The organism is Dietzia sp. UCD-THP, assembly GCF_000349585.1.
Lineage (GTDB): Bacteria > Actinomycetota > Actinomycetes > Mycobacteriales > Mycobacteriaceae > Dietzia > Dietzia natronolimnaea_A.
In genome coordinates this window covers 69,970-125,001 of record NZ_KB714656.1, presented here as the reverse complement: position 1 = coordinate 125,001, position 55,032 = coordinate 69,970, and the positions used below count along the sequence as shown (strand labels likewise).

59 protein-coding genes and 1 pseudogene (1 of these 60 only partly in view) are annotated in these 55,032 nt (G+C 72.2%); 36 read left to right on the top strand and 24 right to left on the bottom strand.

The genetic code is table 11. The annotated features are described in order from the left end of the window. The 4 genes from H483_RS34960 to H483_RS34945 form a co-directional block, all read right to left on the bottom strand. Nucleotides 1–676: the 5' portion of an SDR family NAD(P)-dependent oxidoreductase gene (locus H483_RS34960; RefSeq protein ID WP_017838031.1), read on the bottom strand. It extends 80 nt beyond the left edge of the window; the window shows 676 of its 756 coding nt (coding positions 1–676); its start codon is at nucleotides 674–676; the stop codon falls past the left edge of the window. 74 nt (nucleotides 677–750) lie between these two features. After that, a complete protein-coding gene (locus H483_RS34955; RefSeq protein ID WP_017838030.1) occupies nucleotides 751–1,617 on the bottom strand; it encodes an enoyl-CoA hydratase-related protein in 867 nt (288 codons plus the stop codon). A gap of 98 nt (nucleotides 1,618–1,715) precedes the next feature. Next, on the bottom strand, nucleotides 1,716–2,006 hold the full coding sequence (locus H483_RS34950) for a DUF4287 domain-containing protein (protein ID WP_017838029.1): 291 nt from the start codon (nucleotides 2,004–2,006) through the stop codon (nucleotides 1,716–1,718). 189 nt (nucleotides 2,007–2,195) lie between these two features. After that, entirely contained in the window at nucleotides 2,196–2,426 is a 231-nt protein-coding gene (locus tag H483_RS34945) for a sigma-70 family RNA polymerase sigma factor (protein WP_017838028.1), read from the bottom strand. 207 nt (nucleotides 2,427–2,633) lie between these two features. On the opposite strand from H483_RS34945, the gene H483_RS34940 reads away from it, so the two are divergent. The 3 genes from H483_RS34940 to H483_RS34930 all read left to right on the top strand — a co-directional run bounded on the left by H483_RS34940 (nucleotide 2,634) and on the right by H483_RS34930 (nucleotide 4,757). Continuing rightward, the gene (locus tag H483_RS34940) at nucleotides 2,634–3,215 is read left to right on the top strand and encodes a hypothetical protein (RefSeq protein WP_152428038.1); all 582 of its coding nucleotides are present in this window, start codon (nucleotides 2,634–2,636) and stop codon (nucleotides 3,213–3,215) included. 774 nt (nucleotides 3,216–3,989) lie between these two features. Continuing rightward, nucleotides 3,990–4,397, top strand: a complete 408-nt coding sequence (locus tag H483_RS34935; protein WP_017838026.1) for a YciI family protein — start codon at nucleotides 3,990–3,992, stop codon at nucleotides 4,395–4,397. Nucleotides 4,398–4,487: 90 nt separating this feature from the next. After that, nucleotides 4,488–4,757 carry a DUF3072 domain-containing protein gene (locus tag H483_RS34930; protein WP_031265135.1) on the top strand — a complete coding sequence of 90 codons (270 nt, stop codon included), beginning with the start codon at nucleotides 4,488–4,490 and terminating at the stop codon, nucleotides 4,755–4,757. 9 nt (nucleotides 4,758–4,766) lie between these two features. Here H483_RS34930 and H483_RS40195 read toward each other — a convergent pair whose 3' ends face one another. Both H483_RS40195 and H483_RS34925 read right to left on the bottom strand, forming a co-directional pair. Next, on the bottom strand, nucleotides 4,767–5,021 hold the full coding sequence (locus H483_RS40195; RefSeq protein WP_238556362.1) for a hypothetical protein: 255 nt from the start codon (nucleotides 5,019–5,021) through the stop codon (nucleotides 4,767–4,769). 8 nt (nucleotides 5,022–5,029) lie between these two features. Further along, nucleotides 5,030–5,821: an oxygenase MpaB family protein gene (locus H483_RS34925; RefSeq protein ID WP_052308389.1), complete on the bottom strand. Its 792-nt coding sequence runs from the start codon at nucleotides 5,819–5,821 to the stop codon at nucleotides 5,030–5,032. A 163-nt stretch (nucleotides 5,822–5,984) separates the two neighbouring features. On the opposite strand from H483_RS34925, the pseudogene H483_RS34920 reads away from it, so the two are divergent. After that, nucleotides 5,985–7,129: pseudogene (locus H483_RS34920) on the top strand (RNA polymerase sigma factor). A 32-nt stretch (nucleotides 7,130–7,161) separates the two neighbouring features. Further along, nucleotides 7,162–7,347, top strand: coding sequence for a DUF6440 family protein (locus tag H483_RS34915; RefSeq protein WP_017838023.1), 186 nt, complete (start codon nucleotides 7,162–7,164; stop codon nucleotides 7,345–7,347). A 20-nt stretch (nucleotides 7,348–7,367) separates the two neighbouring features. On the opposite strand, the gene H483_RS34910 is transcribed toward H483_RS34915, so the two are convergent. Beyond that, complete coding sequence (locus H483_RS34910; protein ID WP_017838022.1) at nucleotides 7,368–7,565, bottom strand: hypothetical protein; 198 nt, start codon at nucleotides 7,563–7,565, stop codon at nucleotides 7,368–7,370. Nucleotides 7,566–7,778: 213 nt separating this feature from the next. Between H483_RS34910 and H483_RS34905 the strand changes: the two genes are divergently transcribed. From H483_RS34905 to H483_RS39280, 9 genes are all read left to right on the top strand, one after another. Next, nucleotides 7,779–8,129 (top strand): hypothetical protein, encoded by a 351-nt coding sequence (locus H483_RS34905; protein WP_017838021.1) that lies wholly within the window; start codon nucleotides 7,779–7,781, stop codon nucleotides 8,127–8,129. A gap of 177 nt (nucleotides 8,130–8,306) precedes the next feature. Continuing rightward, nucleotides 8,307–8,840: an Asp23/Gls24 family envelope stress response protein gene (locus H483_RS34900; RefSeq protein ID WP_017838020.1), complete on the top strand. Its 534-nt coding sequence runs from the start codon at nucleotides 8,307–8,309 to the stop codon at nucleotides 8,838–8,840. 82 nt (nucleotides 8,841–8,922) lie between these two features. Beyond that, entirely contained in the window at nucleotides 8,923–9,099 is a 177-nt protein-coding gene (locus H483_RS39725) for a hypothetical protein (RefSeq protein WP_017838019.1), read from the top strand. 3 nt (nucleotides 9,100–9,102) lie between these two features. Further along, nucleotides 9,103–9,552, top strand: coding sequence for a hypothetical protein (locus H483_RS34890; RefSeq protein WP_017838018.1), 450 nt, complete (start codon nucleotides 9,103–9,105; stop codon nucleotides 9,550–9,552). Further along, entirely contained in the window at nucleotides 9,549–10,103 is a 555-nt protein-coding gene (locus H483_RS34885; RefSeq protein ID WP_017838017.1) for a DUF6286 domain-containing protein, read from the top strand. The genes H483_RS34890 and H483_RS34885 overlap by 4 nt, the downstream gene beginning before the upstream one ends. 14 nt (nucleotides 10,104–10,117) lie before the next feature. Further along, the gene (locus H483_RS34880) at nucleotides 10,118–10,762 is read left to right on the top strand and encodes a hypothetical protein (protein WP_017838016.1); all 645 of its coding nucleotides are present in this window, start codon (nucleotides 10,118–10,120) and stop codon (nucleotides 10,760–10,762) included. Continuing rightward, on the top strand, nucleotides 10,759–11,337 hold the full coding sequence (locus H483_RS34875; RefSeq protein ID WP_017838015.1) for an RNA polymerase sigma factor: 579 nt from the start codon (nucleotides 10,759–10,761) through the stop codon (nucleotides 11,335–11,337). Before H483_RS34880 ends, H483_RS34875 begins: the two co-directional genes overlap by 4 nt. Further along, nucleotides 11,328–11,852, top strand: coding sequence for a hypothetical protein (locus H483_RS39285; protein WP_017838014.1), 525 nt, complete (start codon nucleotides 11,328–11,330; stop codon nucleotides 11,850–11,852). The genes H483_RS34875 and H483_RS39285 overlap by 10 nt, the downstream gene beginning before the upstream one ends. Then, on the top strand, nucleotides 11,842–12,162 hold the full coding sequence (locus tag H483_RS39280; RefSeq protein ID WP_146166327.1) for a hypothetical protein: 321 nt from the start codon (nucleotides 11,842–11,844) through the stop codon (nucleotides 12,160–12,162). The genes H483_RS39285 and H483_RS39280 overlap by 11 nt, the downstream gene beginning before the upstream one ends. Here H483_RS39280 and H483_RS34865 read toward each other — a convergent pair. The 5 genes from H483_RS34865 to H483_RS34845 form a co-directional block, all read right to left on the bottom strand. Continuing rightward, nucleotides 12,053–14,068 (bottom strand): cation-translocating P-type ATPase, encoded by a 2,016-nt coding sequence (locus tag H483_RS34865; RefSeq protein WP_017838013.1) that lies wholly within the window; start codon nucleotides 14,066–14,068, stop codon nucleotides 12,053–12,055. The genes H483_RS39280 and H483_RS34865 overlap by 110 nt on opposite strands. Then, complete coding sequence (locus tag H483_RS34860) at nucleotides 14,065–14,460, bottom strand: helix-turn-helix transcriptional regulator (protein ID WP_017838012.1); 396 nt, start codon at nucleotides 14,458–14,460, stop codon at nucleotides 14,065–14,067. Before H483_RS34860 ends, H483_RS34865 begins: the two co-directional genes overlap by 4 nt. Before the next feature lie 130 nt (nucleotides 14,461–14,590). Further along, entirely contained in the window at nucleotides 14,591–15,346 is a 756-nt protein-coding gene (locus H483_RS34855) for a hypothetical protein (RefSeq protein WP_017838011.1), read from the bottom strand. Between the two features lie 109 nt (nucleotides 15,347–15,455). Next, the gene (locus H483_RS34850) at nucleotides 15,456–16,082 is read right to left on the bottom strand and encodes a CueP family metal-binding protein (RefSeq protein ID WP_238556361.1); all 627 of its coding nucleotides are present in this window, start codon (nucleotides 16,080–16,082) and stop codon (nucleotides 15,456–15,458) included. Nucleotides 16,083–16,084: 2 nt separating this feature from the next. Beyond that, a complete protein-coding gene (locus H483_RS34845; RefSeq protein WP_017838009.1) occupies nucleotides 16,085–16,738 on the bottom strand; it encodes a DUF305 domain-containing protein in 654 nt (217 codons plus the stop codon). A 234-nt stretch (nucleotides 16,739–16,972) separates the two neighbouring features. Between H483_RS34845 and H483_RS34840 the strand changes: the two genes are divergently transcribed. Next, nucleotides 16,973–17,695 (top strand): response regulator transcription factor, encoded by a 723-nt coding sequence (locus H483_RS34840; protein ID WP_031265133.1) that lies wholly within the window; start codon nucleotides 16,973–16,975, stop codon nucleotides 17,693–17,695. Nucleotides 17,696–17,769: 74 nt separating this feature from the next. After that, the gene (locus H483_RS34835; protein WP_042330141.1) at nucleotides 17,770–18,879 is read left to right on the top strand and encodes a cell wall metabolism sensor histidine kinase WalK; all 1,110 of its coding nucleotides are present in this window, start codon (nucleotides 17,770–17,772) and stop codon (nucleotides 18,877–18,879) included. On the opposite strand, the gene H483_RS34830 is transcribed toward H483_RS34835, so the two are convergent. The 8 genes from H483_RS34830 to H483_RS34800 form a co-directional block, all read right to left on the bottom strand. Next, nucleotides 18,880–19,284 (bottom strand): four-helix bundle copper-binding protein, encoded by a 405-nt coding sequence (locus H483_RS34830; RefSeq protein ID WP_017838006.1) that lies wholly within the window; start codon nucleotides 19,282–19,284, stop codon nucleotides 18,880–18,882. A gap of 41 nt (nucleotides 19,285–19,325) precedes the next feature. Continuing rightward, a complete protein-coding gene (locus H483_RS34825; RefSeq protein WP_017838005.1) occupies nucleotides 19,326–20,528 on the bottom strand; it encodes an MBL fold metallo-hydrolase in 1,203 nt (400 codons plus the stop codon). A 130-nt stretch (nucleotides 20,529–20,658) separates the two neighbouring features. Next, nucleotides 20,659–21,429, bottom strand: a complete 771-nt coding sequence (locus H483_RS34820) for a maleylpyruvate isomerase family mycothiol-dependent enzyme (RefSeq protein WP_017838004.1) — start codon at nucleotides 21,427–21,429, stop codon at nucleotides 20,659–20,661. Next, nucleotides 21,426–22,061, bottom strand: coding sequence for a TetR/AcrR family transcriptional regulator (locus H483_RS0119995; protein WP_042330083.1), 636 nt, complete (start codon nucleotides 22,059–22,061; stop codon nucleotides 21,426–21,428). Before H483_RS0119995 ends, H483_RS34820 begins: the two co-directional genes overlap by 4 nt. A gap of 70 nt (nucleotides 22,062–22,131) precedes the next feature. Continuing rightward, on the bottom strand, nucleotides 22,132–22,764 hold the full coding sequence (locus tag H483_RS34815) for an ABC transporter ATP-binding protein (protein ID WP_017838002.1): 633 nt from the start codon (nucleotides 22,762–22,764) through the stop codon (nucleotides 22,132–22,134). Next, on the bottom strand, nucleotides 22,761–24,542 hold the full coding sequence (locus H483_RS34810; protein WP_017838001.1) for an ATP-binding cassette domain-containing protein: 1,782 nt from the start codon (nucleotides 24,540–24,542) through the stop codon (nucleotides 22,761–22,763). The genes H483_RS34815 and H483_RS34810 overlap by 4 nt, the downstream gene beginning before the upstream one ends. Next, entirely contained in the window at nucleotides 24,535–25,572 is a 1,038-nt protein-coding gene (locus H483_RS34805) for an ABC transporter permease (RefSeq protein ID WP_017838000.1), read from the bottom strand. The genes H483_RS34810 and H483_RS34805 overlap by 8 nt, the downstream gene beginning before the upstream one ends. Beyond that, complete coding sequence (locus H483_RS34800; protein WP_017837999.1) at nucleotides 25,527–27,164, bottom strand: ABC transporter substrate-binding protein; 1,638 nt, start codon at nucleotides 27,162–27,164, stop codon at nucleotides 25,527–25,529. The genes H483_RS34805 and H483_RS34800 overlap by 46 nt, the downstream gene beginning before the upstream one ends. A gap of 91 nt (nucleotides 27,165–27,255) precedes the next feature. Between H483_RS34800 and H483_RS34795 the strand changes: the two genes are divergently transcribed. The 8 genes from H483_RS34795 to H483_RS34760 all read left to right on the top strand — a co-directional run bounded on the left by H483_RS34795 (nucleotide 27,256) and on the right by H483_RS34760 (nucleotide 36,255). Beyond that, nucleotides 27,256–27,579 carry an ArsR/SmtB family transcription factor gene (locus tag H483_RS34795; protein WP_371204748.1) on the top strand — a complete coding sequence of 108 codons (324 nt, stop codon included), beginning with the start codon at nucleotides 27,256–27,258 and terminating at the stop codon, nucleotides 27,577–27,579. A 183-nt stretch (nucleotides 27,580–27,762) separates the two neighbouring features. Then, nucleotides 27,763–28,839, top strand: a complete 1,077-nt coding sequence (locus tag H483_RS34790) for an XdhC family protein (protein ID WP_017837997.1) — start codon at nucleotides 27,763–27,765, stop codon at nucleotides 28,837–28,839. Further along, nucleotides 28,836–29,402 carry an NTP transferase domain-containing protein gene (locus H483_RS34785; protein ID WP_017837996.1) on the top strand — a complete coding sequence of 189 codons (567 nt, stop codon included), beginning with the start codon at nucleotides 28,836–28,838 and terminating at the stop codon, nucleotides 29,400–29,402. The genes H483_RS34790 and H483_RS34785 overlap by 4 nt, the downstream gene beginning before the upstream one ends. 142 nt (nucleotides 29,403–29,544) lie before the next feature. Continuing rightward, a complete protein-coding gene (locus H483_RS34780; protein WP_042330080.1) occupies nucleotides 29,545–30,663 on the top strand; it encodes an isopenicillin N synthase family oxygenase in 1,119 nt (372 codons plus the stop codon). Continuing rightward, nucleotides 30,660–32,039: an aldolase/citrate lyase family protein gene (locus H483_RS34775; protein WP_017837994.1), complete on the top strand. Its 1,380-nt coding sequence runs from the start codon at nucleotides 30,660–30,662 to the stop codon at nucleotides 32,037–32,039. The genes H483_RS34780 and H483_RS34775 overlap by 4 nt, the downstream gene beginning before the upstream one ends. After that, on the top strand, nucleotides 32,036–33,442 hold the full coding sequence (gene allB, locus H483_RS34770; RefSeq protein ID WP_017837993.1) for an allantoinase AllB: 1,407 nt from the start codon (nucleotides 32,036–32,038) through the stop codon (nucleotides 33,440–33,442). Before H483_RS34775 ends, allB begins: the two co-directional genes overlap by 4 nt. Before the next feature lie 8 nt (nucleotides 33,443–33,450). Beyond that, nucleotides 33,451–34,497 (top strand): allantoicase, encoded by a 1,047-nt coding sequence (gene alc / locus H483_RS34765; RefSeq protein WP_017837992.1) that lies wholly within the window; start codon nucleotides 33,451–33,453, stop codon nucleotides 34,495–34,497. A 198-nt stretch (nucleotides 34,498–34,695) separates the two neighbouring features. Continuing rightward, nucleotides 34,696–36,255 (top strand): NAD(P)-binding domain-containing protein, encoded by a 1,560-nt coding sequence (locus tag H483_RS34760; RefSeq protein ID WP_017837991.1) that lies wholly within the window; start codon nucleotides 34,696–34,698, stop codon nucleotides 36,253–36,255. 37 nt (nucleotides 36,256–36,292) lie between these two features. Here H483_RS34760 and H483_RS34755 read toward each other — a convergent pair whose 3' ends face one another. Next, nucleotides 36,293–37,831: an HNH endonuclease signature motif containing protein gene (locus H483_RS34755; RefSeq protein WP_238556359.1), complete on the bottom strand. Its 1,539-nt coding sequence runs from the start codon at nucleotides 37,829–37,831 to the stop codon at nucleotides 36,293–36,295. Nucleotides 37,832–38,179: 348 nt separating this feature from the next. Continuing rightward, nucleotides 38,180–38,860 (bottom strand): helix-turn-helix domain-containing protein, encoded by a 681-nt coding sequence (locus H483_RS38260; RefSeq protein WP_017837989.1) that lies wholly within the window; start codon nucleotides 38,858–38,860, stop codon nucleotides 38,180–38,182. Nucleotides 38,861–39,053: 193 nt separating this feature from the next. Here H483_RS38260 and H483_RS34745 point away from each other — a divergent pair, with 193 nt between their 5' ends. The 12 genes from H483_RS34745 to H483_RS34690 all read left to right on the top strand — a co-directional run bounded on the left by H483_RS34745 (nucleotide 39,054) and on the right by H483_RS34690 (nucleotide 53,951). Further along, entirely contained in the window at nucleotides 39,054–40,415 is a 1,362-nt protein-coding gene (locus tag H483_RS34745; RefSeq protein ID WP_017837988.1) for an amidohydrolase family protein, read from the top strand. After that, nucleotides 40,412–41,176, top strand: a complete 765-nt coding sequence (locus H483_RS34740; RefSeq protein WP_017837987.1) for an ABC transporter ATP-binding protein — start codon at nucleotides 40,412–40,414, stop codon at nucleotides 41,174–41,176. Before H483_RS34745 ends, H483_RS34740 begins: the two co-directional genes overlap by 4 nt. Then, complete coding sequence (locus H483_RS34735) at nucleotides 41,176–42,138, top strand: ABC transporter permease (RefSeq protein WP_081615228.1); 963 nt, start codon at nucleotides 41,176–41,178, stop codon at nucleotides 42,136–42,138. The genes H483_RS34740 and H483_RS34735 overlap by 1 nt, the downstream gene beginning before the upstream one ends. 161 nt (nucleotides 42,139–42,299) lie before the next feature. Further along, nucleotides 42,300–43,481, top strand: a complete 1,182-nt coding sequence (locus tag H483_RS34730; protein WP_017837985.1) for a hypothetical protein — start codon at nucleotides 42,300–42,302, stop codon at nucleotides 43,479–43,481. Further along, entirely contained in the window at nucleotides 43,478–44,806 is a 1,329-nt protein-coding gene (locus tag H483_RS34725) for an FAD-binding oxidoreductase (RefSeq protein WP_017837984.1), read from the top strand. The genes H483_RS34730 and H483_RS34725 overlap by 4 nt, the downstream gene beginning before the upstream one ends. Next, nucleotides 44,794–45,618, top strand: a complete 825-nt coding sequence (locus tag H483_RS34720; RefSeq protein ID WP_017837983.1) for a creatininase family protein — start codon at nucleotides 44,794–44,796, stop codon at nucleotides 45,616–45,618. The genes H483_RS34725 and H483_RS34720 overlap by 13 nt, the downstream gene beginning before the upstream one ends. Continuing rightward, nucleotides 45,615–46,232, top strand: a complete 618-nt coding sequence (locus H483_RS34715; protein WP_017837982.1) for a pyridoxamine 5'-phosphate oxidase family protein — start codon at nucleotides 45,615–45,617, stop codon at nucleotides 46,230–46,232. The genes H483_RS34720 and H483_RS34715 overlap by 4 nt, the downstream gene beginning before the upstream one ends. Before the next feature lie 69 nt (nucleotides 46,233–46,301). Next, nucleotides 46,302–47,702 carry an amidohydrolase family protein gene (locus H483_RS34710; protein ID WP_017837981.1) on the top strand — a complete coding sequence of 467 codons (1,401 nt, stop codon included), beginning with the start codon at nucleotides 46,302–46,304 and terminating at the stop codon, nucleotides 47,700–47,702. Beyond that, a complete protein-coding gene (locus H483_RS34705) occupies nucleotides 47,699–49,078 on the top strand; it encodes an 8-oxoguanine deaminase (RefSeq protein ID WP_017837980.1) in 1,380 nt (459 codons plus the stop codon). Before H483_RS34710 ends, H483_RS34705 begins: the two co-directional genes overlap by 4 nt. 6 nt (nucleotides 49,079–49,084) lie before the next feature. Then, complete coding sequence (locus H483_RS34700; protein ID WP_017837979.1) at nucleotides 49,085–49,993, top strand: FAD binding domain-containing protein; 909 nt, start codon at nucleotides 49,085–49,087, stop codon at nucleotides 49,991–49,993. Beyond that, nucleotides 49,990–52,617: a molybdopterin cofactor-binding domain-containing protein gene (locus tag H483_RS34695; RefSeq protein ID WP_017837978.1), complete on the top strand. Its 2,628-nt coding sequence runs from the start codon at nucleotides 49,990–49,992 to the stop codon at nucleotides 52,615–52,617. The genes H483_RS34700 and H483_RS34695 overlap by 4 nt, the downstream gene beginning before the upstream one ends. Further along, nucleotides 52,614–53,951, top strand: a complete 1,338-nt coding sequence (locus tag H483_RS34690; RefSeq protein WP_052308391.1) for an amidohydrolase family protein — start codon at nucleotides 52,614–52,616, stop codon at nucleotides 53,949–53,951. Before H483_RS34695 ends, H483_RS34690 begins: the two co-directional genes overlap by 4 nt. 64 nt (nucleotides 53,952–54,015) lie before the next feature. On the opposite strand, the gene uraH is transcribed toward H483_RS34690, so the two are convergent. Together uraH and H483_RS34680 are read right to left on the bottom strand one after the other, a co-directional pair. Next, nucleotides 54,016–54,339, bottom strand: coding sequence for a hydroxyisourate hydrolase (uraH, locus tag H483_RS34685; protein WP_017837976.1), 324 nt, complete (start codon nucleotides 54,337–54,339; stop codon nucleotides 54,016–54,018). 10 nt (nucleotides 54,340–54,349) lie between these two features. Next, a complete protein-coding gene (locus H483_RS34680) occupies nucleotides 54,350–54,898 on the bottom strand; it encodes a 2-oxo-4-hydroxy-4-carboxy-5-ureidoimidazoline decarboxylase (RefSeq protein ID WP_017837975.1) in 549 nt (182 codons plus the stop codon). Nucleotides 54,899–55,032 lie beyond the last annotated feature (134 nt).

The following is a 55,032-nucleotide window of genomic DNA, read 5'->3' as shown; positions in this document are numbered from 1 at the left end:
GCGTGGAGTCGAGCTGTTCAGGGACGCCGAGCCTCCTGCGCGGCAACCCGGGCGCGATGTCGCCGACCCGCTCGAGCATCCCGTCGGTCATCTCCGACTCGAAGACCCCCGGCGCGATGGCGTTGACGTTGATGAGATCGCGCGCCCACTCCACGGCCAGGGCTTCGGTCATCCGACTGAGCGCCGCCTTGGTGGTGGCGTAGAGCGCGGCCCCGTTGCCCGCGTAGTGGTACGCGGCCATGGAGGAGATGTTGACGATACGGCCGGGCAATTCTGCCGTGATCAACCGGCGGGCCACCCCGGTCGCCATGAGCCACGGGCCACGGATGTTGGTGTCGAGTACCGCGTCCACGAGCTCCAGGGGCATCTTGTGCGCGCGCTGCGCATCGGGGATGCCGGCGTTGTTGACCAGGATCCCGGGAGCGCCGAACCGCTCGGTCACCTCGGCGAGGCAGGACTCGACGGAGGCCGGATCGGCGACGTCGAGCCGAACGCCGTGCGCAATGCCTCCGCGTCGGCCGATCTCCTCCACGACTTCCGCGATCCTCTCGGTGCGGCGCCCGGTCACGACGACCGTCGCGCCCGCGTCCGCCAGCACATGGGCGAACCGGGCACCCAGGCCGGAGGTCGAGCCGGTGACGATCGCGACGCGACCGGTGAGATCGACAGAAGTCATGGGGAGTCCTCTCCGAGGTGGGGTGTGGCGGTGGAGCTGGTCAGATGATGCGGTGAGGCAGTGAGGGAAGTAGCTCAGGTGAAGAGGTCGGGCAGGCCGTCCGAGACGCGGTCCGGGAAGTCCGGCTCCTCCTTGGCCAGGAACGCGGAGACGCCAGCGCGGACGTCGGCGGACGTGCCGCGGGTGTAGATACCGATGGACTCGGCGCGGTGGGCCACCTCGGGGTCGGAGGCGCCGAGCATCCGCCACATGAGCTGGCGGGTCAGCGCCGCCGACACCGGGGCCGTACCGCGGGTCAGCTCGCGGGCGATCTCGATGCCGCGGGGGAGGACCTCGTCGGCCGGGAGCAGCTCACGCACCAGGCCGCGCTCCAGGGCCTCGCCGGCGAGGATGGTTCTGCCGCCGACAGTCCACTCGACCGCCGTGGAGATGCCCACGATGCGGGGCAGGAACCACGTGGAGCACGCCTCCGGCACCAACCCTCGTCGCGTGAAGACGAACCCGAACTTGGCGTGGTCCGCGGCGATACGCACGTCCGTGGGCAGGATCATGGTCACCCCGACGCCCGCGGCCGAGCCGTTGATCGCCGAGATGATCGGCTTGGTCATCCGGAAGATGCGTAGCGAGACCAGGCCGCCAGTGTCGGGCGGGGCGTCGCCGGTGTCCTGGCCGGGATCGACGGCGAAGGTGTCGCCCCCGCCCGAGATGTCGGCCCCCGCGCAGAACGCCCGCCCGGTGCCGGTGAGCACCACGGCCCGGATGTCGTCGTCGACGTCACAGGCGTCGAGAGCGGCGACGAGGTCGGTGAGGTTCCGCGTGGTCGCAGCGTTGAGCCGATCGGGGCTGTTGAGCCTGATCACGGCGACATCGTCGTGGCGCTCGATGACGACCTCTCGCTGGTCGGCTGCGGTCTCGGGTGCCTGGTCGGGCGAGGGCTGCATGGTGACGGACGCTACCCGCGGTGGCGGGTGGTGGGGCCGGGATCCGATACTGACCGGCTGCGCATACTGGCCGGCGGCTCGGCGGGGAGGACCCGGGGTCAGCGGTTCGGGTTGGTGGCCGCGCCATCGAGCCAGAGCATGTCGGTCGCGTCGGCGTGTGAGCCGGTGGAGCCGACGTGCTTCGAGCTGATCTGCGACCCCTTGGTGATCACGTGGACGAGCGCCATGCCGTGGCCGCGGCCGAGGCCGTAGTCGTTATTCAACCACTCCAGGATCGGCCCGGCCTTGGTGCCGGGGCCGAAACCGCGTTCGGTCGCCTGATCCACGAGTTGCCGCGGCGTCAGCCCGGTCTTGGTTTCGATGGTGTCGAGATACGCCTGGAAGGACATCGGATTCTCCTCTGATCGATAGGCGGCGGGGTGATGGGTTTCGGGTGATGGGCGAGTGGGTCCGGTCAGGCGTCCGCGGAGTCCGAGCGCAGGGCGTAGGTCGCGACGATGTTGCCCGCCTGGGTCTGCGTCGAGTTCAGCAGATGCATCCGCGTCGTGGGGACGGAGTCATCGAAGAGCCTGCGACCCTCACCGGCTCCGCTGCGGCGCCCGCGTCATGTCCAGGCAGACGTGGGTGGCGATGGAATACAGCCACGTACGCAGCGACGAGCGGCCGCCGAATTCGGCGCCATCCCGCGCCCTCCACGCACGCAGCATCGTCTCCTGCGTCGCGTCTTCGGCCTCCGCGATACAGCCGAAGTAGCGGTAGCAGTAGCCGAGGATCTCACGGCGGTACGTTTCCGCCTCGGTCGTGGTCACGCGGATATTGTCCGCCTGGTTCGTGGGGTTGTGGTGTGGTTCGGCGGCCGGAGCTGCGGATTGCCGTGCTTACCTGGGGGTAGCAGGTGTGCGCTCGGGACGCGGTTGTGGTGGAAAATGGCGCAAATCCGCGATGCAAACATGACTTGACGTTCATCATTGGTGGATCGACGTCGTTCGGACGTCTGGCCCGGGGGGTGGCGACCGATGAGTTCTTTCCGTTGGCGTGCGATTGCTGGAGCCGCGGCGGCAATCGTCTTTTCCGCGGGATTGGCACCAGCGGCGAGTGCCGTCGAAGTGAATGTCGGGCCGTTCGTCATCCAGGTACCGGAGCTCGCACCCATTCCAGTGGCCGTCCCACCAGGGTCGGAGGCTGCGCCGCTTCCGGGTTTGCCGCACCCGTTCGAGTGGGTGTATCCCGCGCCGCCGTTTGATCCCTTCGGTGGCCGGACCGTGGCGCTGAACTGTGGCAACGTTCCGGAGCGAACGCCGTCGACCATCATCATCGCCTGCGGCAATGGGAACGGGCAGTTCCAGAACATCCGTTGGACATCGTGGCTCGATGGCACGGCTGAGGGGACCGCAGACAAGGTGTGGGTCGAGTGTGTGCCAGCGTGCTATAACGGCATCCGCCGCAGCAAACCCGCGCGCATCGTGCTGCACGACGTTCGCCAGACCCCTGCCGGCCCGACCTTCGCCAGGCTTACTTCTCATGACGATCTGGGCGCGAGATCGACCACCTTGCCCGGCTTCATGTTCGACCAGCGCGATCCGTGGATCTTCCCGTGACGCCGAATCTCCGCCGCGCCGCACAAGTCACCATGTCGGACCTGCCTGCTTACATGCCGAATATCGTCAAAGCCCGCTTTCGGAGGTCCCATGTCTCACATTCGTAGGCTTCTCGCCAGCGCACTCGGTGTCCTCGCGCTCAGTGTCAATGCGACTCCCGTTTCGCAGGCGCAGCCACTGCCCGGTGGATCGCTGGAGCTGCCGCCCATAGAACCGATCTCCGTACCGGTACCGATGGGGTCGACCGCTGGCCAACTTCCTCCGTTGCCGTTCCCGCTGTTCTGGCAGGACCCGGTGCCACCGCCTCCGCCGGCTCCCAGGTTCGTCGCCTCCAACTGGATCGTGATGTACACCGCGTGCCCTGCGCCCGGCGAGTGGGCCTACACGCAGAACGGCACCCGCGCCTGGTGTGCGCGACGCCTCCAAACCGATGCATTCCATTGGGCGCCGAGCCAGGAGCCTTTCCGGCACCCGGAGGCGACGGACTGGAGCCGCATGACCCGAGTGGAGAACTCTCTGGGAGGTAGGCGATGCGAAGTTGAGGGAGCCAGGGCGGTCAACCCTTCAAACGGACAAGAGGTCTACTGCCAGATGGAACAACGGCTTGTAGTGCCTGCTCCCATCTGGAAGTTCACCGACTACTTGAACTTCGCGACTCGATAAGTCTATTAGTGCGGCTGTAGTCCTTGGCCGCCGCATGTCGAGAACCCGGATCCGGTTCCGTCCTCCTGGTGAAGCGACCACACTGGGTCGCACAGTACGAGGAGGATCACCATGGCCAAGTACCTGTTGCTCAAGCACTACCGGGGCGCGCCCGAGCCGCCCAACAACGTGCCCATGACCGAGTGGGCGCCCGAGGAGGTCTCCGCCCACATCCAGTACATGAACGACTTCGCCGCCCGCCTGGAGGAGTCCGGCGAGTTCGTCGACGCCAACGCGCTGTCGGAGTCGGGGACGTGGGTGCGGTACGACGGCGAGGGCCGCCCGCCGCTCACGGACGGCCCGTTCCCCGAGACCAAGGACCTCATCGCCGGGTGGATGATCATCGAGGCCGCCACCTACGAGCGCGCACTCGAGCTCGCGGCAGAGCTGTCCGCGGCCCCGGGCGCGGGCGGCGAGCCGATCCACGAGTGGCTGGAGCTCCGTCCGTTCCTCGAGGCGCCGCCGGAGTTCGAGAGCTGACGCGGCCGGGCCGGCTCGGCCGGGACGGGCTGGGCCGGGCTGGGTGGCCGCTCGGTGGTCCGGTCCCCGCTCCGCGCGTACGGTGCGGGCATGACCAACCCCGAGCAGGACCCGACCCAGTCGTCCACGGAAGAGACCCTGGGTGCGCCGGTCCCCGAAACCCCGGGAGCCGGCGACACCTCGGTGCAGCGGGATCCCGAGGACTGGGTGACCGGCGACGAGCCCATGACCGCCGCGCAGAAGAGCTACCTCGACACCCTCGCGCGCGAGGCCGGCGAGGAGTTGCCCGCGACCCTGACCAAGGCGCAGGCCTCGGAGCACATCGACCGCCTGCAGAAGGGCAACCCGCGGACCACCTGACCTGTCCGGTCAGACGGCCACCGGGTTCTGGTCCGCCTCCTTGAACTCGAGGACCGGCTCGGTGTGGTTGTGCTCGTACGGCTGCTCGGCGGCGCCCTGCGCGCGGGCGGCCTTGATGTCCGCGTACTGCTCGAGCGGGGTGCGCGGATCGCCGTAGCGCTCGCGGGCCCACGCAGGCGAATGTGTCCGCGGGCTGTCGGCCTTGATGCCGCGGATCGCGGGCTCGATGTAGCGGACCGAGCGTGGGCTGACCCGCTCGACCATCGCCATCATTAGTCGGGGTTGTTATGTGCGGCCTTGTAGAACATCTTCCACAGGGCGATCGACGCGCTGTCCACCGCCCGCGACTGCGTGACGCCCAGCATCGGGCGCATCCACCGCGGATAGGTGGCGATGATGCTCGCCCGCAGGAACGGCCGCCCGGCCTTCTTGATGAACGCGGGCAGACGCGGTTCGATGGTCTCGAAGCCGTCGAGGATGTGGTCGACGTTGGAGATCGCCGCCTCCGACGCCGCCAGCTTGTCCCGCCAGTCGTCGAAGTACTTCTGCACCTCACCGCGCGTGCGGGGCACGTCCTCCTGCCGGATCGGCTGCACCTCGGCCGCGATCGCGCACTGGCGCCAGTACTCGTTCTCCTCGTCGCGGCTGAGCCTGCCGGGCCCGAACACCTCGTAGACGTAGAGGATCGAGTGCCACGCCGTCATGTGGATCCACAGCTGCGAGTCCGGATTGTTGGAGTCGTACTCGTTGCCGGTGACCTTGTTGATCCCGTAGGCGCGCGAGTGGACCTTCATGAGAATGTCCGACATCTTGATGACCGTCGGGGTGTCCGCGAACAGCACGGCGGAGAAGTACTCCATCGTGCGGTCGTACCGCAGCGGCGTCCGCTGGATCACCTGGCCGGTCTTGTCGACCGCGGCGGTGAGATCCGGGTCCAGGTGTTCGATCGTCACGGCCCGCGCGAAGCCCTGCAGCGCGGACGCCGGGAACGTCCAGACCTTCCATGCCACGGAACCCGGGCCGAACAGCCCCTCGTCGATGCGGTTCTTCCCTGTGGTTGCCACGTCGCCCCCTCGTCGGTGCTCTCCATTGAGCGCTCTGCGTGAATCAGCTCACGTCGGATGACCGAGAGCATTAGACATATGCTTCCCTTTTGTAAAGTCATTGCGGGAAGTTGCAGCTCATCACCACCGACCGCGCGCCCGGAGTAGGAGAATCGATCCCACGATGATCGGGCCGGAATTGCGCGAGCTGACCCCGCAGGTGATCGGCGTGCTCGTCCGCCGCGGGGCCGACTTCGCCGCGGCCGAGGACGCCGTGCAGGACGCGCTCCTCGAGGCCGTGCGCACCTGGCTGGACGACCCGCCCCGCAACCCCCGCGGCTGGCTGATCGCCGTGGCGTGGCGCAGGTTCCTGGACGCCGCGCGCTCGGAGGCTGCCCGTCGGCGTCGCGAGGAACTGGCGGCGACCGAGCAGGTGGTGGGCTCGTCGTCGTCGAGATCCTCCGGTGGCCCGGGCGCCGACCCGGCGGCAGGGCCGGCGCCGGCGCCTGAGGTCGATGACACCCTGTGGCTCTACTTCCTGTGCGCCCACCCGTCGCTGCCCGCCCCGTCAGCGGTGGCGCTGACGCTGCGCGCGGTCGGCGGGCTGACCACCCGACAGATCGCGCGGGCGTTCCTGGTCCCCGAGGCCACCATGGCGCAGCGCATCAGTCGCGCGAAGCGCACGATCTCAGGTGAGCGGTTGGACCGGCCCGGGGATGTGGCCACCGTGCTCCGGGTGTTGTACCTGGTGTTCAACGAGGGGTACACCGGCGAGGTGGACCTGGCCGAGGAGGCGCTGCGGCTGACCCGGCAACTGTCGGCGTCGATCGACCATCCCGAGGTGCGGGGACTGCTCGCGCTGATGCTGCTGCACCACGCCCGCCGGGCCGCGCGGAGAGACGACGACGGCGAGCTGATCCCGCTGGCCCGGCAGGACCGGAGCCGATGGCCCGCGATGAGCCGGGGGAGTACCAGGCCCAGGCCGCGATCGCCGCCCTTCACGCCGACGCGCGCTCGACCGCCGAAACCGACTGGGTGCAGGTGGTCGAGTGGTACGACGAGCTGCTCGAGTGGAACGACAGCCCGGTGGCCCGACTGAACCGCGCGGTGGCGGTGGGGCACGCCCGGGGGACCCGCGAAGCGCTGGCCGCGCTCGAGCACGTGCCACGGTCGCTTCCCCGGCGCACCGCGGCCGAGGCCTATCTGTACGAGCGGGCGGGGGACCGGGCCGCGGCCGCCGAGCTCTACCTCCGCGCGGCGGAGGAGGCGACGTCGCTCCCCGAGCGCCGCTACCTGGGTCGAAAGGCGGCTGACCTCACGCGGCCATGAGGGCCTGCCGCGGCGGATGAGACCATCGGGGTATGGCGAGAAACGACAAGCGCTTCGAGAAGGTCCACTCCCAGAGCATGGGGTTCGGCAGCAGCGTCGAGATCCTCAGGGACACCCAGACCGGGGTGTGCTACCTGTGGCGCTCGGGCGGATACGCAGGCGGGCTCACCGCGCTCCTGGGCGCCGACGGTAAGCCCGTCGTCGACCCCTCGCTCTAAGGGGAGCTACCCGGGGTCGTTCAGGGGACCTGGCTGACCACCGAGGTGGGGGCGTTCCGGTCCGTGCCCGCGGAGGGCTGGGCGGCTTCGCCCGACACCGCGAACAGCGTGACCCCCAGGACCGCCACCGCGGCGATTGCTGCGCCGACCCCCAATTCGAGAGTCGTCAACTGCATCCGCTGCCCCAGCACCTGGGGCGGCATGGTGGAGGTGGCCATGGATCTCCTCGTCCTGGATCGACGGCGCATCCGCTGTTCTCGACCGCGGATGCGCTGTGGTCGCGGATGACCATAGTCCTCGATGGTGCCCGCGGGTAGAGGGGGGCCGAATCGCCGACCTGACTCGTCGATGTCCCCGCAGACGGGGAGCGCCGGCCCATCCGTGTGGCGCAGGTCTCCGAATCAGGGGCAGACGCTGAAAGGAGAACCGCCGTGAGTTCTCTCCCCGGGCCCCGCACCTGCCCCTTTCTCGCGATGGCGGGCATCGCGCTCCTCGCCTCCGTGGCGGTTGTGGCCGCTCTCATGCCCGGGGCGGCGCTCCATGCAGGCGGCGGGTGGATGGTGCCCGCATTGTTCAGCGTGATGGTGTTCGCCCTCGTCGTGGGCGCGACCGCGGTGTTCCTGAGGGCCCCGGTGTCCTTGCCCGGGTCCCGGCGCTCCCGCCGGTCCGGCTCGGGCTCCCGCGCCCGCCCCGGCCCGCGCGGGCGTACGGAGTTCGCCCTGCGCCAGCCCGATCGGGCACTGCGCGTCCGCATAGATCGACTGCCGGGGATCACGGACTAGAACCCCGGCCCATCCCCCCGGCCCTGCCGGTCAGCTCTGCAGGACTCCGGCGCGATCGAAGCCCCGGAAAAAAAGTTCGAGAGTGCTCGTGACGATCCGTCGGCTCGTGACGTCTTAGTTGTGTAGTTGCCCATCGGAGGCCCGGCCCGGAGCCGGGCCTTCCCACGAGGAGGAAGCATGTCGAACGCAATCCCCAAGACCGGTCGTGAGCAGTCGCGTGAGCAGGAGGCCGCACAGGCCGCGGAGGCCGCCGCGCAGGAGAAGGCCGTGGAGAAGCAGCCCGCTCGGGGACCGCTCCAGACGTCCCGCGGGGTCACCACCCTGGACGACGGGGTCGTGGCCAAGATCGCCGGCATGGCCGCGCGTGAGGTCCCCGGCGTCTACGACATGGGCAACGCCGCCCGCCGCGCCTTCTCGGCGGTGACCGATCGCATCCCCAACGCCCAGACCAACGTCACCGGCGGCATCAGCGTCGAGAAGGGTGAGACCCAGACCGCGATCGACGTGACGGTGGTCGTGGAGTACGGCGCCTCGATCGTCGACGTGGGCAACGCCATCCGGCGCAACGTCATCGACCAGGTCGAGGGCACCACCGGGCTCGAGGTGGTCGAGGTCAACGTCAACGTCACCGACGTCCGCCTGCCCCAGGATGACGACGACGACACCGGGCGTTCCGGCTCCGAAAGCGGCCGCAGCACCGAGCTCCGCTGACCCGCCGACCCATCCACCACTGCTGCACCGCGGGGGCGGGTCGCCCGGCCCGCCCCCGCACCCCCTTGAGCGAGGAGTTCTCATGAAGACCACCCATCTCACACTTCTGGTGGGGTTGTTCCTCGGCGCCGTCGCCGCGTTCGGCTCCATCGGCCAGTTCCTCATCGTGCTGATCTCCGGCGTGATCGGTGTGGCCGTGGGCCTGGCCATGGAGGGACGCGTCGAGATCAAGGGCCTCACCGATCGCCGGAGGCGGTGACCCGTGACCGCCGCGCAGACTGACCAGACCGGTCGCCGGCCCGCCACGGATCCGGCCGCGGTCGAGGAGTCCGCACCGCAGGACCAGGCGCTCCGGCCGGCCGCCGAGCGCGGACTCACCACCATCCCCGCGTCCGTCGTCGGCCGCATCGCCGAGCAGGTCGCCTCCGAGTACACCCACGTGGGCGGCGCCGCCGGAGGTCTGCTGGGGGTGGGCGCCCGCCGGGATTTCGACTCGCGCCCGTCGGCCACCTGCGACCTCTACGGGACCGTCGCCGTGCTCACGCTGGACGTGGGCGTCGCGTTCCCCGTGAACCTGTCCGACACCTGCCGAGGCCTGCGCCGGTACGTGCGCGAGAGGGTCGGCGAGTTGACCGGCCTCCAGGTGGGCCGGTTGGACATCGAGATCTCGTGGCTCAACCCCGGGACCGCGACGAGAGGAGCACTGAGATGAGTGCACGGACCCGCGGAAGCGGACTGATCAGACGGCCACCGCGCGCCATCCCGGTGGCACTGCTCGCCGCGGCGCTCCTGGCCGCAGGCGGCCTGGGGAGCTGGCTGCTGGGGACCTACCTGGTCGACGGCACCTGGCCCTCGGCGGCGTCCGCCACGGTGGACTCGATCTCGGGCACCGGCATCGGATCGACGGAGATGCGCATCGCCGCCGTCGTCCTGGCTGTGGTGGGGCTCGCCCTACTGCTGGCCGCCCTCGTGCCGGGACTCCCGTCGCGCGTCCTGGTCCTCGCGGACGACGTCCCGGGCGAGACCGCCATCTCCCGCCGTGACCTGGCCCGCCGCATCCAACGGCGGACCGAGAACGTCGACGGCGTGCACAGCACGAGCGTGGCCGTCCGCCGGCGCCGGATCGACGTGGCCGTGGCGACCGTGGTCGACGACCCCGCCCCGGTGACCAGGGGAGCGAAGGACGCCGTGGACCGGGCGCTGGCCGAACTGCGCCCGTCCGGTCCGTCACGCCCCCGCGTGCGCACCCACCGCAGAAGCTGAGAGGACGACACATCATGCGTAGCCTGTCCGGAACCCGAAACCGCATCGCGTTGACGGTGGCGGGTCTGCTGACCCTGGCCGTCGCGGCGTGGCTGGTCGCGGTGTCCTTCGCCCTCATCCCCGCGGGCTCGCCGCTCGCCGGCCTGACGGTGCCGGCCGACTCGACGGTGTCGACGCTGGTGCAGGAGCACCGTGGGTGGGCACTGCCGGCCGCCACCGCCGCCTCCGTCCTCGCCGTGCTCGCCGGGCTGGGTCTGCTGCTCGCGCAGATCCCCACCGCACCGGCGCACACCTCTCTGCGTCTGCACGACGACGACGGCACCGTCCTGGCCACCCTGGAACCCCAGGTCCTGGAGCGCGCACTGGCCGAGCGGGTGGAGGGCGTCCCCGGCGTCGAGGAGGCGTCCGTGCGGGTCTCCGGCTCCACGACCTCCCTGCGGATCCTGGCCGAGGTGACGATCGCCGAGGAGGCGCAGGTGGAATGGGCTGTCGAGGAGGCCCGCCGGGTGCTGGCCGCGGATCCGGAGACCGCCCTCGGCACCAGCCCTCGGTCGGTCGACCTGCTGGTCCGCGTGCACACCCCGCGGACCTCCCGATCCGACCGCGTGGCCGTGCGCCATCACGGTGCGGGCGGGGAACTGGTCTCCGAGGCGGCATGACCCCCGCGCCCTCCCCGCCGGGGGAGTACCCCGACCGCACCCTGGTGCTGCGCGCACAGGACGGTGACCCCGAGGCCTTCGACGTGTTGATCGACCGCCACCAGGGTCGCCTGTTCCGCATCGCCTACCTGGTGTTGGGGGACCGGCAGGACAGCGAGGACGTGGTCCAGGAGTCGCTGCTCACCGCGTGGAAGCGGCTGCATCTCCTGGACGACCCGGATGCGGTGCGGAGCTGGCTGGCCCAGATCTGCTCGCGTCGGGCGACCGACATCGCCCGCCGCCGGGCCCGCCGCTCCACCGACGCCCAGCCGCCCGAGCTCCTGAACGTCCATCGCGACGAGGGCCCCCGGTCCGACCCCGCGCAGACCACCATGGTCAACGCGCAGATGCAGGCCCTGGCCCGGGTGCTCGGGACGATGGACCCGGATCTGCGGTCCTGCTGGACACTGCGCGAGATCGACGGCATGTCCTATCGGGAGGTCGCGTCCGCGCTCGACATCACCGAGTCCACCGCGCGGGGCCGCCTCGCGCGTGCCCGCACGCACGTGATCGAATATATGAAGGAATGGCGGTGAACACCATGGACGGATCCTCCGGACCCGGTGGACCCGACGACGCCGAGGCCACCCGGCACTATCTCGATCAGATCAGTGCCCTGCACCGCGACTGGGACGAGCTCGAGAGCCGGGGCGACGACTCCGTGCAGCTGTCCGGTCGGGCGAGGTCGGCACTGGCGGAGGCCGTCCGCGCGGATGCCCGACACGGCGCGCGGGTGCAGATGCCTCCCACCGACATCGGCCCCTACTCGCTGACCGAACTCGCCCTGCGGACACTGATCCGCGACACCGTCGACGGCGTCCCGGGGGTGCTGAGTCTGCGGACCACCGTCGACCACGATCCGGTCGAGGGCTGGGGTACCCGCGGTCTGCCCCGCCGCATCGCGTGCCGCGTCTCGTTCGCGGCGTCGACCCCGGATCTGCCCGCCCTGGCGGACGCGGTCCGACAGGCGGTGCGTGGTGCGTGCGCCCGCGAATTCGACCTCGTCGACCTGGTGGTCGACGTCCACATCGAGGATCTTCATGAGAACTGAGCCGACGGCAGCGGAGTTGATCGACCTGGTGGTCGCCGTCCCCGGGGTCAACGGGATAGAACCCGGCATCGGCACCTCACTGCGGGCGCTCGATGCCCGCATACGGCGGGCCGGCCCCGTCCTGAGTCACTTCGGTCTCCACGTCGACCGCGACGGCAACAGGGTCACCGTCGAGGTGAGCCTGGACCCCTCCCGACCGGTCAGGCAGAGCGTGCGGGAGATCCAGTCGGTCCTGCGGGACGCCCTGGGCGCCTCGGTGCCGGTCGGTACCGAGCTCGAGGTGCGGGTGCAGTCGCTCCACCGGGGCTGAGCCCGCGGCGCGTGCGTCCGGCGCGGACACCGTTGGCGATCACCAGGATCTCCGCGAGCTCGTGCACCAGCACGACCGCGGCCAGCCCCAGGACGCCGGCCAGCGCCAACGGCACCAGCCCGATGATGATCGCCAGCGAGAGCCCGATGTTCTGCAGCATGATCCGGCGGGAGCGGCGGGCGTGCTGCAGCGCCCGGGGCAGGTGCCGCAGGTCCTCGCCGAGGAGGGCCACGTCGGCCGTCTCGATCGCGACGTCGTTGCCCATCGCCCCCATCGCGATCCCCAGGTCCGCGGTCGCCAGGGCGGGGGCGTCGTTGACGCCGTCGCCGACCATCGCCGTCGCCCTCTCCGCGCGGAACCGGGTGACGATGCGGGCCTTGTCCTCCGGCCGCAGGTCCGCGTGGACGTCGTCGAGCCCCACCTCGGCCGCCAGCGCGCGGGCGGTGCGGCCGTTGTCCCCGGTGAGCATCGCCACCCGGTAGCCGTCGCGGCGCAACGCGGCGACCACCTCCGCGGCCTCGGGCCGCGGCTCGTCGCGGACCGCGATCGCCCCCAGCACCTCGCCCTCCCGCTCGACCAGCACGGCCGTCGAGCCGTGGTGCTGTATCCGTTCGACATCCGACGCCAGGGGGCCGGGCCGGATCCATCCGGGCCGACCCAACCGGACCGACCGCCCGTCGAGCAGCCCGGTCAGGCCGGCGCCGGTGACGGCGGTGACCTCCCGGGCCGCGGGGACCTCGTGGCCGGCCGCGTCCAGGATCGCCGCCGCCAACGGGTGTTCGCTGCGGGCCTCCAGGGCGGCGGCCACCGCGAGGACCTCCGCCCCGGAGACCCCGTCCGCGGTCGCGATCTCGACGACGGCAGGACGGCCACGGGTCAGGGTGCCGGTCTTGTCCAGGGCGATTCCGCGGATGCGGCCGAGGGCCTCCAGAGCGGCGCCACCCTTGACCAGCACCCCGAACCGGCTGGCCGCACCCACGGCGGCGTACACGGTGACGGGCACCGAGATCGCCAGGGCGCAGGGCGAGGCCGCCACCAGGACGACGAGGGCCCGTTCGATCCACACCTGCGGGTCGCCGAGCAGGCTCCCCACCACCGCGATCAGCGCAGCGGCCACGAGGATGCCCGGGACCAGGGGCCTGGCGACGGTGTCGGCCAGCCGCTGGGCCTCGCCCTTGCGGGACTGTTCGGCCTCGACGATCCGGACGATCCTCGCCAGCGAGTTGTCCCGCGCCTCCGCGGTGACCGTGACCTCCAGGGCGCCGCTGCCGTTGATCGACCCCGCGTACACCTCGTCCCCCGGACCGGCCTCGACCGGGACCGATTCGCCGGTGATCGCCGAGTTGTCCAGGGCGGTTCGCCCTGTGCGGATGGTGCCGTCGGTGGCGATCCGCTCGCCCGGTCGGACGATCATCACCTCGCCCAGACGCAGGTCGTCGGTCTCCACCCGCAGCTCACGCCCGCCGCGGAGGACGGTGGCGGTCGACGGCACCAGCGACAACAGGGAGCGCAGGCCGCGGCGGGTGCGTGCGACCGAATACTCCTCGAGCCCCTCGCTGATGGCGAAGAGGAACGCCAGCATGGCGGCCTCCTCGATCTGTCCGAGGATCACCGCACCGGCGGCCGCGATGGTCATGAGCGTGCCCACGCCGATCCTGCCGCGCACGAGCCGCCTCAGGGTCGAGGGGACGAAGGTGTAACCGGCCACCAGCAGCGCGAGCACGAACAGCGCGGACCCGGCCGCGTGGGGGCCGGCCGTCCAGCCGAGGATCAGTCCCGCGAGCAGCAGGAGCCCGGCGATGGCCGCGGCCCGGATCTCGGTGACCTGCCACAGCTTCTCCGGACCGCGGTCCTCGTGCTCGCCGGCCAGCGGTTCGTCGGGGCCGCACCCGCACGCGTCGCTCACGAGACGTGGTCGGGGCACAGCGCGACCGCCGACCCGGTCGCGGAGAGGAGCGTCTCGGCGGAGGACAGCAGGTCCATCAGCTCGGGACGGGCGAGCGAATAGAACACCTGCCGGCCCTGCGGTCGCCCCTCCACGAGCCCGCAGTCCCGCAGGCACGCGACGTGGGCGGACACCGTGGACTGAGCCAGCCCGAGCTCGGCCACCAGGTCGGCGACCCGGGTCTCACCGCGGGCGAGCCGGCGGATGATCGCCAGCCGGGTCCCGTCGGACAGGCTGCGGAACAGCGCGGCAGCGGCATCGAGTCCGGGCCCTGACTCGGGGGCCGCTCCCGGCTCCGTCCGTGACCGGCACCCGGTGGTGTCCGCGCACGCAACCCCGGCATTGATCGTCATTCGACGATGATAACTGTGTTGAGCGATGTGTTCCAGGGTCGACGCCGGCGTCGACCCGGCCGCTAGGAATTGGCGATCGCGAGCACCGCCCACACCGGGAGCCACAGGCCGAAGGTGAGGATGGTCAGGATCAGGTGCAGCACGTGGCACCGGTCGACTCGTCCGGGGTGGGTCCGTCGTCAGGCGAGGGAAGGGTGAGGTCTTGCGCTCGCGTCTGCTTCTCGGCGCCGCTCGCCAGAGCGACGGTCGCGTTCCACTCGCCGGCGGGGACCGGCAGGTCCGCCGACAGCGGGAATCGGACCTCGGCCGTCTCGCCGGGAGCGATCGTGACGGGCTCCGCTGCGAGCGGTGGGGTCGCCAACCCGCCGGGCCCGCCGGTGAGGTCGAGGGTGCCGGCCACGTCGATCGCCCGTCGTCCCGTGTTGGACACGGTCGCGAGGAAGGCGGCCACCCCGAGCGCGGTCCAGACCGGCCGGAGATCGACGATCTCGAAACCCGACCCGGGGTCGTCGCCCGCGCCGGTGGAGAGGTAGACGCGGACCCCGACGCGGGAGATCCGGTCGAGGCCGGCCTCGTGCGAGCCCGAACCGCCCCCGGAGGACCCGACCGACCCGAGCGATCCGGCCTCCGACCCCACCGACCCCGCTGAGCCCACCGACCCAGTACCCGATCCGGTCGCGCTCCCGCCCGGGGACGCGGAGGTGTGGGACGCCCAGATCACCGCGTACTGCTCGGCATCCGGGGCCTCGGCGGGCACGGAGATCGTCGCGACCACCTCGGCCGACGCCCCGGGCTGCAGGTACAGAACCGGCCGGTCGACGCGGATCCACCGGGACAGGGCGCTCGATTGACCGGGCGCTGAGGGGAGGAAGCTCCCGTCCTGCAACGCGGCCGGCCCGGGATCTATTGCGTCAAATCCGGCGGCGTGTCGCGGGTGTGAACCGGATGGCGGGTCGCCCCATGGTGCAGCTGAGTCGGTGTGACGGGTGCGGCGCCTACGCCACCTGCATCGTGGTCAGGCAGGTCAGGTCGTCGTCGCCGGTGGAGACGGGCGAGGTCGTCGAGTCGCCCTCGTGCGCGATCGTCAGGGTGCCGGTGAGGTCGCGCGGGAGCCACAGGCCCACGAAGCCGTTGTCGTAGGTCGTGCGGGTCTCGTCGAGCACGGTCTGCCCGGTCGCCCCGTCCGTCACGGTCACCTGCACGGTCTCGCCGCCGAGCTCCCCGAGGCACGTGGTGAGGCTGTGGAAGAAGCAGTCGTGCGTGAAGGTCCGGTACGGGGCCACGGAGAGGTAGAACTCGTCGGCCGGCATCGGCAGCGCCGCCTCCTCGAGGTCGCCGGTGGGGTCGCTCAGGACCAGCTGGTCCGGTTCGACGGAAGCCCACAGGTCGTCGGGCCGCTCGGCCACGGGCATGGTGTCGAGCCGCTCGATCACCTGCCGGGCGTCCAACCCCTCGAGGCCGTGTCGCTCGACGAGGGTGGCCGCGGCCCGGTCGGAGGTGGAGTCCGGTTCCGGCCCGGCCGAGGTGCAGGCGGTCAGCCCCAACGATCCCGCGACCACGGCCGCGAGCAGGGCGCGACGGCGCGCGGACGGGCGGGGAACAGTCGTCAGAGCACTCGTCACGGTCACAGGCCGGCGAGCATCTCGCGCATCTGATCGATCTCCCGCTGCTGGGTGTCGATGATGGTCTGGGCCAGCTCGACCGCCTCCGGGTGGGTGCCGCCGGACACCTGGTCCTCGGCCATGTCGATCGCGCCCTCGTGGTGGACGATCATCTGCTCCAGGAACAACCGCGCGGCGTCGGTGCCCTCGGCGTCGGCCAGCTCCTGCATCTCCTCCGGCGAGAGCATCCCGTCCATCATGCGCATCTCGCCGGCGTCACCCATGTGGTCACCCATGTGGTCGCCATGGTCGCCGCGGCCCATGCCGGGTTCGCCCCACTCCTCGAGCCACTCGCCGAGCTGCTCGATCTCCGGGCCCTGCGCGGCCTTGATCTCCTCGGCCAGCTCGCGGACGTCGTCGGGGACACCCTCCTTGGCCAGGATGATGTCGCTCATCTCGATGGCCTGCTCGTGGTGCGGGATCATCATCCGCGCGAACCGCACGTCGGCGGCGGAGTGCTCGGACGCGTCGCCCTCCTCGGTGGTCGCGGGAGCGCCGTCCTCGGCGGTGGTGGTCGTGGCCGGCGTCGTGGCCGTCGTGTCGTCGCCGTCGTCGGCACAGGCGGAGAGCGTGAGGACGGCCACGGCTGCGGCGGCGAGGAAGATCCTGCTGGTCATCGTCGAGGTCCTTTCGAACGGAGCGGCCGGGCGCCCGGACTGCTGGGAACCATCCTGCCCGTCGGGTCCGGCGCTCCGGATGGAGGTCGTGTGAAGGTTTGGTCAAGGCCGTCGCGGGGGCGGCGGAACCGCAGGAGGGGCGCGATGATGGGACCCATGACCTCCAGCCCTGGCGACCACGGACAGGCCGGTGCACCCGATCCCGTGCCGCGCCCGCCCACGGGGTTGCGGGCGATGGTCGTCGACGACGAGCAGTCCCTCGCGGACCTGGTCGCCTCGTATCTCCGTCGCGACGGATTCGAGGTCACCGTCACCGGCGACGGTGCCGAGGCGGTCACGCTCGCCCGGTCGGTGGACCCGGACGTGATCGTCCTGGACCTGGGGTTGCCGGGGCTGGACGGGGTCGAGGTGTGCCGGCGGATCAGGGCGCACTCCGACGCGTACGTCGTGATGCTCACCGCCCGGACCGACGAGGTCGACACACTGATCGGGCTGTCCGTCGGCGCGGATGACTACATGACCAAGCCGTTCAGCCCCCGCGAGCTCATGGCAAGGATCCAGGCGATGTTGCGCAGACCGCGGGGTCCCGTGACCGGGTACGACGACGAGGTGGCGGCCGCCGGGTCCGCGGGCACCACCCCGGTGGACGCGCGTCTGCGGAGGATCGGGGATCTGACCATCGACGTGGCCGGTCGCGAGGTGAGCGTCGACGGGCGGGCCGTCGCCCTGACCCGAACCGAGTTCGACGTGCTCGCCGCCCTGTCCCGCGACCCGGGTGTCGTGTTCACCCGATCCCAGTTGATCGAGAGGGTGTGGGGCCCGAACTGGGTCGGCGACGACCACCTGGTGGACGTTCACGTCGCGCACCTGCGCCGCAAGCTCGGTGACGAGGCCGCGCGGGGTCGCTACGTCCGCACCGTCCGCGGAGTGGGCTACCGGATGGGGGCCGGGCGGTGAGCGGCGGCGCTGTCGGCGAGGTGCGGCGCGGTCGGCTCGCAGGGGCGAGTTTCGGGACGCGTCTGCTGGTGGTCATGGCCGGGGTGGTGGTGGGCTGCGCGGGGAGCGCCTGGCTCGTCGCCTCGGTGCTGGCGCCCGAGATCTTCCACGACCACCTCGGGCAGGCCGGGATCGAGCACGACTCCGCGGAGGCCGCCCACGTCGAGGAGGCGTTCACGGATTCGATCGTCCTGGCCTGGGGGCTGGCGGTGGGCGTCGCGGTGCTCCTGGCGTTGCTGGCGAGCTGGTACCTCACCCGCAGGGTCCAGCGTTCGGTCGCGGTGGTGACCGCCTCGACCGCCGAGATCGCCGGCGGACGCTACGACACGCGCGTCGCGAGCCCCGAGCTGGGGCGGGAGTTCGACGACCTCGCGACGAGCGTCAACGAACTCGCCCGGAGACTCGACGCCACCGACACCACGCGACGCCGGATGCTCGCCGACCTCGGTCACGAGATGCGCACCCCGCTGGCCACGATCGACTCCTACCTCGAGGCCGTCGACGACGGTGTGCGGGACTACGACGACGACACCAGGGAGGTGCTGTGGACGGCCACCCGCCGACTCGAACGCCTGGCGTCGGACATCGTAGCCGTCTCGGCCGTCGAGGAGCACCTGACCCGCCTCCATCCGGTCCCCACCACCATCGCCGGGTTGGTGGGGAGCGCCCTCGACGCCGCCCGGGAGCGGTTCGCGGACAAGGGGGTGGAGCTCACCGCCCGCGACCTCGTCGACGCCGAGGTCACCGTGGACGTCGACCGCATGGGCCAGGTACTGGGGAACCTGCTGGACAACGCACTACGGCACACCCCTGCCGGTGGCTCCGTCACCGTCAGCACCAGCCTGCTCCCCGCGGACACCGGCACCAGGACGTCCGGCACCGACACGGTGGCTCTGAGGCGGGTGTCCGTCACTGTCACCGACACCGGCGAGGGCGTGGCCGCGCACCACCTGGATCACCTCTTCGACCGCTTCTACCGCGTGGACACCGCCCGCGGCCGACACGGCGGGGGAAGTGGCATCGGGCTGGCGATCACCCGCGCACTCGTGGAGGCCCACGGCGGTCGCGTCAGCGCGGCCAGCGACGGCCCCGGGCACGGCGCGCGCTTCAGCTTCACGATCCCCCGGACCGCCCGGTGGCCCTGATCACCCGATCGCGCTGAGCAACTCCGCGCACGCCGTCTCGCAGCGGCGGCAGGCCTCGGCGCAGATCGCGCAGTGGGCGTGCATGCCCGCGTGGGACCCGCAGTCGTCAGCGCACGTCGCGCACGCGACGCGGCACGCGCTGAGCAACTCCTTGACCGCCCCCGAGATCGTCTCGGTCCGGCGACTCAGCACCGACGCGGTGGCCGCGCACACGTCCGCGCAGTCGAGATCGGTGCGGATGCAGTCGCGCATCTCCGCGACCGACTCCTCGGCCAGGCACGCGTCCGCGCAGGCGGTGCAGATGCGCGCGCACGCGGACGCGGCGTCGATCGCCTCCGCCAGCAACTCGACGGGCAGACCACCGGTCGGGTGGGGGTGGGACGTGATCATGTCGATGGTGCTCATGGTTCCTCCTGAAGCTCGTTCTGGTGAGGGCGAGGCGGGGGTCAGCGGGTGGCCAGGACGATCCGCTGCAGGTCGTGGCCCACGATCACGTCCCCGCCGTAGCCCTCCTGGGCCCAGTCGTGCCATTGCCGCACGTCCACGACGCCGGAGTAGTCGCCGAGGTGCGTGAGGACCAGTCGCTTGGCGCCGGCGCGCTCGGCGACCTGTCCCACCACCTGGACCTCGACGTGGGACTCCAGGTTGTGCTCGATCATGGCCGGCGGCAGATTGCCACCGCGCACGTTGATCGCCTCGTGCACGAGGGTGTCGGTGCCGAGCGCCAACCGGTCCAGGTTCTCGCTGAGGCTGGTGTCCCCGGAGAACGTCACCGACCCGTGCGCGGTGTCGAAGCGGAAGGCGAACGCGGGGAAGACCGGCCCGTGCGGGACGAGGGTGGCGGTGACCCGGACGTTCTGGTCCTCCATGACGAGGAACGGGTCCATCGCCGGGGAGGTGTTGGTGTAGCTGGCGCCGACGTCCGGGATCACGATCTCGTGGACGTCGAACAGCGTGCGCGGGTCGGGCGGTCCACCGGTGGGGCCGTTGTCCCGGAGGAAGATGTTCGACGTGTAGGCGTAGGCCTCGTCCAGCCGCTGCGTCATCTCCGCCGTGCCCGGGGTCGGGCTCTGGGGGGCGACCACCGGGAAGTCCGGGTAGTCGACGTTGGGCGGTCGCAGTCCGCCCGCGGACCCCGGGCCGTGGACGCCGACGGGGGCCACGAGTTTGTCCCCGGCGGCGTTGGCGACCACCCCACCGATGAGCGCGAAGTTGTAGTAGTCCGCGATGTGGTCGGCGTGCAGGTGGGTGAGGAAGATGTCGCTGATCGCCGCCAGTTCCAGGCCCGTGAGCCCGTACTGCGTCACCGCGGACCGCCCGCAGTCGATCACGTAGGCGGCCCCGTTGACCACGAGGACCGACGCGATCCCCACCCGCGTCCTCTCCACCATCGGGCCGGCGAGTGTCCCCAGGAGCAGTAGCTCGAGTGGTTCACGCTGCGCCGAGGGGATGCCGTCCGGCGGGGTGCCGCCGGACGACCCGAGGGAGCCGGAGCCCAGGGAGCCCGTGAGGCTCTGGGCTCCGGCGGAGCCGCTGCCGAAGCCCACGATTCCGGTCGCCGCGACCGCCCCGCCGAAGGCGGAGAGGACCGAGCGGCGGCTGAGGCGGGAAGTGCGCGGAGGCGGGGGGAGTGGTTCTGACGGGGGCATGGCGGCGTCCTTCTTCCGGGGTCGAGTCAGAGGCGGCGACGAGCCGGAGAAGTGCGCGCTACCAGCGCGTTGTGCCCGGAATGTAATCTACCTCACACTCGGTCGGATAAAAGCACATTCACGATCCGGGTCAGAACGGGACCTGGGTCCGGAGCAGCCCCTCTGCCGGGGCCCGGCCGCTGAGTGCTCGGCAGAACTCGAACGCGTCCATGGTGAGGTTCTCTCCCGCGCCCGAGTGTCCGCCGTGGTGCCAGCGTCCGCCCGCCGGGCCGGTGAGCTCCAGGTCGAAGGCCTGGCCGTGCCGACCGGCCCACTCGGTCACCACGTCGTCGATGATCACCCCCTCGTGCTCCGGGGTCGCCGTCATGGCGACGCCCGTCGCGGAGGCGATGTCGACGCGGTGCATGAACGGGTCGCGGGTGAGGATCACGTCGAACAGGTAGCCCATGGACCACCACTCGCCGTTGTCCTCCATGGTCTGCGTCCGCATCACGCCCGGTGCGCCTCGCCGGTGCCGGGCGGCCTTGGGGGCGGACCGACGGACCTCCGCGATCAGTTCCCCGGTCGACAGGCCGGCGTTCTTCTCCACCTGGAGCGCGGTCATCGCATCGATGGGGAGGCAGCCCTCGCGCTTGGCCCGCCTGCCGGAGGCGATCTGCTGACGGATCATCTCCGGCCAACTGGCGAGCATCTGGATCATGCCCAGCATGTGCCCGGCCATCGCGCGCACGTCCCACTCCGTGCAGTCGGTCTGGGTGCCCCACTGCTCGGGGGTGAGTCGTTCGAGCATCTCGGCCACCCGTTCGTATTCGGTCTCGGCCAGGCGTCCGGCGGTGTCCCGGTCCAGCAGGGGCTGTCGCGGGTCGTTCTTCGAGCGGTGGTGCCCGGTTGTCGTGGTCATGGCGGTGTACCTTCCTGTGTGGTGGTGACCGGGACGCCGGTCGGGATGCCGACGTCGTTGAGGTACATGTCGACCGCGCGGTCGAACAGGCGGGCCCAGCGATCGCCGCCGGGATCGTTGGCGAGTTGGGCGTCCGCCATGCCGCCCACCACCGCCACGTAGAGGTCGATGTCCTCCCGGTCGGTGATCCCGATCGCCGCGAACCGCTCGCGCAGACCGTCGAGCACCAGCACCGCGGGCGCGTAGGCCTCGGGGCTGGGGGTGAAGCCGGGGATGGTGCGCTGGTTCATCAGCTGGAAGCGAGCCAGGTCGGTGACGCAGAAGTCGAAGTACGCCCGCGCGTACAGCCGGACCGTCCCCCGGGCGTCGGACGAGCGCTGCTCGTCGAGGGACAGCATGACCTCGAGGCACTCGGTCCACGCCTGGGCGAACATCGCGTCGTAGATCGCGTTCTTGGAGTCCACGTGGGAGTAGAGGGACGGCGCCTTCATGCCCACCCGGGCCGCGACGTCGCGGAGGGTGAGCTGGGCCAGGCCCTGCTCGCGGGCCACCGCCCACGCGGCGTCGATGATCTCCCGCCGTGTCGCCTCACGTCGTTCGGCCGACCTATCGCGATTCGGAGTGCCTAACATGGTTAGGATTGTGCGCCGGTGACCCGCCGGTGTCCAGAGGCGATCGGGTTGCGTTCGGGTCTCGGTGCCGTCACGGCGCGTGGGCCCCGAGGGTCACCACCTCGTCGGCCCAGCGCCCGGCCAGTCGGAGATCGTGGGTGATCGCCAGGACGCCCAGGCCTCCGTCGGCCCGCCGGCGAAGGGTGCGGGCGATCGCGGCCGTGCTCAGCGGATCCAGATGGGCGGTGGCCTCGTCGGCGATCAGGTACCGGGGTTCCTGGGCCAGCGCGCGGGCCAGGCAGGCGCGCTGGAGTTGCCCGCCGGAGACCTCCGCCGGGCGGCGGTCCAGCAGCGCCGGGTCCAGGCCGACCTCGACCGCCAGTGCGTCCGGGTCCACGGGGACGCCGCGCACCGACGCCGACAGGGTGAGGGCCCGGCGCAGCGTCAGGTGCGGGTCCGTCGCGGACACCGGATCCTGGTCCAGCAGGGCCGTGTGGCCGGGCAGCCGACCCCGACGACGTCGCACACCCACGCCCCCCGCGGTCACCGAACCGGAGCCGGGGACGAGCAGGCCCGCGAGCAGGTGGGCCACCGTGGTCTTGCCGCACCCGGAGGGCCCGACGAGCGCGGTGATCCGTCCGGGTCGCACGGTCAGGTCGGTCGGCGGGAGGACGAATCCGCCGTCGGGACGGCGGTAGGTGACCCGGTCGGCGACGAGGGTCATGACGACGACGACCCGACCGCCGCGCCGAGCTCCGGTGTGAAGTCGGGCACCGCCGGCACCGCCGCCGATCCGGGGTGCAGCGCGGCGGCCAGGAGTTCACGGGTGTACGGGGTGTCGGGTGCGGCGAGCAACCGCGAGGCCGGGCCCACGTCACAGAGGTGGCCGGCCCGGAGCACGGCGACCTCGTCGGCGGCGTCCGAGTCGGTCAGCGTGGCCAGGTCGTGGGTGATCACCACGAGGCCGATGCGGCGCTCGTCGGCCAGGCGGCGCAGCAGCCGGAGAGTGGCCAGGGCGGGCCCGGCGTCCAGGCCCGCGGTCGGCTCGTCGGCCACCAGCACCGACGGAGCGGTGGCCAGAGCGGCCGCGATCGCCGCACGCCGGAGTTGCCCTCCGGACAACTGGTGCGGATAGCGGTCGGCCAGCGCCGGGTCGAGACCCACCTCGAGGCACAGCTCGGCGACCGAGCGGCGGCCATCCCGCCCCCGCCCGGCCGCGGCGAGCGCTTCCGCGAGCTGCCCGCGCACATGCCGGGTGGGTGTGAACGCGGCGGCCGCCGACTGCGGCACGTGGCCCACCCGGGACCTGCGGGCCGTATCTCTGAGAAGCGAATCTCTGAGAAGCGTGTCCCCGAGGACCGTGATGCGACCCCGGACGTGGGCCTGTTCCGGTAGCAGACCGCAGCACGCGTCCCCGAGCGTCGATTTGCCGGCGCCCGACTCGCCCACCACGGCCAGCACCCGCGCCGGCGGGACACGCAGCGTGACGCGGTCGAGGATCCGGACAGGGTGGCCCTCCGGGCCGGGCACCGACACCGTGAGTCCGGCGATCTCCAGCGCCGGGGTCGAGGCCACGGGTGGCGACGGAACAGGTGGCGACGGAACAGGTGTCGACGGAACAGGTGTCGACGGTATCGGGTCGCCGGAGGGACCGGACCCGTTGTCGTCGTCGATCTCGTGGATCGCGGGCGACGCCCCCCTGCGTCCCCGGCACCGCCCTGCGGGGGCGAGCAGCGCCACGGCCACGGTCACCACGATCAGCGCCGCGGCGGGGAAGGCCAGCGCCCACCAGCGGCCCAGCAGCAGATCCGCCCGGGACAGGGCGACGAGCGTGCCGAGGCTCGCCTCCTCGGGCGGCAGTCCGATGCCCAGGAACGACAGCGTGGACTCGTGCCATACGGCGTGGGGGAGCATCACCACCACGGCCAGCCCCGCCTGTCCGGCGACGGCCGGGAGCACGTGGTGGCGCACCAACCCGGCGGGCGAGGCCCCGGCCACGCGCGAGGCGGCGACGTACCCCGAGGCCATGACCTTCTGCGTCTCGGCGCGCACGATCCTCGCCACCGGGGGCCAGTGGGTCAGCGCCAGGGCCAGGACCAGGGCGGTGATCGACCCCCGGAACAGGGCCACCACCACGACCGTCGCCAACAGGTGCGGCACCGCGGCCACGGCGTCGGTCAGGCGCATGAGCAGCGCGTCGACCCGCGCGCCGCCCGCGGAGGCGGCGGCGCCCACGGCCACCCCGATCGCCGCCGCGGCCACCGCGGACCCGGCGGCCACCGCCAGGGAGACCCGCAGCGCCTGCGCCACCCGCACCGAGGTGTCGTGGCCCAGCGTGTCGGTGCCCATGAGGTGCGGCCGACCCGGGGCCAGCCCGGCGCGCAGGTAGTCGGTGTCCACCCACGCCGGCGGGGCGAGCAGTGGCCAGCCGATCGCGTACGCGACGACCAGCGCCAGGAGGAGCATCGCGACGGCGCGGCGGGGGGTCACGTACTCACGCATCGATCCGCACCCTGGGGTCGGCCAGCAGCAGCAGGCAGTCGGCGAGCCAGGTCCCCACCAGGACGGTGGCCGAGGCGCCCAGGGTCACCGCGGCCAGCAGCGCGAAGTCGGCTTCCAGGGCGGCGTCCACGGTGGCGGCGGCCAGGCCGGGCCAGGCGAAGACGGCCTCCACCACAAGCGACCCCGCGATGAGCTCGGGCAGCCGCGCGCCGAGCAGCGCGATGAGCGGCGTCCACGACACGGCCGCGATGTGCCCGGTGAGCACCGTGGGCTCGTTCAGCCCCCGGGCGCGGGCCTCGGCCACGGGTGCGGAGGCCTCCGCGTCGAGGACCGAGCGGCGCAGGGCCAGCAGCATCCACGGGACCTGACCCGCGGCCAGCGCCACCGCGGGCAGGACGAGGTGGCGTGCGAGAGTGGCGAGCGTCGGGTCCTGGCCGGGCGGGGCCGCCCCGGTGACCGGCAGCCACCCCAGCGTCACCGCGAACACCGCGACCGACCCCATGGCCAGGACGAACGGGGGCACGGCGCTGAGCAGCACGGCAGTCGCGGCCAGAGCCCGGTCGACGGCGCCGTGCGGTCGGCGGGCGGCGGCGACACCGGCCGCCAGGGTGACCGCCAACGCCAGGGCGAGCGCGGTGGCGGAGAGCAGGACCGTCCACGGCAACCGCTGCGTCACCACCTCGAGCACAGGTTGCCGGTAGGAGTAGGAGAACCCGGCGTCGCCGGCGGCCAGCCCGACCACCCACGTCCACCACGCCTGCCACCACGTCAGGTCGGTCCCCAGCGCGGCGGCCGCCGCGGCTCGCTCGGCCACGGTGGTGCGCTCGTATCCGGCGCCGAAGTGGGCGGCCAGCGGCTCCAGCGGGGAGGTCGCGGCCAGGACGAACGCACCGACCGTGACGGCCAGCAGGACCAGCGGCGCCGCGACGGCGCGGCGGGCCGAGAGGCGAGCCAGGTCGGAGCGGCGCTCGCGCAGTCGGCGGATCACCGGTCGCGGGTCCAGGAGGCGAGCGACCACCACGGACCCCATGTCACACCGTGCGTGTGCGGTTCGAGGATCGGTGCGGGCCGGGTGTGGCCGGTCTCCCGGAGAACGTAGGTGTGGTCGAGCGTGGCCAGGAAGACGTGGCCGGGGGCGCGGGCGTAGGCGCGCTGCGCCTCGCGGTAGAACTCCGTGCGTTCGACGGGGTCGGCGGTGGTGCGGGCCGCGTCCAGGGCCGCGTCCACCCGCGGGTCGCTGAAGTCCCCGGGGTTGTCCAGCGGGCCGGTCGCGGCGGTCCGTGAGTGCAGGGCCCGGTAGGCCTGGGTGTCCACGGTGTAGGGGTTGTCGCCGCCGCCGAGCAGGATCGCCACCTCCCCGATCCGCTGCTCGATCTGGTCCCAACTGCCGCCCCACACGGTCACCGCCACCCCGAGGTCGCGTAGTTGGTCGGCGAACGCCGAGGCCAGCTCGCGACGGACCGGGTCGGTGGCCGGGTAGGCCAGGGTGAACTCGGCGCGCTCGCCGTCGCGGACGAGCACGTCGTCGTCGCCGGGCCGCCATCCCGCCTCCCGAAGGATCTCGGTCGCCTCGGCGGTGCGCTCGCCCGCGTCCCGCGCCTCGGTGAACGGTGAGGACTCGTACTCCGGGTAGGCGTCGCTGATGGGGGAGGCCACCGGCCTGCCGTACCCGGACAGGACGCGGTCCACCAGGCCGTCGCGGTCCACGGCCACGTTGAGCGCCCGCCGGGCCGCGGGATCGCCGGCGAAGGGATGCGACATGGGCAGCGCCACCGCGCGCCAGTCCGCCGACGACACCGAGACCAGCTCCAGACCGTCCCGGTCGGCCAGCCCCTCGGCGAGCCTGGGCGGCAGCGAAGCCCCGTCGACCTCCCCGGCCATCACCATCTGCGCCCGCGCATCGGCGTCCGGAACCGACCGCAGGACCAACCGGCTCACCTCGGGCGGGCCGTCGCGGTGCTCGGGAAAGGCCTCGAGCACGGCCTCCGCGGCGGTGAGGCGGTCGAGCCGGTAGGGGCCCGTGCCGACCGGCGCCGAGTTGAGGACCGACGCCGAGGCCGGTCCTGGGGTCAGCGCCTCGGAGGGGACGATGCCCAGCAGCAGCCGGGCCGGCATGCCCGGGTCGGGCGCGCGGAGCTGGAAGCGCACGGTCAGAGCGTCCGGGGTCTCGACCCGCTCGATCGTGGAGTAGTCCGAGGCGATGGGGGAGGCCGAACGCGGGTCGACCACGGCTCGGTAGGTGGCGGCCACGTCGCCCGAATCCAGTTGCGAGCCGTCGTGGAAACGCACCTCGTCGCGCAGTCGGACCGTCCAGGTGAGCCCGTCCGCGCTGACCTCGGGCTCCTCCGCGGCCAGGGCGGGCTCGAGCCGGGGCAACGTCGAGTCGTCCTCCGCGGCCGGGCGCAGGAGTCCCTCGTACAGCGGGGAGACGCCGGTCGATCCGTATCCGGACACCGGGTTGAACTCACCGGGGTCCCCGCCGTCCGCCAGCACGATCTGGTCCACCTCGCCCTGGCCTCCCTCACCCTGGCCCCCGGCGGGGGAGGAGGTGGGCACCGAGCAGCCGGCCAGGGCCAGGGTGACGGCGAGGCCGGTGCCGACCAGGGTGACGATCGATCTCACGTACAACTCCTGCCAGACAAGGGTAGGTGTCCGGTTGGACACATAGTGGGCAGAGCGTAGCCAGTGGATGTGTCAGCGTTGTTAACGGATAATGCAGGTGACGAGCGCCGGTGACGGAGGGGGAGCGATGGAACTGGGCGACTGGGCCGAGCGCTTCGAGTTGCTCGGCGACCCCACCCGGCTGGGCCTGCTCGCGCACATGCACCAGGCGGGCCCCGGGGTCGCGACCGTCTCGGACCTGGCCGCCGCGACCGGGATCACCCGCAACGCCGCGTCCCAGGCCCTGCGCATCCTGCGGGATCGGGGCTGGGTGACCGCGGTCCGCGACCCCGTGGACGGCAGGGTGGTCCGGTACTCGCTCGCCGACGACACCGTCCACCGCATCCTGCACCTCATGGGCGCCCGCCACCACTGAGTGCGCTGCGTTGTCGACTCGCGCGGGCGGATTGGTCCATAGGGGACGCGGAAGCCGGATGGGAGCGGGCAAAGAGGACGCGCGAGTCAATGAGGACGCGCGACGCGGAGGACTCGTCCACGCGTAACTCGCGGCGCGATCCGGCGAAACACCCGCGCAATCTCGCCGCGCCACGATGTGCGCATGGACACCGTCGCCGAGACCGTGAGCCGGTGGCGCGCCGAGGGGATCCCGTGCGCGCTCGCCCGCGTCGTGGGCACCGGCGGCTCCGCCCCGCTGGCCACCGGCACAGCGATGGCCGTGGCCGCGACCGGAGAGCTGGTCGGTGGGGTCTCCGGCGGGTGTGTGGACGGGGCGGTGTTCACGCTCTGCCAGGAGGTCGTGGCCGACGGGCGGCCGGCCTCCGCGGTGTTCGGCCCCGACGGCGACGAACTCCTGGCGGTGGGCCCGACCTGCGGCGGAAGCCTGGAGGTGTACGTGGAGTACGTCCCCGCCCACGGCAGGCATGCGGTCGACCGCGTCACCGCCGCCCTGGGCGAGGGACGGCCGGTGGCGATCACCACCGTCCTGGACGGACCCCGCTCCGGTGAATGGACGGTTGTGGTGGGGACACCGCCGACGGAGGATGACGACGAGGACGCGCAGCACACCGACGACCTGTCCCCGGCCCGCGTCCGTGCCGCCGAGATGCTCGGCCGGCCGGGGACCGCGCTGGTGGACAGCGCAGCCGGGCGCGTCTTCGTGCAGTCCCTCGCCCGGCCGCAGCTCCTGGTGTTCGGCGCCACCGCGTTCGCCGAGGCCCTGGCCACCATCGGGCACCTGCTCGGTTACCGAGTCACGGTGTGCGACGCCCGGCCCGTCTTCTCCCGCCCGGAGCGGTTCCCGAACGCCGCCGAGGTGGTGCGGTGCTGGCCCCACGAGTTCCTGCGGCGGACCCGCGTGGGCCCGGGCACCGCGATCTGCGTTCTCACGCACGACCCCCGCTTCGACATCCCACTGCTCGCCGAAGCCCTGCGCACCGACGCCGGGTACATCGGCGCCATGGGCAGCCGGCGCACCCACTCCGAGCGCCTGGCGCTGCTCCGCGAGGCGGGCGTCGCCGAGAGCGAGTTGGGGCGACTCCGCTCACCGATCGGCCTTGACCTCGGCGCCCGCACCGCCGCCGAGACGGCCGTATCGATCGCCGCGGAGCTCGTCGCCCACCATCGGGGCGGGACGGGTGCCCCGCTCACCGGCCTCGACGTGGCCATCCACCGGTGACCGCGAGGGTGGGGCTCGTGCTGGCGGCCGGAGCGGGTCGTCGCTTCGGCGGGCCCAAGGCGCTGGTCGAGTACCGGGGAGTACGCCTGGTCGACCGCGCCGTAGGGCTGCTGCGCGGGGGCGGATGCGACCTCGTCGTCGTCGTCACCGGAGCAGCCCCGATCGACGTGGCCGGCGCGCGGGTGGTGCACAACGAGGAATGGGACTCGGGGATGGGGTCGTCTTTGCGGGCCGGCCTGGTGGCGGTGGCGGGGCGTGACGTGGTGGTGGTGCCGGTGGACATGCCGTGGCTCGGCGTGGACGCGGTGCGGCGGGTCCGCGGGGCGGGATCCGGCGACGGCCACAGCGCGGACCTGGCGGTGGCGACCTATGACGGCCGGTGGGGTCACCCGGTGCTGCTCGGCGGACGACACCACCCGGGGGTGATCGCGTCGGCGGTCGGTGACGTCGGCGCGCGTCGGTACCTGCGCGCGCACGCCGACTCCGTGGTCGAGGTGCCGTGCGGGGACACCGGGTCGCCGCGCGACGTGGACGTGCCCGGGGACCTTCTGCCCGCCCCGTAACACCCGTGACACACTGGGTATCCGGCCGGTAATAGCGCGCGGATACAACTGGTCATCGGCTCGGCCACCTCTCACCGGCAGGCCGCGCCCCGGTACCCCGGCCCCCGTCACCTCGGCCGGCACCCCAGATCCGGGAGCGGACATGACCACATCACCAGCGACCACCCCAGCAGTGAGCACCCCACAGACCGGGTTCAGCGTCCCGGTGATCGACCTGAGCCCGTACACCACCGGCTCCGGCGGCGCCGACGACACGCCCGCCGACGACGCGCCCGCCGCCCGCGAACGCGTCGCCCGCGAGATCGACGCCGCGTGCTCGCAGGTGGGATTCATGCAGATCGTCGGGCACGGCATCGACGACGCGGTGATCGACGGATTGGCGGGGGCTATCGACGAGTTCTTCGCACTGCCCCCCGAGACCAAGAACAGCTATCGCGTGGCCGACGCCAACCGCGGCTACAGCCCACCGAAGAGCGAGACGCTCAGCCTGAGCCTGGGAGTCGAGTCCGCCAGCCGGATGAACGACTTCTTCGAGGCCTTCAACGTCGGCGTCGAGGCGCGCTCCTTCCCCGACCTGGCCCTGGACGAGGCCGACTACGGGATCAACGTGTGGCCGGAGTGCGGGGACTTCCGGGCCCGGATCGACGCCTACTTCGACGAGGCCTCGCGGGTCGCGCGAACCCTCACCCGGGCGTTCGCCGACGCACTCGGTGTCCCCCCCGAGGTGTTCACCGACATCACCGGGCACTCGATCGACGTGCTGCGACTGAACAACTACGCCCTGCCCCCGGGCCCGATCACCCTCGACGGCGAACTCACCGGGATGGGCGAGCACACCGACTTCGGACTGGTCACCGTCCTGTGGGCCGACCGTGTCGCGGGCCTCCAGGTCCTGTCCTCCGACGGGGTGTGGCACGACGTCCAGCCGATCGAGGGCGGACTGCTGGTGAACCTGGGGGATCTCACCGCGCGACTGACCGGCGACCGCTGGATGTCCACCCTGCACCGGGTCAAGCCGCCGGTCGTCGACGGTGGGATCGTGCGACGGCGCTCGGCGGCGTTTTTTCACGACGGCGACGTCGACGCGGTCGTAGGCACCCTGCCCGGCCTCGTCGGCGCGGACCAGTCCGCGTACGAGCCGATCACCGTGCGCGAGCACATCGCCGCCAAACTCGCCGGCTCCCGCCAGGGCAGGGCCAACACTGGCGCCGTCCGCGAGGCCGCGCGAGTCCTGGCGGCAGCCCAGCAGGAGCGCCGGTGACGGGAGGACTCAGAGGACTCAGAGGGCTTGACGGGCTGGCCGACGCTCTGGATTCGGACCTCGCCGGCGCCGACGCGGACCTCGCAAGGCGGTTTCCGGGCCCTGCCGCCACCCGCCAACCGGTCCACACCCTGTACCTGCCCGCCGAACGCGTCCACGCCGGCGTGGTGGCCGAGGTCGGCGCGGCCGCGCTCGAGGCCTTCGACACCCACCTGGCGGATCCGCCCGCGCTGGTGGAAGTGTTCGGGGACCTGGTGCCTGGGGGACCCGACCCCGAGGTTGAGGCCGCATCCCTCCACGCACTCGTGAGGGGCAAACTCGAGCGGGAACCCGTCGAGGACCTCCGCATCGACTTCGAGGACGGCTTCACCCAGCGGGGCGTGCCCGCCGCTGCCCGAGACCGCGACGAGGACGCGCACATCGATCGGGTGGTCGCGGATCTGCTGGCGGCACCGTCGCTCCTGCCTCCGTTCTGGGGGCTGCGGTTCGGCTCCCTCGACCCGCAGACCCGCCGGCGCGGGATCCGGACCTTCACCAGGTTCGTCAGCGGACTCGCGGCGGGCGGCGGTTGGCACGGCGGTCTGGCGAGCGGTTTCCGGCCGACCCTGCCCAAGGTCACCTCGGTGGACCAGGTGCGGGCCATGGTGCGGATGTGCCGCGAGCTCGAGAAGGCGAGCGGGCTGGCCGAGCGGACCCTCGGGTTCGAGATCCAGATCGAGACCCCGCAGTCGATCTGTGGGCCCGACGGGTCCGCGCTGGTGGCGCGGCTGGTGCACGCGGCCGACCGACGCTGCATCGGGCTGCACTACGGCACCTACGACTACTCGGCGGCCTGTGGGATCGCCGCCGAGTACCAGGCGATGGACCACCCCGTCGCCGACCACGCCAAGGCCGTCATGCAGGTCGCCGCCGCCGGCACCGGGGTGGCGCTGTCGGACGGCTCCACCAACAGACTGCCGGTGGGGGAGGCGGACGCGGTCCTCACTGCCTGGCAGCTGCACGCGCGGCTGGTCGACCGGTCCCTGCGTCGCGGCTTCTACCAGGGCTGGGACCTTCACCCCGCGCAGCTGGTGTCCCGTTACGTGGCCACCTACGCCTTCTACCGTCGCTCGCTGCCCGCCGCCGGTGCCCGCCTCTCGGCCTACCTCGGCACAGCCGACATATCAGCTGCCTCAGGCGCTGAGTCGCCCGGATACCTCGACGAGCCGGCCACCGCCCGCGCGCTGGCCGACTTCTGCGTCCGCGCGCTGGACTGCGGCGCGGCCACCGACGCCGAGGTCGAGGGGCTGGCCGGCGCGGACAGGGCCACGCTCGACCGGCTCCGGCGACCCGGCACCGGCCAGGCCCCCCACAGCCCGGGGGAGGCCACGACATGAGTGCACACGGCGCCCCCGAGACTGTCCTGCGCGCACGCCGCGCGGTGATCGGCTCCGAGGTCGTGCCCGCCACCGTGACGGTCTCGGACGGGATCATCCTGGCCGTCGAGACCGGCCCCGCGGCCCCGACCTCCCCGACTCGGGCCGGCACGCACGTCGTGGATCTGGACGACGACGTGGTGCTGCTGCCCGGCCTCGTCGACACCCACGTCCACGTCAACGAACCCGGCCGCACGGACTGGGAGGGATTCGCCAGCGCCACCCGCGCCGCGGCGTGCGGCGGGGTGACCACCCTGATCGACATGCCGCTCAACTCCAGCCCTGTCACCACCACGCCCGATGCGCTCGACGCGAAACTGGCCAGCGCGGGCGGCAAGCTGCAGGTGGACACCGCGTTCTGGGGCGGAGCGGTGCCCGACAACCTGGGCCGTCTGCGCGAACTCTGGGACCGCGGGGTGTTCGGGTTCAAGTGCTTTCTGCTCGACTCCGGGATCGAGGAGTTCCCGCCACTGGATGCCGCGCAGATGGTCGCCGCGATGGAGGAGATCGCCGGGTTCGATGGACTGCTGATCGTCCACGCCGAGGACGCCGGGACCATCGACGCGCAGCCTCCCGCGTCCGGGCCCGCGTACGCGGGATTCATCGAGTCCAGGCCGGTCGCCGCAGAGGTCCGTGCGGTCGCGCAGGTGATCGACGGCGTCCGCCGCACCGGTTGCCGGACCCACATCCTCCACCTCTCGGCCGCCGACGCCCTCCCGCTGATCCGTTCGGCCAAGGCGGAGGGGCTGCCCCTCACGGTGGAGACGTGCCCGCACTACCTCTCGTTGTTCTCCGAGGAGATCCAGCCCGGCGCCACCCACTACAAGTGTTGCCCGCCGATCCGGGAGGCCGGCAACCGCGAGCGGCTCTGGGAGGGGCTGCGGGACGGAACCATCGACCTGGTGGTCTCCGACCATTCGCCGTGTGTTCCCGAGCTCAAGCGCTTCGACACCGGTGACTTCGGCCAAGCCTGGGGTGGCATCGCCTCGGTTCAACTGGGCCTGCCGATCGTCTGGTCCGAGGCGCGACTGCGCGGTCTGGGGCTGCCCGATGTCGTCCGGTGGATGTCGTCCGGCCCCGCCGAGTTCGCCGGACTTCACGAGCGCGGGTCGATCCGCCCGGGCGCCCGCGCCGACCTGGTGGTCCTGGCCCCCGACGAGGCGTTCGTGGTCCTGCCCGAGCGGTTGCAGCACAAGAACCCCGTCACCGCGTACGCCCAGCGGGCACTCGGTGGCGTGGTGCGCGAGGTCTACCTCGCGGGCCGCCGCGTCGACCTCGACGGCCCCGCCACCGGCACCGCGGTCTTCCGCCCGGGCCCACCTGAGCCAGCTGTGCCACCCACGCGAACGGAACTCCCCAGATGACACCTCCGATGACAGAGCCCGCCTACCTCGCCCTGCCCGACCTCGCCTCCCGCGAGTTGGCCGGCAGCGTCGTCTACGCCGACGACGAGTTCTTCGCCGAGAAGGAGAACCTGATCCTGGCCTCCGAGCCGGTGTTCGACCCAGCCCTGTTCGGACACAAGGGCAAGGTCTACGACGGCTGGGAGACACGCCGGCGGCGCTCGCCCGGGCAGGACGCCGCGATAGTCCGCCTCGGGGTGCCGGGCGTGGTGCGCGGGGTCGTGGTGGACACCGCCTTCTTCCGCGGCAACTACCCCCCGCAGGTCGCCGTTGACGGCGCGTGGATCGACGGTTACCCCGGGGTCGACGACCTCGCGGGTGCCCATTGGCGGCCGCTGGTCCCTGAGGCGGACGCGGCGGGAGACACCCGCAATCACTTCGCGGTCCCCGACGCCGCACCGGTGACCCATGTGCGTCTGCGGATGATCCCCGACGGCGGTGTCGCAAGACTGAGGGTCCACGGTGACCCCACCCCTGACCCCGCGTTCCTGCGGGGAACCGTCGACCTCGCCGCCGCCGAGAACGGCGGTCGGGTGATCGACTGCTCGGACCTGTTCTACTCCTCGCCGGCCAACATCATCGCCCCCGGCCGTTCTCGCATCATGGGCGAGGGCTGGGAGAACTCCCGGCGGCGCGGAGGAGGAAATGACCACGTGACCGTGGCGCTCGCGGGCGAGGGGTCGGTCGACCACGTGGAGATCGACACCTCCTACTACATCGGTAACGCGCCGGGGTCGGCGTCGCTTCGTGGGATCGCCCGGGCAGAGGATCTGGACCACCCCGACCGGTGGGTGGACCTCGTCCCGCGTACGCCCCTCCAACCGGACTGCCGTCACCGCTTTCTGGTGGGACAGCCGGGCCATCCGGTGGGTCCGGTGCGGTTCGTCCGGCTGGACGTGTTCCCCGACGGCGGTATCGCCCGCCTGCGCGTCCACGGCACGCTGAGCCCCGAGGCCCTCGACCAGCTCGCCGCGCGGGTCGCCCGGGCACGGCACACCGGGCTCATGCGCCCGTAACACAGGCGAAAAACCACGCTGCCAGACTCGGGTTCGACACCACGATGGTGCGGTCGGCCCCGCCGATCCGACCGTCGCGTCCCACGGCGCGGCGGTCGAGTCATCAGTCAGGCATCGCCGTGGTGTCCGCCCGGGCGCAGGACCCGGGTGGGCCCGCGGCATGGACCCGGGCCCGCTGAACCCAGGAGTTCCTCCGCCATGACCGCCGTGACCTCCGACGCCGTAGCCTCCGCCCCCGACACCGACACCGACACCGACACCGTGACAGGGGCCCAGGACTCCCGGCGCCTTCCCGACGCAGAGGAGCGCCTCGCGGCCCTCCGGGCCCGTGTTCACGAGGACATCGCCGCCACCAGCCATTCCCGCGACTGGATCCCTCGCGATCCGGGGTCCAGCGAACTCGACGTCCTGGTGGTCGGCGGGGGGCAGGCCGGCCTGGGCACCGCGTTCGCGCTGCAACGCCAACGGATTGACCGCGTCCTGGTGGTGGACGACGGTCCGGAGCAGCAGGTGGGGTGCTGGGGCCGCTACGCCCGTATGCACACCCTGCGCAGCCCCAAACACATGAGGGGAATCGAGTTCGACGTCCCCTCCCTGCACGTCCGGCGCTGGTTCGAGGCCGTGTACGGCGAGGCCGCGTGGGCCGCCGTCGAGCTTGTCCCCCGGCTCGACTGGAACGACTACCTGCGGTGGTACCGGGAGGTCACCGGCGTCCGGGTCCGGCATCAGACCCGCGTCACGGCAATCCACCGGCCCACAACCCCGGACGGGCCCTTCTCCGTGGAGCTGAGTGGCCCGGGAGGGAATGAGACCACGGTTACCGCCAGGCGCGTTGTCTGCGCGCTCGGACTCGCAGGCGGGGGCGGGGTGCGCGTGCCCGACCTCATCTCGACCTCGCTGCCCCGCGAGCGCTGGTTCCACACGGAGGACCCGATCGACTTCGCCGCGCTGCGGGGTCTGCGGGTAGCGGTATTGGGCGGCGGCGCATCCGGGTTCGACAACGCGGCCACCGCTCTCGACCACGGCGCCGTCCGGGCGCACGTCTTCGTGCGACGGGAGACCCTCCCGGCGTCCAACCCGCTGCGGTGGATGGAATTCCCGGGCATGCAGGAACGCTTCTATGACCTCGACGACGACGCCAAGTGGGAGTTCGGCGTGATGTCCGGTGGCCTCCCGCAGCCGCCCACCCAGCACTCGGTGTGGCGCTGCTTCGCCCACTCCCGCTTCGCACTGCACACCGGTTGCGGGTGGAACGCGGTGTCGATGGTCTCCACCGACGCCGGGGGGCAGGAGATCGCGATCGACACCGACAGGGGGCGGTTCCACGCCGACGTGGTCCTGGCCGCGACCGGATACACGGTGGACCTGCGGTTGCGTCCGGAACTCGTCGAGTTCGTCGACGACATCGCGCTGTGGTCCGACCGTCACCCGCCCGCGGTGGACCACCCGGCAGGCCTGAGTCCCTATCTGGGTCCCGGGTTCGAGTTCACCGAGCGAGACCCGGGCACCGCCCCGTGGCTCTCCCGGTTGCACCATTTCTCGACCGGCGCCCGCGCGTCCATGGGCGTGACCGGGAACCAGCTCTCCGGCATCTACGGCGGTATCGGGCGGATCGCCTCGACGATCACCACCGCGATCACCCGGGAGAACTGGGGCCGACTCGCCGGGGACTTCGCATCCTTCGAGCACATCGAGGTCCGCTCCGTCGGCCCGCACGACGCATCCGACGGGTGGTATCCGACGAGCTCGCGGTTCTGACCGCGCGAGTGTCGCTGCGCTCATCAGACTGCGCTCATCAGAACGGGGGCTCGTCCTCAGGCCCCGTGGTCGAGGGCGCCGAGGGTTCCACCGGACCGGGCGGTGGAGCGTGTCGCCGGCGTCGCGCCTGCGCGCGGAGAGTGTGTCGTTCGGCATCACGCCGGTGCCACAGGTGCGGACGTCTCCGGGATTCCGCACATCCGCTGCCGGTCGCGCCTGCCTCGGCGGCCTCCTGCTGACGCCGGCTCGCCTCGGGTCGTCGGGGAGCGGCGTGGTCTGAGAGAGGGCCCGTGGGATACGTCGTGATACGGGTTCCGGGGTCTCTGTCCGGATGGTGGGGACCGTGGATCCACACATAGGAACCGTCGGTGTCCCGGTAGTAGGCCCACACTCCGTCGGTCTTGAGCCTGTGGTGGAAACGGCAGAGGCTCCCGAGGTCGTCACAGGTCGTGTGCCCGCCGCGTTCGGGAAGGTCATGGTCAAAGGGGATGATGTGGTCGAGGTCGGACTTCTCGGCCGGTGTCTGGCAACCGGGGAACACACAGGTGCCGTCGCGTCCACGGCAGAAGTGGGCCAGGGCCTCGGACGGGGCGTGGCGTCGGGCGGCGGCGGTATCGGGATCCGAGAGTTCGGAGAGCTCGTGGACGCGGTGGCTGACTTCGCGCTGCAGTTCGTCGGCGGTGTGCCCGGAGATCGGACCGTATCCGGCGAGGGAGATCCCACGGTTGAGCGGGCTGCCGTCGTCGTAGGCGTGGAGGACCACCCGACGCGCCGCGGACCGGGCCTCCGGGTCGCCGGGGTGTTCTCCTCGCGGGTCGGGCAGGCAACTCCACCCACGGCTGAGCGCGAGCAATCCGGCCGCTCGGAGTTGGCCGAGCGTTCGCGGATCGCCCACCGGTGCGGTGCGGGCGAGCTCCTCCACACGGTCCGCGATCTCCAGTGCGTCCTCGGCGGTGAGCGTGGCCGTGATGATCGCCCGGTCGTCGCGGATGGGCACCAGTTCCACGTCCTGACCGCGACGGGACTGTTCGGCGCGGGCGTCAGCACCCAGCGGATCGCAGGCGGAGATGGTCTTGAGGAGCATCTTGCGAAGCGGCCCCAGCCGCGGCGGGTGGGTCCGGCGCCTGGTGGGAGCCAGCCCCTCGCTGATACGGCGGTCTACGTCGGGCATGAGGTGATCGGCCACCAGGGCTGTCTCCTCGGCGATGGTGTGGGCGGCGAGGATCCCTATCCATCCCGTCGCCAGGAGCGCCGCGGTGCGTGGAAGTCGCTCGGTCAGCTCGACCGCGGTGGTCACCAGGCGGGATGCCCCGTGACGGGAGAGCGCCATGGAGGCGCCGATCATCGTGGCCGCCGCCTCCCACGGGTCGCGGTGGAGGGCGTCCTCGGTGGCGAACCCGTCGGTGGCCGACCGGACACAATCGTAGGCGTAGGCGACGGTCCGCCCCTCGGCCGCGTAGATCGTTCGTTGGGTGAGGTAGCCGCGTTGCTGACCGGGGTCCCACCGGGCGAACGCCTCGGGTACCAGCACGGGCAGTGCCGGCCCCGTCGTAGCGGTGAATCCGGGAGGTGGCACCAGTGTGTCGGGAGGGTCGGCGTTGTCACGTGGCGCGGTGGTGTTTCGTGGCGCGGCGGTGTCTCGTGGCGCGGCGGTGTCTCGTGACGCGGTGTGGTCACGTGTCGCAGTGTCGTCGGACGGGTGAGGTGGAGGCGAGGTCATGATTCGATCGTATGTTCGAGGTACGACATGCTGTCCTGGCGGAGTGGCCGGCCCTCCTGACCTGCGGTGCCCTGCTCGGCCCCCGCAGGGCACCGCAGGTCAGAAGGGTGCTGGGTCCGCGAAGGAGGGGGGCGGGATGGGGCAGAGGGGGGTTCGAGGGGTGGCTGCCGACATCCAGCGGCGGGCGACGGGTGGTCCGACGCCTCAGCCCGGCCGCACCACGATCAGGCACGCCGTGCCGCCCTCGGGCACGTACCAGCGGTGGGGGAGTGTCCCGTCGTACCGCGCCACGTCCCCCGGCTCGAGCCTGCTGAGTGATCCGCCCACCTCGAGCAGGACGGTGCCACGGGTGACGTAGATCCATTCGCGACCGGGGTGTTCGAAGAACCGTCCCGGGACGTGATTGGTCTCCACGAACTCGAGGAACTGCGTGTCGTTCGGCCCGCCCGGCAGTAGTCGGGTGTGGCCCCCGACCGTGCCCTCCGCGCGGGTGAGGATGGCGCCCTCCGACGCGCGACGAATGTCGACCTGAGTGGACGTCACGCCGCCGGCGGTCGTCGCCGCGTCGGCTGCGGTCGTCGCTGCGTCGGCAGTCGTCCCGTCGCCGCCCGATGCTGCCGGGCCGGTCGTCGTGGGGCGTCCTGGTGGCTGGTCGACGGCGTCGACCGCTTCCAGCAGGTGCGCCTGGGTGGTGCCCAGCGCGTGCGCGAGACCCTCGAGGGTCGACATGCTCGGGGCGGCTTTACCTCGCTCGATCTGGCTGAGGAAGGGTTGGGAGATGCCGGCCTGACCCGCCACCTCCACGAGGGTCAGGCCCAGCTGCTGGCGGTGGTGCCGGATGCGGGAACCCAGGCGCGTCAGTCCGTCTTCGCGAAGTCCCGACACCGGTGCCTCCCGTTCTCCGTGAGCGCTCTGCGAGCGGTTACAGGCCAGATCCGGCGGGGTAATCCGGCCGAAACACCCGCCCGTGACACTGATCTGTATTGACGAGGTCAATATCCCGCGTCCTGATCGAAAGCGCAAGGACACCATACCGACCCGGTCGGGGCCGGTCCGGCAGAGCAGGAGAACCCAGTCAGTGGACACACTCACACGCCAGCGTGGTGACGGGGCGCCGAGCCGCGGCACCCCTGATGCGAGGCCGGACGGCCCCGCCGCGAGGGCTCATACCGCAGCCCCGAGGCAGGTCGACCGGATCACCGGGGTCGGGTTGCCCGACGGCCGGGTGGTCGATGTGGACATCGAGGGTGGTGTGGTCGTCGCCGTCACCGAGGTGGGCGGCGCCGGCCTCCCGGACCTCGCGAACCCGGGCCCGGCGGTGATCGACGGTCGCGGTTATCTGGCACTGACGGCGCCGGCGGAACCCCACGCGCACCTGGACAAGGCCCTGAGCTGGGGCGCGACCAGACCGCCGGGGTGCGACCTCGGTGCGGCGATCGACGCCTGGCGGGCCTTCTCCGCCACCGTCGACGAGGACGAGATCCACGAGCGGGCGCTGGCGGCGGCCCGCCGACTGGTCGCCAGTGGCACCACGGCGGTACGCACCCACGTCGACCTCCATGACGACGGTGACCCCCTGCGCGGGATCCGGGCGCTGGTCCGGGTGCGTGGCGAGCTCGCGGACCAGGTGGACCTGCAGATCGCCGCGATGGTGGGCGACGAGGATCCCGCCGACCGCGTCCGCGCGGCCCTCGAGGCCGGGGCCGACCTCATCGGCGGCGCCCCCCACATCGCCCCGGACAGTGTCGCCGAGACGCACCGACTGATCGATCTGGCCGAGGAACTGGGAGTGGGTGTGGACCTGCACGTCAACGAGTTCCTCGACGGCGACCACGCGATGCTCACGACCTTCACCGACCGGGTCGCCTCGTGGGAGCCCGGTCGCATCCGGACCGCCGGCCACTGCTGCCGGATCGGCGCGATGGACGCCCTCGGCCAGGCATCGGCCGCAGAGGCGCTGTGCGAGGCGGGGGTAGGGGTGGTGACCCTGCCCATCACGAACCTCTACCTGCAGGGGCGGGCGGAGTGCACGTCCACGCCCCGCGGACTGCCTCCGGTGCAGGGGTTGCTGGACGGCGGCGTCACCGTGGGTGCGGGTGCGGACAACGTGCGCGACCCGTTCAACCCGGTCGGCCGGTCCGACGCGGTGGAGACCGCGATGCTGCTCGTCGTCGCCGCCCATCTGGACATGGACACCGCATGGCACCTGGTCACCGACGGCGCCCGCGAGGTCATGGGCCTGCCGCCCGCCGGCCCCGTTCCCGGCCATCGCGCGGATCTGCTGCTCGTGCGCGCGGGCGGGCTCGATGACGTGATCGCCGACGCCCCCGTGGACCGGATCGTGCTGCGCGCGGGCCGCGTCGTGTCCGCGACGGCGTCCGTCGTCGTCGACCCCTTTCTCACCCAGGCCCACTCTCCCGACCTCCAGGAGGCACCATGACGACCCCATCCCGCCCCGTCCTGCGGCCGGGTGCCGAGATCCTCGGTTTCTCCGACGTCGGCGTGACCTACCCCAACGGCACCCGCGCGCTCGAGGGCGTGGATCTGCGCGTGGGGGCCGGTGAGTTCGTCAGCGTGGTGGGGCCCTCGGGCTGCGGCAAGTCCACGCTCCTCGGCCTGGCCTCGGGCCTCGCGCAGCACACCGACGGCTACATGCAGACCGGCACCGACCGCGTGGGGTACGTCTTCCAGGACGCCACGCTGTTGCCGTGGCGGACCGTCGCCCAGAACGTCGAGATGCTGGCCGAGCTCGACGGGGTCGGCAAGGCCGAACGGCGTCGTCGGGCGCAGGAGGCGATCGACCTCGTGGGGCTGTCCGGCTTCGAGCAGTCCCTGCCGCGCGAGCTGTCCGGCGGCATGAAGATGCGGGTGTCGTTGGCGCGCTCGCTGACGCTCGAGCCGGAGCTGTTCCTGTTCGACGAGCCGTTCGGCGCGCTCGACGAGATCACGCGCCAACGACTCGGTGACGAGCTCCTGGGGTTGTTCGCCGCCAAGCGTTTCGCGGGCCTCTTCATCACCCACTCGGTGTCGGAGGCGGTGTACCTGTCCACCCGCGTGGTGGTGATGTCCGGCCGTCCCGGTCGCATCATCCACTCCGTCGAGGTGCCCTTCGACGTCCCCCGCGACCCCGAGGTCCGCTACTCGGCCGACTACATCAACCTCGTCGGCGAGGTTTCCCAGGCACTCGAGGAGGCACACTGATGGACAACACCACCACCGCCACGCCGGCTCTCCGGGCGGGTCGGGCCGCGCCCGGGTCGGACGCACTGGGTGAGGATCATGGTCCCCACGATGGGTCCGGGGACCCGGGGTCACAGTCGGCGACAACGACAACGACAACGACAACGACGACGAAGCGCGCGCGTCCGCGACTGTCCGCGGACGGCCCGCTGGTGCGCATCGGCGGGCCGCTCGTCGTGTTGGCCCTGGTCCTGGGGCTCTGGTACTTCATCAGCTACGTGGTCCTGGAACCCTCGCGCCGGTTCTTGATGCCCGCTCCCCACGTCGTCATCACCGAGGGGTTCATGGGACCCAACCTCCAGGCCATGCTCGACGCGCTGGGGCGGACCACGGTGGTGGCGCTGACCGGCCTGGCGATCGCGTTCGTGATCGGCGTGGTGTGGGCCATCATGATGAGCCAGGAGACGTGGGCGGAGCGCTCCCTGTTCCCCTACGCGGTGGTGCTGCAGTGCATCCCGATTCTCGCGCTGGTGCCGCTCATCGGGTTCTGGTTCGGATTCGGCTTCACCGCGCGGGTGTTCGTCTGCGTGCTCATCGCCCTGTTCCCGATCGTCTCCAACACCCTGTTCGGGCTCAAGTCCGTCGACCCGGGGCTACGGCGTCTCTTCCGGCTCCATCACGCCGGCCGGTTGACCGTACTGCGCAAGCTCGAGGCGCCGGCCGCGCTGCCCGCCCTGTTCGAGGGGCTGCGCGTCGCCGCCGGGCTGTCGGTGGTGGGCGCGATCGTCGGGGACTTCTTCTTCAAGCAGGGCGACCCCGGAATCGGCATCCTCATCGACACCTACCGGGCCCGGTTGCAGTCCCCCGAGCTGTTCGCCTCCATCCTGCTGGCCTCGCTGCTCGGCGTGGCCGTGTTCCTGGCCTTCGGGCTGCTCTCCCGCAAGGTGGTGGGCCGGTGGTACAACGCCGAGGACCAGCGGTGACGGCCGCCGTTCCCTGAGTCGGATCCCTGGACTAACCCACAGCCGTGCATTAACCCACATCTGCCCGAGCGGCAACACAACCGAAACGAAGCATCGCTTCACTGTAGATATTGATCACGTCAATACGGGAGACCGGATCCGGTCCCCGGGAGGAGACCCCCATGCGCCGCACCCACACCACCAGGACCGTGCTCTCCGTCGCCGCCCTGTGCACCCTCGGAGCCGCCACTCTCACCGCCTGCGGTGGTGGCGACTCCGAGACCGAGGCCGCGTCCGGCTACACCGGTGAGATCGGTGCCGTGGACCTCAGCGCGAGCTGCCCCGCCACCGTGGTGGTCCAGACCGACTGGAACCCGGAGGCCGAACACGGACACCTGTACGAACTCCTGGGACCGGATCCCACGATCGACGCCGCGGCCAAGGCGGTCTCGGGTCCGCTGTTCGCCTCCGGGGAGTACACCGGTGTGGACGTGGAGATCCGTACCGGCGGACCGGCAATCGGGTTCCAGCAGGTGACCGCGCAGATGTACCAGGACACCGACATCATGCTCGGGTACGTGGACTCGGACCAGGCCGTGCAGAACTCCCTCAACAACCCGACGATCGGGGTGTTCGCCCCGCTCGACATCAACCCGCAGATGATCATGTGGGACCCGGAGACCTACCCCGATGTGGCGCGGATCGCCGACCTCAAGGACGAGGACACCCGTGTCCTGTATTTCGAGGGCAACGCGTACATGGACTACCTCACCGGGGAGGGGATCCTGGACCCCGCGCAGGTCGACGGCAGCTACGACGGCTCGCCGTCCAACTTCGTCGCGGCGGGCGGAACGGTCGCCCAGCAGGGCTACGCCAGCGCCGAGCCGTTCATCTACGAGAACGAGGTCGCCGAGTGGGGCAAGCCCGTGGCCTACGAGCTGCTCCACGACACCGGATACCCGATCTACAAGTCCATGATGGCGGTGCGCTCGGCAGAGCTCGAGGACAACGCCGCGTGCCTCGAGCAGCTGGTGCCGGTCCTGCAGCAGGCCGAGGTCGACTACTTCGCCGACCCCGCCCGCACCAACGAGGTGATCGTCGACGCCGTCGAGCAGTTCAACACCGGGTGGGTCTACAGCGACGAGCTGGCCGACTTCGCCGTCGAGGCCATGCTCGACCGGGAGATCGTCGGCAACGGCCCCGACTCGACGATCGGGAACTTCGACGAAGACCGACTCGCCGACATCGTCGACCTCGTCTCGGGCATCTACGAGGCCGCCGACGTCTCGATCGCCGAGGACGTCACCCCGGAGACCATCGCGACCAACCGGTTCATCGACCCGGCCATCGGGATGACCCGGTGAGCGAGACCCAGACGGCGACGCAGCCGGCCGCCACGGCCCCGGACGTGGGCGGACTCGTGGAGGACCTGACCGCGCTGCTCGGCCCGGATCTCGTCCTCACCGACGACCGCAGTCTCGACAAGGCCTCGCAGGACGGCTCCTACCTGAGCCCCATCCTGCGTGCGCAGTGGCCCATCGGGCGGCCCGAGGTGGTCGTGCGGCCCACGAGCGTCGAGCAGGTCCCCGCCGTCGTCCGGGCCGCGGTCAGGCGCGGTGTCCCCATCACCTCTCGGGGCAAGGGCACCGGGAACTACGGGCAGGTGGTCCCGCTCCACGGAGGGCTGGTGCTGGACCTGACCGCCCTGCGGGGCATCGACCACGTGGACCCGGAGGCCGGGACGGTCACCGCGGAGGCCGGCGTGCGCATGATGAGCCTGGAGAAACGCCTCGCGCGGGACGGCTCGCAACTGTGGATGTATCCCTCGACCGTGCAGTCCACCCTGGGGGGATTCCTCGCCGGGGGGTCCGCCGGAACGGGAACGATCGTCCACGGCCGCAACCACGAGGGGTTCGTCGAGGCGCTCGACGTGGTCTACGCCCACCCCGATGCCGAGATCGTGCATCTGGAGGGCGACGACGCGCAGCCGTTCGTGCACACCTACGGGGTCGCGGGGATCATCGTGCGCGCCACCGTGCGGATCGAACCCCTGCAGGACTGGCGGTGCGTCTACGCCAGCTTCGACGATCACCACGACGCCTTCTCCGTGGTCCCCCGGATCCACCGGGTCGACCCCGCCCCGCGGCTGTGTTCGGCGGACGGCGCCCACGTGGCCGGGTGCCTGCCGCCCGACGAGGCCATCCCACCCGGCCGGGCCAGTCTGCGGGCGATCGTCGACGCCTCGGTCGTCGAGCGGGTGAGCGCCCTGGTCACCGAGGCCGGGGGAGTGGTGGAGGCGGTCCGCTCAGGGGTCAACGAGTCCATCAAGGTCTCGACCCTGTCCTACAACCACCCCACCCACTGGCTGCAGAAGGCGGAGCCGGACACGTGGTTCCACATGGAATGCCAGGGCGACGCGCTGGTGGAGCGGCTGGACGAGGTCGAGGCCGTCTACCCGGGCGGGACCCTGCACCTCGAGGCCGGCCACGGGCGGATGTTCGGCATGCTCAACGGGCACTACACCGACCCGGACGCCGCCTACGCGGGCGTGCCCGTCCTGGAGGAGCTGGGTGTGAAGGTGCACTCCCCGCACCAGTACCGCGTGGACCACGGCACCGAGGAGGTGCGGGCACTCGCGGCCCGGACGGACCCCTACGGCCTGCTCAATCCCGGGCGGTGGGGGGCGTGATCGGGCCCGCGAGGCGCTACGCGGACCTCAGTACGGTCGAGGCTGCGGACGTGGGCCGGGGCGATCCCGTGGCGGTCATCCCCGCCGGTGCGATCGAGCCCCACGGCCCCCACCTCCCCCTGGCCACCGACCTCATCGTGGCCGAGGCGGTGGCTTCCCGCGCGGTCGAGGAGGCAGCCGGGGTCGACGCCTGGCTCATGCCCGCGCTCGGTTACACCAAGAGCGACGAACACTCCTCGTTCCCCGGGGCGATGTGGATCACCGCGGACACGCTGCTGTCCCAGGTGCGGGAGCTCGGCTCGGCGCTGCGTGCCAGCGGGTTCCGCCGCGTGCTCTTTGTCAACTGCCACGGCGGCAACTCCGCCCTGTTGGAGGTGGCACTGCGGGAACTGCGCCGGCGCAGCGGTCTGCAGACCTTCCTCTACGCCGGTAAAGCCATGCCGGGGCCCAGTGAACTCGGGATGGGGATCCACGCCGGGTGGGCCGAGACGTCCATGATGCTCCACCTGCGCCCGGACCTCGTCGACATGTCCGTGGCCGAGGCCAGGGTCCCGACCGCATTGGCCGGCTGCCGGCACATCGGCTTCACCGGCCCCGTGAAGTTCGGCTGGCTGGCCGACGACCTGTCCGACACCGGCGTGATCGGCGACCCCACCGGAGCCGACCCCGACACCGGGGCCCGGCTGGTGGCCGATCACGTGGCCACCGTGGTCGGTGCGCTTGGGGAGATCGCCGCCTTCGACCCCGCCCGCTTCGACCCCGCCCGCGGGATCCCGGACGCTGTCCCCGCCGCGGCGGGAGCCGCACGATGACCGCCGCCGAACTGCCCGGTACCCGGGCGGATGAGATCCTGCCGGAACCGGGGGAGGACCCGCTGGCCGCGATGGTGGCCTGGCTCGCCGTCGACCCCCTCGACCCGCCCCTGGGGGTGCTGGCCACCGTCGACCCGGAGGGTACGCCGAGGTGCCGGCACCTCCTGATCTCCGGGGTGAGCGCCGAGGGACCGACCTTCCACACGGACTCGCGGTCCCAGAAGGTGGAGGACCTCGCCGCGAACCCCCGCGCGACCCTCGTCGTCCTCAGCGACGACCGGACCCGCCAGCTCACGATGACCGGCCCCGCGGCGCCCACCGACCCCGACGAGCAACTGCGCACCTATCGCGATCGGACGCCCTATCTCAAGCTCCTGGCCTGGACCAACAGCCCCGCCACGGCCGCTCTGCCCCCGGCCGGACGCCGCCGGGTGTGGGCGGAGACCGTCACCCGGCGCGGGCCCACGCCCCACGACCCGCCCGACACGTGGACCGGTTACCGCCTGCGGCCCGACACGGTGACGTTCTGGCGGGGCGAGGCCGACGCCCCCTCCCACCGGCGACGGTTCCACCTGCGTTCCGGCGGGTGGCTGGCCGAGGACCTCCCGGGCTGAGGACGTCGCCCCGACCCCCAGTTTCCCGCCGACCCCAGTACCCCGCCGCCCCCCGACGAGAGACACCCCATGATCACCTTCACCGACGCACTCGTCATCCCCGTCACGGCCGACGACCCCCGGTGGTTCCACGGCTGGGTCCACGTCGACGACGACGGGGTGATCGCCGCGCTGGGCCCCGGTGATCCGCCACCCGGTCTGCCCGGAACCGTCCACGATCTGGGCGGGTCAATCCTCGCGCCCGGGTTCGTCTCCGCGCACAGCCACCTGTTCACCGCCGGCATGCGCGGCATCGCCCCCGACGACACGCTCTACGGCTGGGTCTCGCGAATGGGCGAGATGATGGTCGGGGCGGAGTCCGAGGACCTGTACTGGTTCACCCTCGCCGGCTGCCTGGACTTCCTGCGCAACGGAGTGACCAGCGCCTACAACTTCACGCAGAGCCGGGTGGTGGCGGTGTTCGACCACGCCACCTCGACCCTGGTGGCCGAGCGGGTCCACGACGTCGACTTCCTCACCCGACAGATCGACGCGCAGGCCGACTCCGGGCTCCGGTGCGTCACCTCGACCCGCCTGGACGACGAGCAGCTGCCCGAGGCGGAGTGCTTCGAGGCGTTCGCCCACGTCACCGAGCACCGCCTGCGCACGGTTCCCCGGGACCTGGACCTCGGCGGTTCGGTGTTCGGGTCGGTGCAGTGGTCGTCGTCGCCCGTCACCGCCGACCGCGAACGCGAGACGATGTCCCGCCACGGGGTCGGGAACCAGGCCCACTTCGTGGAGACCGCCGAGCACCTCGAGGTGCAACGGGCCAAGTTCGACTGGTACGACCGCGCCGGGGTCCTAGGTCCCGACTTCGCCTTCGGCCACTTCGTCCACCCCACCGAGGACATGGTGCGCCGCGTGGCGGAGACGGACTCGGCCGTGATCTGGCAGGCCACCTCCAACGGGCGGCTGGGCTCGGGCATCGCCGACGTCACCGGGTACCGCGAGGCGGGCATCCGGGTGGGGATGGGGCTGGACGACCAGTCCTGCACCGACGTCTCCGACCCGTTCCAGAACCTGCGCATCGGCCTCTACACCCAGCGGGCCGTGCACTCCGACGCCTCGATCCTGGCCGCGCACGAGGTGTTGCGGATGCACACCCTGGGGGGCGCACAGGCGCTCGGTCTATCCGACCGGATCGGCAGCATCGAGGTGGGCAAGCACGCCGACCTCCTGGTGGTGGACCCGACCTCCCCGGCCACGGGACCGATCTGGGACCCGGTGGCGACGTACGTGTTGGCCTGCTCCCTCCGGAACCTCACGCACGTGTACGTGGGTGGCCGGCTGGTGGCCGAGGGGGCCCGGAGCCTGCACCCGCTCGCGGAGGAGGCCGACGCCCAGCTCACCGAGCGCATGGTCCGCTCGGCGCGGGCGCGCGGATTCATCCCCGCGTTCACGCGCCCTGCTCCCGTGGGGACGCGCTCGTGACGGCGCAGGGCGGTGGCGCCGTCCTGATCGAGAACTGCGCGATCGCGACCGTGGACGACCGCGCCGCCGAGCATGCCAGCGGCCACGTCCTGCTGATCGGGGGCCGGATCACCGCGGTGGGGGCGGGGCCGTGCGATCCCGCACTCGTGCCCGACGGTGTGGACCGGGTCGACGGCACCGGCTGCCTGGCCACGCCGGGGCTCGTCAACACCCACCACCACCTGTACCAGTGGCTCACCCGCGGACTCGCGGCCGACGCCACGCTCTTCGAGTGGCTCACCGCCTCCTATCCGGTGTGGGCCGGCATCGACGCCGACGACGTCCGCACCGCCGCGCTCGGGGGCCTGGCGCACCTCGCCCTGGGCGGCTGCACCACCACCACCGACCACCACTACGTGGTACCCGCCGACGCGGGCGACGTGTTCGCCGCCGAGATCTCCGCCGCCGCCACGGTGGGACTGCGCTTCCACCCCAGTCGCGGGTCCATGGACCTGGGCCGCAGCGCCGGTGGGCTGCCGCCGGACTCGGTGGTGGAGGGCATCGACGCGATCCTGGCCGGCACGGCCGAGGTGATCGACCGGCACCACGACGCGACGCCGGGGTCGATGTGCCGGATCGCCGTGGCGCCCTGCTCGCCGTTCTCGGTGACCGGCGACCTGCTGCGCGCCAGCGCGGACCTGGCCCGCGAGCGGGGCGTGCGCCTGCACACCCACCTGGCCGAGACCGACGACGAGGAGGCGTTCTGCCGCGAACGGTTCGGCCGCACCCCCATGGAGTACATGGAGTCCGTCGGCTGGACCGGCCCCGACGTGTGGTTCGCCCACACCGTGCACCTGGACGACCCGGCGATCGCCGCGATGGCCTCCGGCGGCATGGCGGCCGCGCACTGCCCGGTGTCCAACGGCCGGCTCGGCGCCGGCATCGCCCGCGTGCCCGACATGCTCGCCGCGGGCGTGACCGTGGGGTTGGGCGTCGACGGCGCCGCGAGCAACGAGTCGGGCGTCCTGTGGGAGGAGATGCACCAGGCGCTGCTGCTGGCCCGCGCCACCCGCGGCCCCCGCGCCATGGACGTGCGCACCGCCCTGCGGATGGCCACGGCGGAGGGCGCGCGGACGCTGGGCCGCCAGGACGAGATCGGCCGACTCGCCCCGGGCTACCTGGCCGACGTCGCTCTGTGGCGCCTGGACACCCCCGCCCACGCCGGCATCGACGATCCGGTGGCCGCCCTGGTCCTGGGCTCCCGCCCGCCGATGGCCGGGGTGTGGGTGCACGGCAGGCGCGTCGTGGCCGACGGTCGGGTCCTCACCGTGGACACCGAGGCCGTGGCCCGGGACGTCGTGGCCGCCCGTCGCCGACTGCTGGCCAAGGCCGGATGAGGCCCGATGGACCTGCACACCGTCACCGAACTGCACCGGCCACGCACCCGCGACCAGGCTCATCAGGCACTGCTGGCCGGTGCGGCGCCCCTGGCCGGAGGGACCGCACTCCACGGCGAGGCGCACCTGCATCCCGCCGGCGCGGCGGCGCCACCCGGGGAGAACACACCGGCGCTGACCGGACTCGTGGACCTGCTCGACCTGGGCTGGCCCGACGTCGAGGAGCTCCCGGACGGCGGCCTGCGGGTGGCGGCGACCGCCTCGCTGCGAACCGTGCTCGACCACCCGCTCACCGCGGACCTGCGGCCGTTCCTGCACGACGCCTTCTCGTGCCTGCTGGCCTCGTGGAAGATCTGGGCCCGCGCGACCTGGGGAGGCAACCTCTGCGCCGCCCTGCCCGCCGGCGCCGGCACCGCTGCGGCCTGCACACTCGGGGCGACCGCGGAGATCTGGACCCCGGACGGTGGCACCCGCACGATCCCCGCCGCGGACGTGGTGACCGGACCGGGCCGGACCTCCCTGGCCCCGGGGGAGATCTTGCGAGCGCTGCGCATCCCCGCCGCGGCGGGTCGTGCGCGTTACGCCGTCCGGCGGCACTCGCTGGTGCCCAGCGGCCGCTCGGGATCACTGGTCACCGGCCGCCTGGACCCCGACGGGGCCTGCACGCTGGTCGTCACCGCCGCGGTGCCGGCCCCGCACGTCCTGGAGTGGGATGCCGCGCCCCCGCCCGAAGTCGCCGCGGCGGCAGTCCGCGATCTGCCCCACTGGTACGACGACCCCCAGGGCCACCCGAGGTGGCGCCGACACGTCGCGGGGATCGCGGCCCTCGCCGTCGTCGTCGACCTGTGTGGCGACCCCGGCGCCCAGCTCGGCACCCACCCCGGCACCCACCCCGGACAGGAGGACCCGTCATGAAGATCTCGGTCGACGGGAGCGACTACGCGCCCAGCCCGCGGCCCGGGCAGTGCCTGCGGACGCTGTTGCGCGAACTCGGCCAGGTCGCGGTCAAGAAGGGCTGCGACACCGGAGACTGCGGCGCCTGCACGGTGCTGGTCGATGGCGTGCCCACGCATTCCTGCGTCCTGCCCGCCCACCGGGCCGAGGGCGCCCACGTGCACACGGCCGCCGGGGTGCCCGACGAGGTCCCCGCGGCGTTCGCCCGCGCCGCGGGGTTCCAGTGCGGGTACTGCACGGCGGGGATGGTCACCACCGTCACCGGACTGGACCACGCCCCGTGCGCCCGCGACGGGGGCCCGGCCGCGCGGACCGCCGCGATGAAGGGCAACCTGTGCCGGTGCACCGGATACCGCGCGGTCGAGGACGCCCTCGACGGCGCCGCGAACACCTGCCCGGCCGGAGGGATCGGCCGTCCCGTCGCCGCGCCCGCCACCGAGCGCGTGGTGCGCGGAGCCGAACCCTTCACCCTGGACACCGAGCTCACCGGCTGCGCCCATCTGGCGGTGTTGCGCTCCCCGCACGCGCACGCCCGGATCGTGGAGATCGACGCCACCCGCGCGCTCGCCATGGACGGCGTGTTGGCCGTCCTGACCCACCACGACGACCCCGACGTGCTGTTCTCCACCGCCCGCCACCAGCGGCGCACCGACGACCCCGATGACACCCGTGTGCTGGACCCGGTGGTGCGCTACCACGGTCAACGTGTGGCCGCCGTGGTGGCCGAGACCCCCCAGCTCGCCCGCCTGGCCTGCGAGGAGATCAGCGTCCGGTACGAGGTGCTGCCGTCGGTGCTCGACCCCGAGGCCGCGCGGCGGCCCGGGGCGCCGGCCATCCACGGGGACAAGGGCTCCGCGTCCCGGATCGCCGACCCCGCGCGCAACGTGGTGGCGAGCTGGCGCGGTGAGGTGGGGGACGTCGACGCCGGGGTGGCCCGCGCCGCGCACGTGGTCACCGGGACCTGGAGCACCTCGCGGGTGCAGCACACGCACCTGGAGACGCACGCGGTGATCGTCCGCCACGTCGACGGCGGGCCCCGGTGCGGCGGCGCCCTCGACATCCGCTCGTCCACGCAGGTGCCGTTCCTCGTCCGGGACGAACTGGCGTGGATCTTCGGCCTGGAGCGGGACGACCTGCGCGTCCACGCCGCCCGGGTGGGCGGGGGATTCGGTGCCAAGCAGGAGATGATCGTCGAGGACCTGGCCGTGCTGGCCGCCCTGCGCACCGGGCGCGACGTGGTGTGGGAGTACACCCGCGCCGAGCAGTTCACCTCCGCCACGGTGCGGCACCCCTACCGGGTGACGGCGACGGTCGCGTGTGACGCCCGTGGCCGGCTCACCGCGCTCGACCTGGACGTCCTCTCCGACGCGGGCGCGTACGGCGGGCACTCGGCGGGCGTGATGTTCCACTCGATCACCGAATCGGTGGAGCTGTACCGCTGCCCGGCCAAGCGGGTGGCCGCCGAGGCCGTCTACACCACCACCGTCCCGTCCGGTGCCTTCCGCGGGTACGGACTCGGGGAGGTGGGGTTCGCGCTCGAGAGCGCGCTGGACGAGCTCGCCGAGGCGGCCGGGATCGATCCCGTCGAGCTGCGGCGGCGCAACGTGGTGCGCCCGGGTGACCGGTTGGTGAGCTCCGCGGGCGACGACGACGAGCTGGCCCTGTCCTCCTACGGACTCGACGACTGCCTGGACCTCGTCGCCGGAGCCCTGGAGTCGGGACGGGGGGAGTCGGCCCCGCCCGGGTGGTCCGAGGGGAGCGGGGTCGCGGTGTGCATGATCGCCACCAACCCGCCGGGGGGCCACCACGGCTCCGCCCGCGTGGAGATCGACGCCGACGGCACCGTGCACGCCTACGTGGGCACCGCCGAGTTCGGCAACGGCACCGCCACCGTGCACACGCAGATCGTGGCCGAGGTGCTCGCGGTCCCCTCCGACTCGGTGGTGCTGCACGCCTCGGACACCGCGCAGCTCACCCACGACACCGGCGCGTTCGGATCGGCCGGGACCGTGGTGGGCGGGCGCGCGCTGCACCGGGCCGCCACCCGAGTCGCGGACCTCCTGCGGGCCGGCGCGCACCTGCCCGTGTCCGCCGAGGGCTCCGCCGACGGGCTCGGGCGGCAGGCGGCCTTCACCGTCCAGGGGGTGCGCGTGGCCGTGTGCCCCGACACGGGCACGGTCCGGGTGCTGCAGAGCGTCCACGCCGTCGACGCCGGGCGGGTCCTCAACCCGCAGCAGTTGCGGGGCCAGGTGGAGGGCGGCGTCGCCCAGGCTCTGGGAGCGGCGCTGTACGAGCAGGTGATGCTCGACGACACCGGCGCGGTGGCCAACGCGACCCTGCGCCACTACCACCCGCCGCGCATGGGAGACGTGCCGCGCACCGAGGTGTTCTTCGCCGACACCGTCGAAACCGAGGGCGTGCTGGGCGCCAAGTCCATGTCCGAGGCGCCCTACTGCCCGGTCGCGGCGGCTGTCGGCATCGCGGTCCGGCGGGCCACGGGGGTGCGACAGGACTCCATCCCGCTGACACCGGACCGGGTGTGGATGCGCTCGTTCGCGCGGACGCCGATCGGGGTCGACGCATGAGCCCGCGGGTCCTGCGGGTCACGGGTGCCTCGGCAGTGTGGTCACCGGGGCGCGCGTCCACCGAGCCCACGACGCTCGAGTGCGTGGACGGGAGGATCGCGGGCGGCGCTGGTTCTGCTGGCGCTGACACCCACGACGCCGAGATCCTGGACGCCGCGGGCGGGGTGGTCACCCCGGGGCTGGTCAACGCGCACCATCATCTGCTGCAGAGCGCGTTTAGGACGCTGCCCGGCACGCGCGGTGTGGAGATGTCGGTCTGGCTCGCTCGGATGCGGCAGGCCTACGTCGACGCCCGCGTGGACCCGGATCTGGTGGGGCTCGCCGCCCGGGTGGCGCTGGCCGAGTCGCTGTTGTGCGGGGTCACCACCGTCGCCGATCACCACCTGACCTGGCCGCCCGGTGTGGACCCGGTGCAGATCGCGGGGGCCGCCTTCGACGCGGCGGGTGACGTGGGTGCCCGCCTGGCGTTCGTCCGCGGAACCGCGGGCTGCGACCCGGACGCGGCCGCCTCGTCGGTGGCGCAGATCCACGCCACGCACCTGCCCGGGGCGCGGGACGGGGTCACCGAGGATGGCATGCGGCAGCTCGCCGTGGGCCCGTCGGGGATCCACGCCGACGGACCCGCCACGTTCGGTGCCCTCGGCGAGGTCGCTCGGGACCTGGGCTTGCGTCGGCGCACGCAGGCCAACGAGCAGGTCGACGTGGTCCGCGCCGCCGAGCTGTACGGGCGGCGGCCCCTGGATCTGCTGGACGAGTGGGGCTGGCTCGCCCCCGACGTCACCCTGGCCCACCTGTGCGACATCACCGACTCCGAGGTGGCGCTCGTCGCGGGGTGCGGGGCCTCCGTCACCCACGCCCCGGCCTGCGACCTACCCATGGGGTGGGGCGTGGCCCCCGTCGCGCGGCTACTCGACGGTGGGGTGCGCGTCGGACTGGGCACCTCGGGCGGCGGGAGCAACGACGCCGGACATCTTCTCGCCGATGCCCGGCTGGCCATGCAGGTCGCCCCGCTGGCCGGGCGGCCGATGGACGCTCTCGAGGCGCTGACCATGGCCACCGCCGGTGGGGCGGACGGACTGGGCCGGACCGAGCTGGGCCGATTGACTCCGGGATCGGCGGCCGACCTGGTCGTGTGGGACGTCTCGGGCGTGGCGGACGCCGGTGTGGCCGACCCGGTCCCCGGCCTGCTGTGGGCCGATCCGGGCCGACGTCCCCGTCACGTGGTGGTGGGCGGAGTCGTGGTGGTGCGGGACTTCCAGCTGGTCCGGTGCGACGAGCGTGCCGTGGCCTCCGAGCTGCGCCGCGAGTGCGCACGGAGGGCGATCGGGCGGTGACCTGGGTTGCCCTGCGACCCCTGTGCAGGGCACTGCAGGCCAGAGCGTTGGCGAGGACCGCGGCTCAGGACCCGCGGTAGGTGCTGTAGCCGAAGGGCGACAGGATCAACGGCACGTGGTGGTGGGCGGCCGGATCGGTGACCTCGAAGCACACCACCGCCTCAGGGTAGAAGCTGCGGAGGCCTTTTGAGCGCTGGTAGGCGCCGGTATCTAAGTGCAGGCGGTACACCCCGGCGCCGATCTCGACCCCTCCCAGCTCGGGCGCCCGTCCGTCGTCGTCGGTGGTGCCGGTGGCCAGTACCGCGCCCGCGGCGTCGGTGAGCAGATACGCCAGTCCGGACGCGGGGGCCCCGGTGGACGTGTCCAGCGCGTGGGTGCTCAGGGACATCAGGTGCTCCTCACAGTGTGCCGGTGTCGAGCAGCCGGTCCAGTCGCAGGGCGTTGATCCTCGCGAGGTGGTCGCGGGTGCACGCGAGCTCCTCGGCCGGGTCGAGCGCGATCCTCCGGTCGAGCTCGTCCACGATCTCGCGCGCCGACAGCCCGGAGGCGCAGACGAGGAACGCGTGCCCGAAGTGCTCGGCGTGACGCCGCTGCCCGTCGGCCAGGCGCCGGGCCAGCTCGGCATCACCGGTCGCCGCCGCGCTCTGCTCGCGGGCCGAGGCGCCCCCGACCGGTGGGGAGCTCGCGGCCGCTCCCGGCCCGATCGGCGGGTGCGCGTCGACCGCGGACAGCACCTCGGTCTCGGTCTGCTCGGCGAGCACTCGTCGGGCCGCGGTGTGCAGGGCCGTGCGCGAGCGATACGGCCGGCCCCCGAGCACCGCCCGCGCCCACCCGGCCGAGCCCGAGAGCTCCGTCAGTGCGGGCAGAAGGTCCTCCGCGGGAGCGGTGTCGAAGTCGCGCATGGCGTCGTCGTCGGTCGCCGTCACCTCGGCGGTGTCCTGGGGCATGGGCTCATCATGGCAGTCGACGGGGGCAGGATCGCTGGCGACGCGGGAGTCGTAACGCGCTGTAACAATCGCGGCCGCCGGACCCGCCACCAGAGTCGTCGCCGGGTGCGCTGCCCTCTGACCTGCGGTGCCCT

What these genes read in the sequence shown, in the direction of transcription:
- H483_RS34955 (WP_017838030.1), bottom strand. Translation starts at nt 1,617, where the DNA reads ATGCAGCCCTCGCCCGACCAGGCACCCGAGACCGCAGCCGACCAGCGA.
- H483_RS34950 (WP_017838029.1), bottom strand. Translation starts at nt 2,006, where the DNA reads ATGTCCTTCCAGGCGTATCTCGACACCATCGAAACCAAGACCGGGCTG.
- H483_RS34940 (WP_152428038.1), top strand. Translation starts at nt 2,634, where the DNA reads ATGAGTTCTTTCCGTTGGCGTGCGATTGCTGGAGCCGCGGCGGCAATC.
- H483_RS34935 (WP_017838026.1), top strand. Translation starts at nt 3,990, where the DNA reads ATGGCCAAGTACCTGTTGCTCAAGCACTACCGGGGCGCGCCCGAGCCG.
- H483_RS34930 (WP_031265135.1), top strand. Translation starts at nt 4,488, where the DNA reads ATGACCAACCCCGAGCAGGACCCGACCCAGTCGTCCACGGAAGAGACC.
- H483_RS40195 (WP_238556362.1), bottom strand. Translation starts at nt 5,021, where the DNA reads ATGGTCGAGCGGGTCAGCCCACGCTCGGTCCGCTACATCGAGCCCGCG.
- H483_RS34915 (WP_017838023.1), top strand. Translation starts at nt 7,162, where the DNA reads ATGGCGAGAAACGACAAGCGCTTCGAGAAGGTCCACTCCCAGAGCATG.
- H483_RS34910 (WP_017838022.1), bottom strand. Translation starts at nt 7,565, where the DNA reads ATGGCCACCTCCACCATGCCGCCCCAGGTGCTGGGGCAGCGGATGCAG.
- H483_RS34900 (WP_017838020.1), top strand. Translation starts at nt 8,307, where the DNA reads ATGTCGAACGCAATCCCCAAGACCGGTCGTGAGCAGTCGCGTGAGCAG.
- H483_RS39725 (WP_017838019.1), top strand. Translation starts at nt 8,923, where the DNA reads ATGAAGACCACCCATCTCACACTTCTGGTGGGGTTGTTCCTCGGCGCC.
- H483_RS34885 (WP_017838017.1), top strand. Translation starts at nt 9,549, where the DNA reads ATGAGTGCACGGACCCGCGGAAGCGGACTGATCAGACGGCCACCGCGC.
- H483_RS34880 (WP_017838016.1), top strand. Translation starts at nt 10,118, where the DNA reads ATGCGTAGCCTGTCCGGAACCCGAAACCGCATCGCGTTGACGGTGGCG.
- H483_RS34875 (WP_017838015.1), top strand. Translation starts at nt 10,759, where the DNA reads ATGACCCCCGCGCCCTCCCCGCCGGGGGAGTACCCCGACCGCACCCTG.
- H483_RS39285 (WP_017838014.1), top strand. Translation starts at nt 11,328, where the DNA reads ATGGCGGTGAACACCATGGACGGATCCTCCGGACCCGGTGGACCCGAC.
- H483_RS39280 (WP_146166327.1), top strand. Translation starts at nt 11,842, where the DNA reads ATGAGAACTGAGCCGACGGCAGCGGAGTTGATCGACCTGGTGGTCGCC.
- H483_RS34860 (WP_017838012.1), bottom strand. Translation starts at nt 14,460, where the DNA reads ATGACGATCAATGCCGGGGTTGCGTGCGCGGACACCACCGGGTGCCGG.
- H483_RS34845 (WP_017838009.1), bottom strand. Translation starts at nt 16,738, where the DNA reads ATGACCAGCAGGATCTTCCTCGCCGCCGCAGCCGTGGCCGTCCTCACG.
- H483_RS34840 (WP_031265133.1), top strand. Translation starts at nt 16,973, where the DNA reads ATGGTCGTCGACGACGAGCAGTCCCTCGCGGACCTGGTCGCCTCGTAT.
- H483_RS34835 (WP_042330141.1), top strand. Translation starts at nt 17,770, where the DNA reads ATGGCCGGGGTGGTGGTGGGCTGCGCGGGGAGCGCCTGGCTCGTCGCC.
- H483_RS34830 (WP_017838006.1), bottom strand. Translation starts at nt 19,284, where the DNA reads ATGAGCACCATCGACATGATCACGTCCCACCCCCACCCGACCGGTGGT.
- H483_RS34825 (WP_017838005.1), bottom strand. Translation starts at nt 20,528, where the DNA reads ATGCCCCCGTCAGAACCACTCCCCCCGCCTCCGCGCACTTCCCGCCTC.
- H483_RS34820 (WP_017838004.1), bottom strand. Translation starts at nt 21,429, where the DNA reads ATGACCACGACAACCGGGCACCACCGCTCGAAGAACGACCCGCGACAG.
- H483_RS0119995 (WP_042330083.1), bottom strand. Translation starts at nt 22,061, where the DNA reads ATGTTAGGCACTCCGAATCGCGATAGGTCGGCCGAACGACGTGAGGCG.
- H483_RS34815 (WP_017838002.1), bottom strand. Translation starts at nt 22,764, where the DNA reads ATGACCCTCGTCGCCGACCGGGTCACCTACCGCCGTCCCGACGGCGGA.
- H483_RS34810 (WP_017838001.1), bottom strand. Translation starts at nt 24,542, where the DNA reads ATGCGTGAGTACGTGACCCCCCGCCGCGCCGTCGCGATGCTCCTCCTG.
- H483_RS34805 (WP_017838000.1), bottom strand. Translation starts at nt 25,572, where the DNA reads ATGGGGTCCGTGGTGGTCGCTCGCCTCCTGGACCCGCGACCGGTGATC.
- H483_RS34795 (WP_371204748.1), top strand. Translation starts at nt 27,256, where the DNA reads ATGCAGGTGACGAGCGCCGGTGACGGAGGGGGAGCGATGGAACTGGGC.
- H483_RS34790 (WP_017837997.1), top strand. Translation starts at nt 27,763, where the DNA reads ATGGACACCGTCGCCGAGACCGTGAGCCGGTGGCGCGCCGAGGGGATC.
- H483_RS34780 (WP_042330080.1), top strand. Translation starts at nt 29,545, where the DNA reads ATGACCACATCACCAGCGACCACCCCAGCAGTGAGCACCCCACAGACC.
- allB (WP_017837993.1), top strand. Translation starts at nt 32,036, where the DNA reads ATGAGTGCACACGGCGCCCCCGAGACTGTCCTGCGCGCACGCCGCGCG.
- alc (WP_017837992.1), top strand. Translation starts at nt 33,451, where the DNA reads ATGACAGAGCCCGCCTACCTCGCCCTGCCCGACCTCGCCTCCCGCGAG.
- H483_RS34760 (WP_017837991.1), top strand. Translation starts at nt 34,696, where the DNA reads ATGACCGCCGTGACCTCCGACGCCGTAGCCTCCGCCCCCGACACCGAC.
- H483_RS34740 (WP_017837987.1), top strand. Translation starts at nt 40,412, where the DNA reads ATGACGACCCCATCCCGCCCCGTCCTGCGGCCGGGTGCCGAGATCCTC.
- H483_RS34735 (WP_081615228.1), top strand. Translation starts at nt 41,176, where the DNA reads ATGGACAACACCACCACCGCCACGCCGGCTCTCCGGGCGGGTCGGGCC.
- H483_RS34730 (WP_017837985.1), top strand. Translation starts at nt 42,300, where the DNA reads ATGCGCCGCACCCACACCACCAGGACCGTGCTCTCCGTCGCCGCCCTG.
- H483_RS34715 (WP_017837982.1), top strand. Translation starts at nt 45,615, where the DNA reads ATGACCGCCGCCGAACTGCCCGGTACCCGGGCGGATGAGATCCTGCCG.
- H483_RS34710 (WP_017837981.1), top strand. Translation starts at nt 46,302, where the DNA reads ATGATCACCTTCACCGACGCACTCGTCATCCCCGTCACGGCCGACGAC.
- H483_RS34700 (WP_017837979.1), top strand. Translation starts at nt 49,085, where the DNA reads ATGGACCTGCACACCGTCACCGAACTGCACCGGCCACGCACCCGCGAC.
- H483_RS34695 (WP_017837978.1), top strand. Translation starts at nt 49,990, where the DNA reads ATGAAGATCTCGGTCGACGGGAGCGACTACGCGCCCAGCCCGCGGCCC.
- H483_RS34690 (WP_052308391.1), top strand. Translation starts at nt 52,614, where the DNA reads ATGAGCCCGCGGGTCCTGCGGGTCACGGGTGCCTCGGCAGTGTGGTCA.
- uraH (WP_017837976.1), bottom strand. Translation starts at nt 54,339, where the DNA reads ATGTCCCTGAGCACCCACGCGCTGGACACGTCCACCGGGGCCCCCGCG.
- H483_RS34680 (WP_017837975.1), bottom strand. Translation starts at nt 54,898, where the DNA reads ATGCCCCAGGACACCGCCGAGGTGACGGCGACCGACGACGACGCCATG.